Genomic DNA, 54252 nt, shown 5'->3' on the forward strand with positions numbered 1-54252 from the left:
AGGTGAGCGAGAGGCCCAGTGCGGCGAGCAGGAGCAGCGCACCTTGTGCACTGCCGTTCAGCAGCGGTGTGATCAGGGCGTCCACGTGCTCTCTCTCTGTTCGAGGGGTGAGGGTGCGTGCCGCCGGGCGACACGCACCCCCTCCGGTGGTCCGGTGATCAGCCCGCCGCGTCCGCGAGCTGCTTGCGGATGTTCTCCGGGAACCAGTCGTAGCCCTCGAGGTACGGGTCGGGCTCGATGAACTTGTCCGAGGCCCAGACGACCGTGAACTGGTTCTGGGCGTTGATCTGTCCGATGTGACCGGGCTTGGAGATGTGGTGGTTGTCGCCGTCGAGCGTGACGGTGCCCTCCGGGGCGTCGAACGTGATCGTGTTCTTCTTCGCGGCGTCGTTCACCGCGTCGACGTCGAACGAGCCGGCCTTCTCGACCAGGGCCTTGTACAGGTACAGCGAGATGTACGCGGCTTCCATCGGGTCGGAGGTGACGCCGCTGGAGTTGGGGTAGGCCTTCCAGTCCTTGATGAACTTCGGGTTCGTCGGCGTCTTCAGTGACTGGAAGTAGTTCCAGGACGCGTAGTGCCCGGTGACCTCGTGGCCCATCGCCGGTGCCTCTTCCTCGGCGATCGACACCGAGATGATCGGCGTCGTCGCGGCCTTGAGACCGGCGTCGTAGTAGGCCTTGACGAAGCCGACGTTCGACGAGCCGTTGATCGTGTTGAAGATGAAGTCGGGCTTGGCCTTGACGATCTTCGCCACCTGGCTGGTCCAGTCGTCCTTGTCGAGCGGCACGTACTCCTCGCCGACGATCTGGATGCCGAGCTTCTTCGCGTACAGCTTGATGATCGCGTTCGCGGTGCGCGGGAAGACGTAGTCGCTACCCGCGAGGAACAGCGTCTTCACCCCGCGGGACTTGAGGAAGTCCATCGCCGGGATGATCTGCTGGTTGGTGGTCGCGCCGGTGTAGTAGATGTTCTTCGACGACTCGAGGCCCTCGTACTGCACCGGGTAGAAGAAGAGGCCGTTGTTCTTCTCGACGACCGGCTTGACGGCCTTGCGCGAGGACGACGTCCAGCCGCCGAAGATCGCGGCGACGCAGTCCTGGGTGAGCAGCTTCTCGGTCTTCTCCGCGAACGTGGGCCAGTCGGTGGCGCCGTCCTCCTGGACGTACTCGATCTTCTTGCCGAGGATGCCGCCGCCGGCGTTGATCTCGTCGGCAGCCATGTGCAGCACGTTGGAGACGGTCTTCTCGGAGATCGCCATGCCACCGGTGAGGGAGTTGAGGAACCCGAGCTTGATGGTGGCCCCGGAGGCGTCGACGCAGCTGGCCGCGGGGGCCGACCCCTGGGCCGCCGTGTCGTCGCCGGCTCGCGAGCCGCAGCCGGCGAGCACGAGGACCATGGACATCCCGATGGCACCCGTTGCCACAAGCGCGCGCAGCCGCTTGGTGATGGACATAGGTGAGAACTCCGATCGTGGGGGCCGGGGGCGTGACGCCGGCAGTGAGAGCAGATTGACGGCGCGTCATTGCTCTGACATTTCTGCACTGTTCCAGCTCTGTAGCTGGCGCCTCGGTCCCCGCGCGAATACCGGCAAAAACCGGTGTGAACGGGTGTCAGTGTTCTGCCATCTCAACAGCGCGGTGGCACAGTCCTGACACTCCCCACGCCTCTCGCCCCGGCGTGCTTTACTAGTTTCCTAGTAAAGCAGTAAGGGGGCTCCGTGTTCCACTTCCGGCTCGACACCCACTCCGGTGTGCCGCCGTACCGGCAACTGGTCCAGCAGGTCCGCCAGGCGGTGCTGCTGGGCTTCCTCCGGCCCGGTGACCGCCTCCCGCTCATCCGCGAGGTGGTCGAAGACCTGGCGATCAACCCGAACACCGTCGCCAAGGCCTACCGGCAGCTGGAGCAGGAGAACCTGGTCACCGGCCGGCCCGGCCAGGGCACGTTCGTCAACGACCGGCCGGCGCCGGTGATCCCCGCCTCGACGTACACGTCGCTGCGTCGCGGGCTGGCGACCTGGCTGCGCCGCGCCTACGCGGCCGGCCTCGACGAGCAGGCGGTCGACGCGCTCCTGACGTCCGTGCACCAGGAGACGAAGAACGAGGGCGTGGCGTGACGGCGACCGGGTTCGCGCTGCGCACCGACGGGGTGGGCAAGCGGTACCGGAAGGGCTGGGCGTTGCGCGACTGCACGCTCGCGCTCCCGGCGGGCGGCGTGATCGCCCTGGTCGGGCCGAACGGCGCGGGCAAGACCACGCTGCTGCGCCTGGCCGTCGGGCTGCTGGCGCCGAGCGCCGGCTCGGTGGAGGTGCTCGGTTCCGACGTCACCGCCAGTACTCCGCGCACCCTGTCCCGGGTCGGGTTCCTGGCGCAGGACCACCCGCTCTACAAGCGCTTCACCGTCGGCGACATGCTCCGCTTCGGCCGGGCCTGCAACCTGCGGTTCGACCAGGGGCTGGCCGAGCGTCGGCTGGCGACGCTGGGCATCCCGCTCGACCGCAGGGCCGGTGCGCTCTCCGGCGGGCAGCAGGCCCAGGTCGCGTTGGCGCTGGCCCTGGCGAAACGCCCGGACCTGCTCGTGCTCGACGAGCCGGTGGCCAGCCTCGACCCGCTGGCCCGGCGTGAGTTCCTGCAGGTCCTGATGGGCGCGGTGGCCGAGGGCGGGGTGACCGTGCTGTTCTCCTCCCACGACGTGCACGAGCTGGAACGCGTCTGCGACCACCTGGTCGTGCTCGACCGGGGCCGGGTGACGCTCACCGGCGACATCGACGCCCTGCTCGCCGAGCACCGGCTGCTCGTCGGCCCGCGCACGGCCGCCGACCTCGACCGGGCCGGCACCGTGGTGGAGGCCGTCCACAGTGATCGGCACACGACCCTGCTGGTCCGCGACGGCGGGCTCCCGGCCGCACCCGGGTGGCGGGCCCAGCCGGTCGCGCTGGAGGACCTGGTGCTGGCCTACCTGCGCCGTCCGGGCGCCGCGGTGACGCCGTGACGTGGTTGCTCTGGCGTCAGCACCGCGCCGAGGTCGGCGTCCTGGGGCTGCTCGTCGGCCTGTTCGGCGTCGCCCTGCTCGTGCTCGGGACGCAGGCGCACGACCTGTTCCCCGGCGGCACCGCCCGGTGCGCCGGTCTCGACGACGCCTGCGCGGCCTCGTTCCGCCGGCTCGACGAGGAGTACGGGTACCTGGAGAACCTCCTGGCGGCCTTCTACCTGGTGCCCGTCGTCATCGGTGCGTTCCTCGGCGCGCCGCTGCTCGCGCGCGAGCTGGAGGAGGGCACCTGGCAGCTCGCCTGGACGCAGGCCGTGCCGCGGATGCGCTGGCTGGCGGCCAAGCTCGCGGCGCTGGCCGGGGTGACGGTCGTGCTCACCGGGGCGTTCACTGCGGTGCTCACCTGGTTCCGGCAGCCGTTCGACGCGTGGGAGGGGCGGTTCCAGTACGACGCCTTCGACCTGGAAGGGTTCGTTCCGGTGGCCTACGCGCTGTTCGCGTTCGCCGTCGCGACCACCGCCGGGGCGCTCCTGCGGCGCAGCCTGCCCGCGTTCGGCGTTGCGTTCGGGGCCTTCCTCGCCGCCCGGATGCCGGTGGCGCTGCTGGCCCGCCCCGCCTACGCCACGCCGCTCACCACCACGGAGCCGGTCCCCACCGCCGGCGCGACGGCGCCGGCCGGGGCCGGGTCCGCGGACTGGACGATCGAACACGGCTACGCCGACGCCACCGGGCGGCGGCTGAGCTCGGCCGAGTACGCCGATCTGGAGGCCGCCGCCAACGAGGCGGGCACCAACGTGAACCAGTTCCTGCACGCGCGGGGCATCCAGCAGTTCGCGGTCTACCACCCGGCCGACCGGTTCTGGACGTTCCAATTGATCGAGGCGACGTTGTTCGCCGCCGCCGCGGCGGCCTTGCTCGGCGTCGTGGTCTGGCGCGTCCGACGCCGCCTGATCTAGCGTCGACTGTGCCTGGCGCCGACCCGGGAGGCGAATGGATCCCTGACGCCTAGGATCCGGTCATGGCGTTGCCCCTGACCACCTACGATGTGTGCCTTTCGTTTGCGGGAGAAGACCGGGCCTATGTGCGTGAGGTCGCCGGGCGTCTGCTGGACGCCGGCGTCCGGGTCTTCTACGACGAGCACGAAAGGATCGAACTGTGGGGACGCAACCTTCATGATCGGCTCGCGGAAATCTACGGTTTCCGGTCCGAGTACTGCGTTCTCTTCGCGTCCGAGGCCTACGCCCGTCAGGCCTGGCCCAACCACGAACGACGAATAGCGCAGGCCCGCGCGTTCTCGACCGGTGAGGACTACATACTCCCCGTGCGGATGGACGACACCGAGATCCCCGGCCTGCTCGCTACCACAGCCTTCGTGGACGCGCGTACGACGACCGCGGTGGAGCTCGCCGGTCTCATCGAAGAGAAGCTCACACCGGCTCCCGATCGACAGGCGCGCAGAGTGGCACGCGAACGACGGGCCGAGGAGGAGTCCCGCCAAGCCGGCCAGATCATCGGCCGCTTCGTGACTACCGAACTCGATGTGAACGGAACACTCGACTGCATCTCCGTCACGGTCAGCGTGTCGAACCACAGCACCCTGCTGGTCCGTGACATCGCCGTCCGTATCCCCGGTTCCGATCGGACACGTCACCTCCACTTCCTCGCGCCCGGCGAAACGAAGAACGTGCGGTTCGACTCGGTGCCCGGACAGCCGGGGCTCTACGAGGTCATGAACATCGGCTGCGGAGGACCGGAATCCGACTACGAAATCCGGATCAGCCTGTCCTACGTCGATTCCGCGAATCGGCGCTGGGAGCGAGTGGCGATCCTGGACCCGGAGCCTGAAATCTATCTTCCCGATGTGCAATGAGGGTTATACGGTCGGGGGCGTGACGCACACCTTCGAGTCGGTGCTGGACGCGATCGGCGGCACGCCGTTGATCCGGCTCCGGCGGATCACCGCCGGGCTCACCACGCCGGTGTATCTCAAGGCCGAGTTCCTCAACCCGGGGTCGAGCGTGAAGGACAGGGCGGCGCTCGGGATGGTGCTCGCCGCCGAGCGGGACGGTTCGTTGCGGCCCGGGGGCGTCATCGTCGAGGGCACGTCCGGGAACACCGGCGTCGGGCTGACGCTCATCGCCGCGCACCGCGGTTACCGTGCCATCGTCGTCGTCCCGGACAAGTCGAGCCCGGAGAAGCTCGCGGCGCTGCGCGCGTACGGCGCCGAGGTCGTCGTCACCACCTCGGCGGTTCCCCGGGACGACCCGCGGCACGTCAGTCAGCTGGCCGCGCGCCTGGCCCGGGAGACGCCCGGCGGGTGGCTCGCCGACCAGTACGACAACCCGGCGAACCCGGCCGCGCACTTCGACACGACCGGGCCGGAGATCTGGGAGCAGACCGGCGGGCGGGTCACGCACTTCGTCGCGGGGATCGGCACCGGCGGCACGGTCAGCGGCACCGGTGCGTACCTGAAGAAGGCCGGTGGGGTGCGGATCGTCGGCGCGGACCCGGCGACATCGGTCTACGGCGGCGGCGACGGCAGCCCGTACTTCGTCGAGAGCGTCGGGCACTACCTGCATCCGCAGACGGTCGAGGACAACTGGCCGCTGTCGTACCACCGCGACGTGCTCGACCGGATCGAGCGGATCGGCGACCGGGAGTCGATCGGGACCGTACGCGCGCTGGCACGCGAGGAGGGTCTGCTGGTCGGCGGGTCCTCCGGCACCGCGGTGGCCGCGGCGCTGCGGATCGCGCGGGAGCTCGGCCCCGACGACCTGGTCGTGGTGCTGGCGCCGGACTCCGGGCGCGCCTACCTGTCGAAGTACTTCGACGACGACTGGCTGCTCCGCACCGGCTTCCTCGAGTCCCCCGAGGGCCCGCGCGTCGCGGACGCACTCCGGAGCCCGGCCGCGCCGACGGCCGTGCCGTCCACCGCGACCGTCGGCGAGGCGAGGGCCGCGCTGGGAGACGGCCCCGCGCTGGTGGTGCTCCCCCGCGCCACCGACGCGACGAGCTGGTCGCTCGGGGACGTCGTCGGGTCGCTCACCGCGGACGCGCTGGCCGGAGAGCCCGGCGACGCGCCGATCACCGCGTGGATCCGACCGCCCCTGCCCACGGTGGGGTCCGGCGAACCGGTCAGCCGGGTCGCGCCCGGCCCGGGCCCGGTGGCGGTCGTCACCGACGGACGGATCGTCACCGTCGTCGCGCGGGAGCACCTGGGATGAGCCGGTCCGACGTGGACGTCGTCGTGGTGGGCGGTGGTGGCGTGGGTTCGGCCGCGGCCTGGCAGCTGGCCCGCCGGGGCCGGAGCGTGGTGCTGCTCGAACAGTTCGCGGCCGGCCACACCCGGGGAGCCTCGCACGGGGCCTCGCGGATCTTCCGGCTGTCCTATCCCGACCGGGTGTACATCGACCTCGCGCGGGAGGCCAGGGAACTCTGGCGGGAGCTGGAGAACACCACCGGCACGGCGTTGCTGACGGTCACCGGCGGCGTCGATCACGGCGACGACCCGCAGCTGGACGTCCTCGCCGCGGGCCTGGGCGCCGCCGGCGTGCCGCACTCCTGGCTGACGCCGGACGAGGCCGCCGAACGCTGGCCGGGGATCCGGTTCGACACCCGGGCCCTGTTCCACCCGGACAGCGGGCGTCTGCACGCCGACCGGTCGGTCCGCGCGTTGCAGTCGGCCGCCGCGTCCGCCGGGGCGCTCGTCCGGCACGAAACCCCGGTGACGTCGATCGAGGTGCTCGGCGACGACACCGTCCTCGTGCACACCGACACCGGGAGCTACCGGGCCCGCCGGGTCGTCGCGGCCGTCAACGCCTGGGCGAACGCGCTGGTCGGGGCACTCGTGCCGCTGCCACCGCTGCGCGTGACGCAGGAGCAGCCCGCGCACTTCCGGGCCCGCCTGCCCGAGGACACCTGGCCCAGCTTCGGGCACCGCGTCGGGGGCGCGTACGGCGGGACCTACGGGCTGGCGACACCCGGCGAGGGCATCAAGGTCGGCTTCCACGGCGTCGGGCCGGAGGTCGACCCCGACCACCGCGACTACGCCCCAGAGCCCGCGCAGCTGGCCGCGCTGCGCGAGTACGCACGCACCTGGGTGCCGGGCGTCGACCCGGACACGTTCACGCCGATCAGCTGCACGTACACCACCACGCCCGACGCGGACTTCGTGCTGGACCGGGTCGGCCCCGTGGTCGTGGCCACCGGGTTCTCCGGGCACGGGTTCAAGTTCCTGCCCGCGCTCGGACGCGTGCTGGCCGACCTCGCGCTCGACGGCACCCGCCCGGACCGCCGCTTCGCCGCGCACCCCGGCGGATCCCCGCGAACGGCGACCGGCGCCTCTTCCGAGGCACCGGCGGAGCCCCGCCAACCGGTCGTCGGGCTGTGAGACCGTCTTCTCCATGTTCATGCCGAAGGTGCTGCGGTGAGTCGCCGGCGCGGCGGCGAGGTGAACGCGCTGGCCGAGCGGCTGGCCCGGGCCTCGTCGGCCGAGGCCGGTCACGGCTGGGAGTCGATGGACGACGACGGACGCGCACGGTGGACGGCCGCGTGGCAACCCACCGCGCTGGCGCTGCGCGCACGCAAGGCGCTCCCGGTGTCCGACGACGAGGTCACCACGATCGCGCGCACCCACCGGCGGATCGACCGGTCCGGATCCGAGCCTCCCGAGGCGGGCATGAAGGAGGCCGCGCAGATGGTCGTCGACCTACGGATCCGTTCCTGAGCTCCGGGGGCCGGCGACGGTGATCGCGTACCTGGACGCGGCCGATAGGGTGCGCCGCAACCGAACAACGCGAACGGAGTCGTCCGAATGGCAGCACGCGCGGAAGAGCGCATCGCCCGGGCCGCGGCGGAAGGCCACACCCGGCTCGACCTGTCGAACCTCGGTCTGCGCGAGCTGCCCGGCCCGCTCTTCGGCCTCACCGGGCTCACCGAGCTGGTGCTGTGCGACAACGAGCTCACGACGCTGCCCGACGACATCGGCGCGCTCACCCGCCTGCGGACCCTCGACCTGGACGACAACCGGCTGACCACGCTGCCGCCGGCCGTCGGTGACCTCGGGGCGCTCGAGGTGCTGTACCTGGCCCGCAACCAGCTGACGTCGCTGCCGGAACGGTTCGGTGACCTGACGTCGCTGACCGCGCTGGGGCTCAACGGCAACCGGCTGACCACCGTCCCGGAGACGCTCGGTGGCCTCACCCGCCTCACCGCGCTCTACCTCAGCTCCAACCAGCTCACCGCGGTGCCGGAGAGCATCGGCGAGCTGACCGCCCTCACCGAGCTCGGCCTGATGGAGAACCAGCTCGACGCGCTGCCGGAGCGCATCGGCGACCTGACCGCGCTGCAGGAGCTCTACGCCGGGCAGAACCGTCTCGACACGCTGCCGGACACGATGACGGGCCTGGCCGCCCTCCGCACCCTCACGCTGCCGGAGAACCGGTTCACCTCGGTGCCCGCGGTGCTGGCGAAGCTCCCCGCGCTGCGGTCGCTCGGGCTGGACGGCAACCCGCTGACCGACCTCGCCGGGATCGGAGCCCTCCGCGGCCTCACCCACCTCTACCTGCCCGGCTGCGGGCTCACCCGGTTGCCGGACGAGATCGGCGACCTGACCGCACTGACCGTGCTCGGTCTCGGCCGGAACGCGCTGACGTCGCTGCCCGACACGATCGGGCGCCTGGAGTCGCTGACCGAGCTGTACGTGCAGGCCAACAACCTGACCGCGTTACCCGGGACGATCGGCGCGCTGCGTTCGCTCCGGAAGCTCAACGCGTACCGCAACCAGCTGACCGCGCTGCCCGGCCGCGTCACCGAGCTCACGGCGCTGACCGCCCTGTACGTCGGCGGGAACGCGTTCGCCGAACCACCCCGGGTCACCGCCCTCGTCCCGTCGCTGACCGAATACAACGTCCACGGCGACGACGTCACCCGGGTCCACACCGCATACCACGTCGACGAGGACTGACGGGCCGGCCACCTCGATGCACGCCGTCGACTCGTCCACGTACCGCTGGGTCGCCGCCCGTCACGGTGCTGTGCCGGCCGGTGCCCCGGCGCACGGTCGCGAGGCGAACGGGACCCCGCTGTGGGTGTGCCGGGCGACCGTCGACGGTGGCCTCTACCCGGGCAAGGTCCGGCCCGCGTTCGGCGCGGCCAACATCGGCTACCGCGGCGCGGAGATCAAGGTGGCCAACTACGAGGTGCTGATCGACGCCGGGCGCTGGGCCGCGGCCTCCGGCGGGGAGATCCCCGACGACGCCGAGCCGTTCGGGCACGCCGCCACCGGTGAGCGCCTGTACGTGGTGCGTGCGGTCCTCCCGGGGCGGGGCCGGCATCTCGGGCACATCCGGCCGGGGTCACCGGCCGCGCTGATCCCGTACGCCGGGCGTAACCTCGAGGTCACCTCCTACCAGGTGCTGATCGTCTCCGGGCGCAAGCCGCAGGTCGCCGTCGACGCGGTGCGGCTGCCGCAGACGTCCGGCGTGACGTTGCCGGACTTCGCCGCCCCGCCGGCGGCCCGACCGGCGACGGTCCCGTCATCCACGCCCGACGCCTGATCCGCGCGACGGGTCAGGAGGAGGTGGACGCCGGGACGCCCGCCGCGTCGACGATGGTGGTGGCGAGGCGTTCGAAGGCGCGCCGGTCGTCGGCGTCGAGGTTCTCGGCGAGGTCGGGCAGACGCTTGCTGGTCTCGGCGAACACCGCCTCGGCCAGCACCTTCCCGGCGGGCGTCACGCCGAGCAGAACGACCCGCCGGTCGTGCTCGGAGGTCGCCCGGCTGACCAGCTCGCGCCGCTCGGTGCGGTCGACGAGCTGGCTCAGCGCGTTCTTGGTCATGCCGAGCGCGGCGGCCAGGTAGGCCATCTGGCGCGGCTCGTTCCTGATCGCGCAGAGCAGCGTGGCCTGCATGGGGGTGAGGTCGTACTCGGCGCAGATCTGCGCGTAGCGGCGCTGGATCAGCACCGAGAGCCAGAAGAGCTTGTCGCCGTAGTCCACGCCGCCGCCCCTCGCCCGGTTCCGGACGCCCAGTCTACGGCCGCGGCCCGGCCGGTGAACGGCCCGACGACCGGCCGCCGCGCGAGCGCGGTGCGCGCGCCTTTTTCGCGTAACTGGCGGTACGTCTAGCGTTGATCGCAGTGCCGACCGGCGGAAAAGGAGCAGGACATGCGTGTGGTCTTCGTGCACGGGGCGTGCGTGCGTGACGGATCCTGGTGGTGGCACCGGACGGCCGCCGCCCTGCGGACCCGGGGCATTCCCAGCGTCGCCCCGGCCCTGCCGAGCTGCGGCGAGGGCGAGCGCACGCCCGGGCCGGACGGTCCGGGGCTCGGCGAGGACGTCGCCGCCGTGCGTGCCGTCCTGGCCGGCGGTGACGAGCCGACCGTGCTCGTGGGCCACAGCTACGGCGGGATCGTCGCCGCCGAGGCCGCGGTCGGCCTCGACAACGTCCGCCACCTGGTCTTCGTGTCGAGCTACCTGGCCGAGCCCGGTGAGTCACTCTCGACGTTCGGCTCCGACACCCCACCGCCGTTCCTCGACTTCGACCCCGAGGGCGGCACGTTCGGCGTGGTGCCCTCCCGGTTCGCCGAGACCTTCATGCAGGACTGCCCGCCGGACCTCGTCGACGACGGCGCGACCCGCCTGGTCCGGCAGACCCTGGCCGTGACCCAGCAGCCCGTCAGCGCGGTGGCCTGGCCCACCCGGCCCACCACCTACCTGCTGTGCCGGGACGACCGGGGCACTCCGGCGGCCGCCCAGCGCGAGTTCGCCCGCCGGGCCGACACGGTGGTCGAGATCGACGCCGGCCACCACCCGTTCCTGTCGCAACCGGAGACCGTCGCGGGCCTCATCGCCGACCTGTCGTGACGACGTAACGACGAGTACCGGAAAAGGTTCGCCGGTGGGCCGACACAAACAACCACAGATCCGGGAGCGCATTCTCGACGCCTGCGTCGACCATGCGCTCGCCCACGGGTTGCCGACCCGCCTCGAGCCGCTCGCGGCGGCGTCCGGCACGTCGACCCGCATGCTCATTTACCACTTCCGCACCCGCGACGCCCTGCTGCGCGAGATCCTCGTCCGCGCCCGGCACCGCCAGCGGCAGTTCTTCGGCGAGCTGATCTCACCCCGGCCCGACGAGCCCTACCTCGACACGTTGCGCCGAGCCTGGCAGGGGATGACCGGGCCGGAGGGCCGCCCCTACCTGAGCATGTTCGGCCGGCTCCGCGAGGGCCACGAGCAGCAGCTCTGGCCGGGATTCCGGCGCGAGGCCACCACCGACTGGCTGCAGCCGATGGAGGACGGCATGCGTAGCATCGGGCGCCCGGAACTCGGCACCCTGGCGCTCGCGGTCGTGCGTGGCCTGATGATCGACCTCGAGGCCACCGGCGACACCACCCGGGTCGACCAGGCATTCGACCATTTCCTGGCCGCGCTCGAACCGCCTCATTGACTTAGACCGCGGCGGTGAGCCAGGTCGTTTCGGTGCGGTGGAAGGCGGCCAGTTCGGTCGGGCGGTCGTCGCCGAGGAGGGTCTGGCTGACGGTCACCCCGCGGGTCGACTGGATCCAGGTGAGGAAGCGGTAGGACGGGCGGAAGCCCGCGAGAGCGGCCGCGTCCACCGGGAGCGGCTCGCCCGCGTACACCGGGCGTAGTTCGTCGCGCTCCAACAGGATTTCGAAGCTCAGCAGCTTCCACCGCCCGTCCTCGCGGACCGCGCGGGAGAAGAACCGGCAGTAGGCGTGGAAGTCGACCTCCACGCCCTCCACCGTGGTGCGGTTGAAGATCTTCGCCGGGCTCTCGACGGTCGCCCGGTCGCCCTCGACGCGCGCGTAGGCCGGGAAGACCCAGTGCTTGCTGTTGCCCGTCCGCGCCATCCAGGCCTTCGTCGCCTCGACGTAGGCGTCGCCGCCGTAGCCGTCGTACCACGTGGTCCGCACGTACGCGTCGTCGTGGAAGCAGTCGCGCATCACGTCGAAGAGGCGCTGGTCGCGGGCGAAGCGTTCCCGCCGCACCAGGTCGAAGAGATCCTCGCGGTCGTTCACCATCCGATCACCGCCTTCACTTCGAGGTACTCCTCGAAACCGAACCGCCCGAACTCGCGTCCGTTCCCCGACTGCTTGTAGCCGCCGAACGGCAGGCTGCGGTCGAACGGGGCGCCGTTGAAGTAGACCCGGCCGGCGCGGAGGCGGTCGGCGATCCGGCGGGCCCGGCCGGGATCCCGGGACTGCACGAAGCCCGCCAGCCCGAACGGCGTGTCGTTCGCGATCTCGACGGCCTCGTCCTCGGTCTCGTAGAGCAGGATCGAGAGCACCGGGCCGAAGATCTCCTCGCGCGCGATCCGCATCGTCGGCGTGACGTCGCCGAACACCGTCGGGCGGACGTAGAAGCCACGTCCGTCGGGGTGCTCCGGGCCGCCGGCCACGAGCGTCGCGCCCTCGTCGATCCCCGACCGCACGAGCGCGGTGACCTTCTCCCGCTGGGCCCGGCTCACCAGCGGCCCCATCGTGGTCGACGGGTCGAGCGGGTCCCCGAGACGGACCTGCTCGACCGCCCGTCGCGCCGCGGCGTACGCCTCGTCGCGCTGCGAGCGGTGCACGAGCATCCGCGTCGGCGACTGGCAGTTCTGGCCGGCGTTGGTGAAACACGAATGCACCCCGGCGACGACGGCGGACGCCAGGTCGGCGTCGGGCAGGACGATGTTCGCCGACTTGCCCCCGAGCTCGAGCGCGACGCGCTTCACCGTGTCGGCCGCGAGCTGGGACACCCGGACACCGGCCGCGGTCGAACCGGTGAGCGAGACCATGTCGACGCCGGGGTGCGCCGCGATGGCCTCACCCACTCCGGCGCCGTCCCCGTTGACGAGGTTGAACACGCCGGGCGGCACCCCGGCGTCGTGGATGACCTCGGCCAGCACCATCGCGGACAGCGGCGCGATCTCGCTCGGTTTGAGCACCACGGTGCATCCCGTGGCCAGCGCCGGGGCCACCTTCGACGCGACCTGGTTGAGCGGCCAGTTCCACGGCGTGATCAGGCCGCAGACCCCGATCGGCTCGCGCCGCACGACGCCGGCTCCCATCTCCTCCTCGAAGCGGAAGTCCGCGAGCACGCGGGCCGCCTCGTCGAAGTGGAACAGCGCGACGGTGGCCTGGCGCTCGGTCGAGAACGTGATCGGCGAGCCCATCTCGCGGGTCATCGTCCGGGCGATCTCGGGCAGCCGGGCCCGGAAACCGGCGCTGATCCGCTCGAGGTAGGAAAGCCGCTGTTCGACGCTGACCTGCGCGTACGGAACGAAGGCGGCGCGCGCCGCGGCCACCGCGCGGTCGACGTCCGCGGCCGACCCGAGGCTGATCGTCGCGACGGTCTCCTCGGTCGCCGGGTCGAGGACGCCCAGGGTGCGCGGCACGGCCGGACCGACCCACGACCCTCCGATGTAGAACTCAGTCGTCATACCACTCCAATGGGACGTCGAGACGCGCGCGGAGCTCGGAGAACGAGATCCCCCACGTCTCCCGGACGAGGACCGGGCCGTCCCCGGTGATCTCGAACGTGGCGTAGTCGGTGTAGACCCGGTCCACGCATCGCAACGCGGTGAGCGGACAGGTGCATTCGCCAACGAGCTTCGACGAACCGGTCCGAGTGAACAGCGACATCAGCACGAAGACCTGCTTGGCGCCCACGGCCAGGTCCATCGCGCCGCCGACCGCGGGGATCGCGTCGGGCTCGCCGGTGTGCCAGTTGGCCAGGTCACCCGACGCCGAGACCTGGTAGGCGCCGAGCACGCACAGGTCGAGGTGGCCGCCGCGCATCATCGCGAACGAGTCGGCGTGGTGGAAGTAGGCGGCGCCGGGTAGTTCGGTCACCGGGAACTTGCCGGCGTTGATCAGGTCGGGGTCGATCGTGTCGCCCGTCGCCGCCGGCCCCATGCCGAGCATCCCGTTCTCGGTGTGGAGGACGACCCCCGACTCCGGGGGCAGGTGGTCGCCGACGGTCGTGGGCGCACCGATGCCGAGGTTGACGTACGCACCGCGCGGGATGTCGCGCGCGAGGACCCGGGCCATCTCGTCCCGGCTGAGAGGACTCATAACGCCACGATTCGGTCGACGTAGATGCCCGGGGTCACCACGGCCTCCGGGTCCAAGGCTCCCGGCTCGACGACGGAACCCACCTGCACGACGGTGGTCGTCGCGGCCGTCGCCATGACCGGCGCGAAGTTGCGTGCCGTCTTGCGGTACACGAGGTTCCCGAGCGTGTCCGCGGTGTGGGCGCTGATGAGCGCGACGTCGGCGGCGATGGGCCACTCGAGGACGTACGTCCGGCCGTCGATCTCGCGGGTCTCCTTTCCCTCGGCGAGGAGGGTCCCGACGCCGGTGCGGGTGTAGAACCCGCCGATCCCGGCGCCGGCGGCACGCAGACGTTCGGCCAGGTTGCCCTGGGGCGCGACCTCGAGCTCGATCTTCCCGGTGCGGTACAGCTCGTCGAAGACCCACGAGTCGGTCTGCCGGGGGAACGAGCACACGATCTTGCGCACCTGCCCGGCCGCGAGCAGCGCCGCGAGCCCGGTGTCGGCGTTGCCCGCGTTGTTCGACACGACGGTGAGGTCCCGCGCGCCCTGCCGGATCAACGCGTCGATCAGCGCGAACGGCATCCCGGCCGGGCCGAAGCCCCCGACCAGCACGGTCGAGCCGTCGGCGATGCCGCTGACCGCCTCGTCGGCCGAGGCACAGAGCAGCGTCATGCGACGTTCTCGAGCACGATCGCCAGGCCCTGGCCCACCCCGATGCAGATGGCGGCCACGCCCCACCGTTCGCCGGACTCCACCAGGCGGGCCGCGAGGGTGCCGAGTATCCGTCCGCCCGAGGCGCCCAGTGGGTGTCCGATGGCGATCGCCCCGCCCTTGGCGTTGACGACCTCGGCGTCGCGCAGGCCGCGTCCGAGCCACGCGTCGACGCAGGCGATCGACTGGACCGCGAACGCCTCGTTCAGCTCGACGGCGCCGACGTCGGCCCAGGTGATGCCGGCCCGCGCGAGCGCGTCGTCGGCGGCCTGGACCGGGGCGTAGCCGAACTGCCGCGGCTCCAGCGCCGACCAGCCCCGGCCGGCGATCCGCGCGAGCGGGTCCCGGCCGATGCGCGCGGCCGCGTCGGCCGAGCCGAGCAGCACCGCGCTCGCGCCGTCGTTCAGCGGGGAGCAGTTGCCCGCGGTGATCGTCCCGTCGGGCCGGAACGCCGGCTTCAGCGCGGCCAGCGCCGCGGGCGAGGAATCCGCGCGGATGCTCTCGTCCCGGTCCAGACCGGCGACCGGCACCACGAGGTCGTCGTAGAAGCCCTTCTCCCACGCCTGGGCGGCGAGGCGGTGCGAGCGGGCGCCGAACTCGTCCTGCCGCTCGCGGGAGATCGCGAACTTCTCGCGCAGCTGCTCGTTGCACTCGCCCAGCGAGGCCGTCCAGTCGGCGGGCATCCGCTCGTTCACCAGACGCCAGCCCAGCGTCGTGGAGACCGCGGTGACGTCGCCGGCCGGGAACCGCCGGGAGGGCTTCGGCAGCACCCACGGCGCCCGCGTCATCGACTCGACACCGCCGGCGATCGTGATCCGCGCGTCGCCGGTCTCGATCGTGCGTGCGGCCATCATGGCGGCGTCGAGCGACGAGCCGCAGAGCCGGTTGACCGTGGTGGCGGTCACCGAGACGGGCAGGCCCGCCAGCAGCACGGCCATCCGGCCGACGTTGCGGTTGTCCTCGCCGGCGCCGTTGGCGTTGCCCCAGAACACGTCGCCGATCAGGCCCGGGTCCAGGTCCGGCGACCGGTCGAGCAGGCCCGCCAGCGCGATCGCGGCCAGGTCGTCGGTCCGCGTGTCGGCCAGGGCTCCGTTGAACCGGCCGAACGGGGTCCGGACCGACGCGTAGACGAACGCGCTGCTCATTTCGCGGCCTTCTTCTCGACGTCCTCGTAGGAGAAGTTGTTGATCGCCGTGAACATCTCGTCGGTGTAGACGTCCTTCGCCGGGAACGTCGTGATCAGTCCGGCCGAGGCCAGGAAGTCGAGTGAGCGGGTGAACGCGGCCTCGTCGATGTGACCGAGGGTCTTGTCGTCGTAGCCCTGTCCGTCCAGGCGGACCTGGAGCACCTTGATCGCGTCGGCCAGCGCCTTCTTCTCCGGGTCGGACCCGCGGGTCTCCGGGTGGAGCTTCCACAGGTCGCGGATCGCGGCCTCGGGGTTGGCCCTGGCGAAGACGAAGGCCTTCGCCACCGCGCGACCGAACCGTTCGAGGACGTCCTTCTTCGCCCCGATGTTCGTGCGTGTCGTCGCGAAGCCGCCGCCCCAGGCGTCCGCCGTCTCCGCGACCGGGAGCGGCGTGAGCGTCACGCCGGCGTTCTCGACGGCCTGGTACTGGATGTCCCAGAGTGCCAGCGCGTCGACCTGGCCGCTCTTGATGGCGTTGATCTGCTGGGCGCCGGCGCCGATCGGCACCAGGCTGGCGTCCTTCTCGTTCATCCCGTTGAGCTTCATCGCGGTGCGCGCGAACGTCGCGCCGGAGCTCGCGACCGCGGTGACGCCGATCTTCTTGCCCTTGAGGTCGGCGATGCTCTTCACGTCCGAGCCCTCCGGCACCTGCAGGCTGTAGATCCACTTCGGCCAGTAGGAGTCGAAGTAGGCCAGGTCGAGGTCCTTGTCGTGCCCGATGGCCACCGGCTCGACCGTCATCAGGCCGAGGTCGGCCCCGCCGCCGGCGACCTGCTGCGCGGCCTGGGTGGCCGACGGGAACAGGTTCGTCGTGACCTTCAGCCCCTCCTCCTCGTAGAAGCCCTCGGCCTCCACGACGGCCATCACCGCGAACCCGGCGTTCCAGCTCGGGGACGCCATCGCGAACCGCACCGGGGTCAGGTCGCCGGAGCCGGCCGAGTCGTCGGATCCGCACGCGCTCAGCGTCGCGGCGGCGCACAGGACGGCGACCGCAAGCTTCATTGCTCGTCTGGTCTTCACGAGGGACCCTTCCGGTTACTGGTGGGGAAGCGGGTAGGTGTCTTCGTTGAGCACGCGGCCCGGCGTCCGGGAGAAGTCCAGGCGCGGCGGGCAGAAGATGTCGATCAGCTGGTTGGTGTCCGGGCCCACGGCCTCGCTGGTGTGGATCATCGGCGGCGGGATCACGGCCACCGAGGGGCTTCCGCACCGCAGGTGCCGGTCCTCGCGCCACTCGCTGCGCCGCTTCGACCACGGCGTCCGCAGGTGGTGGACGTACTCCCCCTCGACGGCGAGCGAGCACTGCTCGAAGTCGTCGTGGTCGTGCGGCGAGAGGCTGTCCGGGTCACGCGGACCGACCCGGGGCGCCAGGAAGTTGATCATGAACGTGCTGCACCGCACGATCTGGCCCGGGCGGACGGCGTCCGGCGTCACGGCCAGGTCGGCCAGCCGGTAGGGCCGGATGCGGTACCCGTCCGGCGGCTCCGGCCACGGCGCGAACGGCGCGACGTGCGGGCGCGGCTCCGCGTACGCCGCCCGGTTGCGTGCCTTGTCCAGCAGGTCGGTGGACCGGGAGCTGAACAGCCGCACGACGGTGCCGTCCCCGGCGATCGCGCTGTCGCCCGGCGGGACCACCACCACCGCTTTGCCCGAGACCGCGGCGGACTCCCCCGACGCGCGAACCTCCACACTGCACTCCTCGTAGGGCAGGAGCACGACGTACTCGTCCGGCTGATCGGCGCGCTCCAGCACGTCGCCGGCGGCCAGCGTGGTGTAGGCGAGCAGGAAGTTGGAACCGCGGACGTACCACGTCGACGAACCGCCGGGGGTCGTCTCGTCGGGGTCGCCGGTGCCGAGGTCGGAGAACTCCACGTCAGGGGTCATCGCCGGTCCTCCAGACCGAGCAGGAACGCGGGGTTGTCGCAGAAGATCTGGCGCAGCGACCGCTCGTCCAGGCCCAGGTCGAGCAGCGCGGTCGCGACGCGGACGTAGGAGTCCACCGGCAGCGGCCGGTCCTTCTGACCGAGGTCGGAGGCGATCACGGTGTGCTCGGGGCCGATCTTCCCGATCCAGTCCAGGAGGATCTTCGGGTCCCACTTCTTGGTCCCCTCCGGGTCGTAGAAGCCGGTCTCGTGCTCGATGAACGCGCCGTAGCCGACGAGCTCGCGGCACTTCGCCTCGTCCGCGCCGATGACGTAGTCGGGGTGGTTGAGCAGCATCCGGGTGACGCCCTTGTCCTTGGCCGCGGCGAACAGCTGGGTGATCGACTCGGTCTCCATGTGGCCGCCGGTCACCATCGCGCCGCTCTCCTTCACCAGGTCGAGCACCTCGTGGACCTGCGGGATGAGCTCACCGTCCGCCCCGTGGACGTCGACCCGGGACGAGGGCACCTCGACGCTCGCGGTGGGGAAGCCGACGCCCTCCGGGTGGCAGTCGATGTGCCGGCCGGCCGAGAACGTCGGGAACCACACGGCCCGGCCCCCCATCCGCAGTGACATCGCCACCGCCTGCGGGTTGATGCCGCCGACCATGCTGTTCAGGGTGATGCCGCCGAACACCGGCGTGCTGATCGTCGCCAGCCGGTCCTTCATCGCGAGCAGATCCATGACGGTGTTGTGGTGGTGGGACTTCACCAGCACGCCACGCATCCCGAGCCGCTCACCGTCCTTCGCGGCCTCGGCGTGGTCGATGCGTCGGGGGAACGGGTTCGGACCGGAGTGGCAGTGCAGGTCGACGCAGCCGTTCAGCAACTTGATGATCGCGGGTGTGGCAGTCATAGGGCCTCCAGGCGTTCGCATCACAGACTCGGAGTTCGCCATCCGGTCTGTCAAGAGTGGACCGGAAGAACGAATCGGCAGGCGAACCTTGCCGCGACGGGCTGGACACGCTTACCCTCCGTCCGTACTGCGAACTACATGCACGCTTTGTGGACACTCGACGAAATGGGTACGCGCCGATGCCGGAGGACCAGGTCGACACTGCTCGCGAGCAGGACATCCAGGCGGTGAGCCGCACCGCGCAGATCCTCGGGCTGTTCGGCCCGGAGACGCCGGAGCTCTCGGTCGCGGAGACCACCCGCAGGCTCGGCCTGAACCGGACCACGGTGCACCGCTACTTCAGCTCGATGGTCAGCTCCGGCCTGCTCGAGCGCGTGGAGGACTCCGCACTGGTCCGTCCCGGACGGTCGATCCTGCAGCTCGGTAGCTTCGTGCTGGGACAGCAGCGCATCATCCAGATGGCGCCGGCCTACCTGCGCGAGCTCGCGCTCGACATCAAGGTCAGCATCGTGCTGTCGCTCTGGGGCGCCTCCGGCCCGGTCGTCTCGCTGGTGGAGGAGGCCGACCACCCCACCCTGGTGACGGTGCGCGTCGGCTCGCAGCTCGCGCTGAACTCGTCGCAGGCCAAGGTCTTCCTGGCCTTCCTGCCCGACCAGTTCCACGCCGACCGGCTCACCGGCAGCCTCCCCGAGCCCCAGCGCACCGAGATCCGCCGGCGGGTCGAGACGATCCGCCAGGCCGGCATGAGCAGCGACGTCAACCACCGCGGCATCTGCGTCCTCGCGGCGCCGGTGTTCGCGGCGGCCGGGATCTGCGCCACGATCGCGGCCGTCGGCACCGAACGGATGCTGCCCGCGTCGCTGGACTCCCGGGAGGCCGTGGCGTTGAAGGCCGCCTGCAAGCGGCTGACCAAGGAGATGGGCGGCACGTGGCCCGGAACGACCGGTGAGGAGTAACGGAGATGCTGACCAGCACCGACGACGTGATCCGCCTGGACTCGCTGTCCATGCTCTATCCGACGAAGTCCGGCGGCACCGTCCAGGCTCTCGACGACGTCTCGCTGCGCGTGCGGGCCGGTGAGTTCGTCTCGATCGTCGGCCCGAGCGGCTGCGGCAAGAGCACCCTGCTGCGGATCATCATGGGCCTGTCCCGGCAGACGTCCGGGCGAGTCACCTTCGGGACAGCGGAGGACGCCCACCGCAACCAGCTCGGGATGGTCTTCCAGCAGCCGCTGCTGCTGCCCTGGCGCACCGTGCGCAAGAACCTGCTGACCTCGCCCGACCTCCACCACGCCAACGACGCCGCGACCCGGGCGAAGGCCGACGAGCTGCTGGTGATGCTCGGCCTGGAGGAGTTCGGCGACCGGTACCCCACCGAGCTGTCCGGCGGGATGCAGCAGCGCGTGGGGATCGGCCGCGCGCTGATGCACGACCCGCGCATCCTGCTCATGGACGAGCCGTTCGGCGCCCTCGACGCGATGACCCGCGACCAGATGGGGCTGGACCTCCTGACGATCTGGGACTCCGACCGCAAGACCGTGCTGTTCGTGACGCACAGCATCCCCGAGGCGGTGCTGCTCGCCGACCGCGTCGTGGTCATGACACCGCGCCCCGGCCGGTTGGCCGACGTCGTCGACGTCCCCCTTCCCCGGCCGCGGCGGCTGGAGAACATCAACACCCCCGAGTTCGGCGAGATCGTCCTGAAGATCCGCAGGCTGCTCGACTCCGAGCACAGCGCCCACTAGGAGAGCCGATGTCCACGCAGGTACTGGATGCGCCCACGGCGCCGGCCACCCCCGTCCGACGCCGACGCGTACCCGAGATCACCTACAGCGTGCTGGTGTTCGTCGGGGTGTTACTGGTCTGGCAGGTCGTCGTGACGGCGTTCGACGTCTCCACCGTGCTCGTCCCCGCGCCCACGGCCGTCGCCGGCTCCCTGGTCGACGGCTTCCGGGACGGCAGCCTGGTGACGCACTCGATCGTCACGCTGAAGGAGATCCTGATCGGGTTCGGCGTCGCGGTCGGCGCCGCGTTGGTCTCCGCCGTGCTCATCACCCAGTTCCGGCCGGTGGAGCGCGTGCTGTTCCCGCTGCTCATCCTGACCCAGACCATCCCGAAGGTCGCGATGGCGCCGCTGCTGATCGTCTGGTTCGGTGTCGGCATCAGCTCGAAAGTGCTGACCGTGGCCCTGATCGCGTTCTTCCCGCTTCTCATCAACGCCGTGCTGGGGTTCCGGTCCGCGGCCCACGAGCAGGTCGAGATGCTGCGGTCGTTCGGCGCGTCACGCCTGCAGGTCCTGCGGCACCTGCAGATCCCGTCGGCGCTCCCGCACATCTTCGCGGGGCTGGAGGTCGCCGTCATCCTGTCGGTGACCGGCGCCGTCGTCGCGGAGTTCGTGGGCAGCTCCGAAGGGCTGGGCTACCTGATCCAGGCGACGAACTTCACCCTGGACGTGGCCCGCACGTTCGCGGTGATCGTCGTACTGTCGGCCATCGGCATCGCGCTGCACGCGCTCGTCGTGCAGGTCGGCAAGCGGCTGGTCTTCTGGACCACCACCCCCACCGACACCGCCGGCGAGATCTAGGCCATGCCGATCAACCGAGGCGCCCGGTGAGCGCGCCACGCGTCGCCGTCGTGACCGGCTCGAGCTCCGGGATCGGCGCGGAGATCGCCCGTGCCCTCGCGGCCGACGGCTTCACCGTCGTGGTGACCTCGTCCACCTCGGTCGACGCCGGTGAGCGGCTCGCGGCCGAGCTCCCCGGGGCGAGCTACGTCCGTGCCGACATCGCCGACCCCGCCGACGCCGTGCGGCTGGTGGAGACGGCCGTGGAGCGGCACGGCCGGCTCGACCTGCTGGTGAACAACGCCGGGGTGTCGCGTCCCGTGCCGCACGCCGACCTGGACGCGATCACCGCGGACGACTGGCACCGGATCCTCGGCGTCAACGTCGTCGGGACCTGGCAGGTGTCGGTCGCCGCCGTGAAGGTCCTGCCGCCCGGCGGCCAGATCATCAACATCACCTCGGTGGGCGGCTCGCGCCCTCTCGGCAGCTCGATCCCCTACGCGGTCAGCAAGGCCGCGCTCGACCACCTGACGCGGCTGCTGGCCAAGGCCGTCGGCCCGGACGTGCGGGTGAACGCGATCGCGCCGGGGCCGGTCGAGACCGGCCCGACCGCGGACGGCCTCGCCACCCGGGCGGCACGCACCGCGGCGATGACACCGCTGGGCCGGCTCGGGCAACCCGCCGACGTCGCCGCGATGGTCGTGGCGCTGGTCAAGGTCCCGTTCGTCACCGGCGAGGTGATCCACGTCGACGGCGGCATCAACCTGGTCACCCACCTCGACGGCCGCTGACCAGTGGTCGCCGGCGGCCGCACACCGGTCATCCGGAACGGGGCGTAGAGAACGTGTAGAGATCGTGTTGATCGGAGCGTCCCGGCGATTGACGGCCGATTGTTCTCATTCCACGATGGACGGTGCCGTGACCAGCGATCTCAGGGAGTGTTCGTGAAAATTGCCGTCAAGCTCGCCGCCGGTGTCCTCGTCGCGGGCGCAGCCGCTTTCCTCCCCGCCTCACCCGCGCAGGCCGCGCCCGGCAACTGCACCGCCGGGTTCGTGACCCCGTCGGTCGTCACCAGCTGGGCCATCTGCACGTCGGGCAGCGGGCAGTACGTCGCGGTGGCCAAGTGCACCGACGGAATTACGTACACCGGCCCCAGCTGGAAGTCGGTCGGCCAGGGCTACTCCTACGCGAGCTGCCCCTCGGGCACGCGGATCACGGCGGCCGGCTACTTCGCCGGCTGATCCGCCCGGTGGCGTCCACCCCCGGGGTGGACGCCACCGACTACGCGAACTCGCGCGCGACGAGGCCGCTCTCGTAGGCGGCCACCACCAGGCGGGCCCGGCTGCTCAGCCCCAGCTTGGCCATGATCCGCCGGACGTGGGTCTTCACCGTGGACTCGCCGACCGTCAGGAACGTGGCGATCTCCAGGTTGGACAGCCCCCGGACGACCAGCTGGAACACTTCGGCCTCGCGGGCCGTGAGCCGGTCGAACGCCTCGATCGCGGCGGCGACGGACCGGTGCTGGGCCAGGTAGGCCTCCGCCAGCCGGCCGCGGAGGCCGGGTGCGACGACCGTCGCGCCGCCGGCGATGCAGCGCATCGCCGCGACCAGCTGATCCGGTGGCGTCTCCTTGAGCAGCAGCCCGGTGGCCCCCGCGGAGAGCGCGAGGCGCAGCGACCCGTCGAGGTCGGAGTTCGTCAGTACCGCGATCTCCGGCGGCACCTCCGCGTTGGCGACGATCTTCTCCACCGCCGTGAGGTCGTCGCGCTCCAGCATCCGGACGTCGAGCGCGACGACGTCGGGCCCGGTCCCGGCGATCAGCGCGACGACCTCCTCCGCGTCGCCGGACTCGCCGACGACGTCGAAGTCCGGCGCCGCGCCGAACAGCGTCACCAGGCCGGCCCGGACGAGCGCGTGGCGTTCGGCCACCACGATGCGAATCATTGCCACCCTCTTGATAGGACTCCTATCTATTGTGGCACCGGCGATCAACGGGCGGGAGCGGCCAGGTCACAGGAAGACATTCCACGGGTTGACGTCGCTCTCGGCGATCGCGGTGTCGCGCCGGCCCAGCGCGACCGGCACGTCGTAGAGGCGGCCCGGGCCCAGGCGCCGCCAGAAGTGACGCAGGCCGGGCACCACGACCTTCACCACCGCCAGCTCGATCTCGGGCCGGGTCTGGTCGCAGACGACGACGTCGAGGCCGGCCGAGCGGGCCCGGTCGAGGCAGCGGGTCAGCTCCCGCCGCAGCCCGGCCGCGGACTGGACGACCGGTCCCCCGGCCGGGGACAACCCGGTGACCCCGTGCGGCGCGAGCCAGTCCTCGGTCTCCACCCGGGCCGACGCCAGCCACGCGGCCAGGTCGCGGTCCAGCCGGTTCGGCGGCTCGCTGCTGCGCCCGGTGAGGTCCTCGACGTTCGGCAGGAGCTGGATCATCTCCGACACCGCCCGGCTCAGCGCGACCGCCGGATCGCCGTGGGCGCCGAAGCCCAGCATGATGCGCTGGTCGTCGACGGTGCGGCGGCGGGACACCGCGACGTACGCCGGCACGTCGAGGTCGGCGGTGACGTCGAGCACCCAGAACTCGCGGCCGAGCCGCCGGTGCAGCGCCGCGACCTCGTCGAGGTACGGGTCGGCGACGGCGGTGAGGTCGACGGCCGGCCGGGGCGAGCGGTTGTACCACCACAGGGCGACGCTGTCGCGCTCGACGAGCTCGTAGAAGCCCTGCAGGACGGCCTCGTCGTAGGTGTTCCCGGCCGCGCAGCCGTTCGAGTCGGCCCGGGCCGCGCGCAGCGCCGTGGTGTCCGGGTGGCCGTACCAGACGTACGCCGACGGGAGCAGGCGCGGCTCGTCGGTGGTCAACGACCGGGCCCCGGTCCAGCTGATCGCCTGCGCGGGGTCGGCCGGACGGGGGACCCAGTGGAAACCCAGGTTCTCCCGGTTCCAGTCCGTGCGCCCGGCGAACTGGCTGTCGGAGAAGTGCAGCAGGCGCTCCAACCCCACCACGGTCGCCGGGTCGAGGTCGGCCGGCGCGGCGACGGTCTCCGCGCGGTCCGGATCCCACACGCCGCAGGCCCGTTCCAGCGCCTCGCAGAGCGCGCCGACCTCGGCCTCGGCCGCGGTGCGGCCCTTGCCGCCGCTGGATTCACGGATCGTGCTCCAGGGACGGGACGCGTCCGAGCCGCCAAGGCTGAGGTTGCGCCCGGCCCGGTACCCGTGGATCCGGTGCGCCTCGGTGCCCGGTGTCGGCTCCAGCCGGTCGACCCAGCCGGTCAGCGGGCTGACGTGCTTGCGCAGCCGCGCGAGGGTCTGCTCGGCGGGGTAGAGCCGCGAACCGTTGCCGTGCCCGTCGGGCGTGGTGTCCGCCGCCCCCGGCACCCACCGGTGCTGCCACCCCTCGGGGGAGCCGCACTCCCGGCACTGCGGGCGTTTGACGACCTCGTGCCGGTCGACGGTCAACGACCGGGTGTCCATGCGGGTGACCCGGCCGGCCAGCCGCGCGGCGTTCCGCGCGCCGACCAGCGTGTTCGCCACCGCGTCGGCGAGCAGCGCGATGCCCAGGGTCCTGGTCCACGGCGTCGCCGGTGCCGGCCGCTCGGCGTCGGCGACGATCATCCGGTTGCGCTCCAGCGCGGTGCGCAGGCAGCTGAAGCAGGCGTGCCCGGCGCCGGCGAACAGCGGTCCGACGAGCACCTGCAGGCCGGTGGGTTTCGCCAGCAGCCACGGCGTGGCCGCGCCGCTCAGCCCGCGGCCGGCCTCGGCCACCTCGGGCGCCAGGTAGTCGTCGGCGAGCACGACGACGCAGTCCGGCGGCCCGGCGCCGTCCACCGCGAAGCCGCCACCCAGCGCCTCCGCGAGCAGCTCGACCGACCCCGGCTTCGTCCGTCCGGTGGCGACGACCGCAACGGTGAACGGCTCCCGGGTGCCGCGCGCGATCGCGTCGTCGGCGGCGAGCAGCGCGTCGAGCCCGGCCAGGACGTCCGCCGGACCCTCACCGACGGTCGCGCTCCGGAGGAGCCCGGCCTCGCGCAGCTGCCGGATCGCGGCCTCGCTCCGCTCCCGCGGATGACGTTCCGCGAGCCGGTCGAGGAGGTCGTCCACCGCGACGGGTTCCCGAGCGGCCTCGACGAGGTCGCGGGAGAGCGTGCCGCGCAGGGCGGCGGTCGAGCTCTCGCTCAGCACGTAGACGGTGTCGTCGCCGGCGAGCCGGTAGGTGAGGTCGGCGCGGAGCCGGACCCGGGACGTGTTCGGCATGGGTGGTTCTCCTAGTCGGGCCGGCTGCCGAGCAGGAACTCGCCGACCGTCGTCTCCTCGTGGTACGGCACGCCCCGGGCCAGGCTGAACAGGTCGGAGTTGCCGGTGCCGAGCGCGCACGGCGCCAGGCCCAGTGCGGTCGCGACCTGGTACATGGTCGAGAAGAGGACGCCGACGTCCTTGAGGACGACCGCGTAGCCGATTGATTCGTACTTCCACATGACCCGCCCGAAGCGGGCCGCGAGCAGGATGACGACCTGCGGCGCGGGCTCACCCGTCGACGACGCCGAGAGCTGGGCGTCCGCGGCGAGCCGCCGGACCAGCGCGGCGTCCCGCGAGACGGTCTCGAGCGCGTGCCGGTCCCCGGCGTAGCGGTAGAGGCCCCGCTCCAGGCCGTCGACGTCGGACGCGTTGACGTACAGCTCGAGCTCGTACGTGCCGCCGCCCGACGGGTAGGGCCGCCACGGACGGGTCCGGCCGTCGCCGTCCACCCGGGTCTCGACCCGGGCGCAGCGGTAGAGGAACTCGCCGAGCTGATCGACGGTGATCGGCCGGGTGCCGTGCCGCCGGACCGAGACCCGGGTGTCCAGGACCTCGAACAGGGGCGCGTCCGGCGGCGCCGCCGGGACCCGCAGCGGGATCTCCGCACCGGGCAGCGGTGAGGGCACCGCGGGTGGCGGCTCGAACGAACCCCGCGCCCACAGCGTGCCGCCGCTCGGGTTCTCGTGACGCCCCCGCCGGCTCCGGGTGTGCAGGAGCAGGTCGCACCGGCTCCACTGACGCCGCCCCAGCTCGGTGGTCTCCGGTCCGCCGGCCGGCTGGAGCAGCCCCAACCGCGCGAGTTCGGCGCTCAGGACCCGGGTGACGCCGTCGGCCGCCGCGTCGGTACCCGCGGCGAGGGCGAACAGCGCGGACCAGGCCCGGGCGTCCGTGATGACGACGCGGTGGGTGCTCAACGGCGACTCCACCACGAACCCCTCGGCCGACGGCGTGACGGTGACGAAGCGCGAGAACGTCGTGGCGGCCCCCGCGACGACGCCGGACCCGTCGCGCTCGGCGACCCGGCGGAACTCCGACGCCGAGGTGACCGGGTCGGAGCGGAACAGCGGGGTGTCCTGTTCGTACACCGACGTGGTCAGCCAGAGCGCCCGGTCGAGCGGCTGGATCACGGCGACCTCGGCGGGGTCGTCGCCCGGCACCTCGGAGGTCGCCAGCCGGCGGATCAGGTCCAGCTGCGCCGGGCTCAGGTGACGGCAGTCGAGCAGGCTCCGCGGTGCGGTGAGCACGGCGTTCCCCCCGTGCTCCACCAGCCGTGCGGAGCGACGCAGGCGATAGCGCGTCCGAATGGTGCTCATGTCGTCCCGGCCTACTGATCGTGCGCGGAGAGCCGGAAACGCTGCCGGTATTCGTCGCGCTGATCCGGATGCAGGTGTTTCACCATGCTGACGAGCGGACCGAACCGCTCGTCCAGAACGACACCGTCGACGACGAAACCCAGCCGGAGCTGCAGAATGAGAATCGCGGCGTTGTCGGGTTCGTGCCGCGAGGTGACACGTTCGTACCCCAGCCGCTCCAGATAGGCCAGCAGGTGCAGATAGGTCGGCTTCATCCAGCGCGCGCGACGATTCCCGGGCCTGACTCCGCCGGTCTGGAGATAAAAGGTCACCGGGTCGCTCATCTGTCCGCGGATCCAGGCGACCGGGGTCTCTCCGTCGAAGGCCACGAAATATTCGGTGTGCCATCCCCGGATCTTCTCGGACCGGTACGGGCTCGACGCCTGCCGCTCCCGGAATCGGCCGACCAGCGGCTCGGAGGCGGGAAGGACGGTGCTGTCCAGCGTCGGGAAGAGCGCGACCCGCTCCGGTGGAGCGGCGGTGCGGACGACGATGTCCGACGAGCCCGGGGTCCAGGGAAAGAACTCTCGACGGACGTCGTCGATGCGAATGCCGCTCAGTCCTCGTCGTCGAGCTGGGTGTAGTACGTTCCCGAGCCGCCGCAGTCGTGGCAGTACTGGTCGAATTCCGGCGAGCGGGAACCCGCGAAAATGCGGTTGAAATCCTCCACGCTGATTTCTTCGATCACGATCGGAGCCATGCCCGCGATCCCTTCTCTCGTACACCTTCGCGGATCGGAGGCGCTGCGCACGAGATTATCGCGACTTTCCATTGTGGTGCGAAAAGATCATTCCTACTGAGTAGCGCAGGAGAGAGCATCACACCAAAGGCGGAGAACCGGGTCCACCCGAGGTGGTACGCATTCCGGTCACCGGGTCCGGACGGAGGCCCGGAACGCGATCGGGGTCGTGCCGGTGCGTTGGTGGAAGTACTTGGTGAAGTTCGTGGCGCTGCTGAAGCCCAGCCGGGCCGCGACCTGGGCGGCGGTCTGCTCGCTGTGGGCGAGGAGCCGCTTGGCTTCCAGGATCGTGCGCCGGTCGATGAAGTCCTTCGCGTTGACACCCGCCGCGGCCTGGGTCGCCCGCGTCAACGTCCGGGCGGAGTAGCCGAGCGTGCGGGCGTAGTCCTCCAGGCGCCGGGTGCGCGTGAACGTGCGCTCGACCGCGTCCCGGAAGCGCAGGAACGTCTCGCTCGCCTCCGGCCCGGTGCCGCCGGGTACGTGCGCGAGGCGCAGCACGAGGACCGCGAGCAGATGACGCAGCACCGCCTGCCGGACGTCGAGCGGCACCGTCCCCGGGTCGCCGAACGCGTGCGCGAGGTGCCCGGCGGCGGCGGCGAGCCGCTGCTGCTCCGGGGCGTCGGGCTCGTAGACCGTCGGGGCGTACGCGTCGTTCAACCGCGCGGCCACGACCGTCGCGGGGTCGAGGAAGTCGGGTTCGAACAGGACGAGCGTGCCCTCCGCACCGGCCAGATCTCCCCACTGGTGGACCTGGCTCGGCCGCACCCAGAGCCACCCGCCCGGCTCCACGGTGTGGTCGGCGAAGTCGACCACGTGCCGGAGGGTTCCGCGTTCGAGCGTCAGCAGGTGATGGAACGTGGGCCGGCGCGGCGGGCCGGCCAGGTCGGCGACCGCACGTGACCGGAACTCCTCCAGGCTCAGCGTCTCGACGCCGCGCGGCCGCCCGGCGGGCGCGGCGAACCCCAGCTCGCGGATCTGGCCCGCGTGTCGGTTTTTGACCATCACGGGTCGCTACCGTACCCGTCCGGGCCGCTTTGATCTTCCTACGGTGGAACCAACGGAACAGGAGAGGAACAATGAACACCACCGCCAAGGACATCGTGCTGACCGCCGCCGGGCAGTTGTTCGGCGACCGGGACGCCACCGCCGTCGACCGCTGGGTCTCCCCCGGCTACGTCCAGCACAGCGGCCTCGCCCCCGACGGCCCGGAGGGCATCCGGGGGCTCGTCGAGAGCCTGCCCGCCGGCTTCCGCTACGACCTGCACCGGGTCCTCGCCGACGGCGACCTCGTCGCCCTGCACGGCACGTACCACGGCTTCGGACCCGACCCGCTGGTCGCGTTCGACGTCTTCCGTGTGGCCGACGGCGCGCTCGCCGAGCACTGGGACGCGCTCACGCCGGTCGTTCCCACGACCGTGTCCGGCCGCTCGCAGACCGACGGGCCCACCGAGGTGACCGACCTCGACCGCACCGAGGACAACCGCGCGCTGGTGACCGGCTTCGTCGAGAACGTCCTCCGGGGCGGCAAGGTCGAGCTGATCACCGACTACCTGAGCACCGAGAGCTACGCGCAGCACAACACCGGCATCGGCGACGGTCTCGACGGGCTCGGCGCGGCGCTGGCGGCCCTGGCCCAGCAGGGCGTCAGCATGGTCTACGACACCGTCCACCGGGTGATCGCGGACGGCAACTTCGTCCTGACGGTCTCCGAGGGCCGCTTCGGGCCGACGCCGACCGCGTTCTACGACCTGTTCCGCGTCGACGGCGGAAAGATCGTGGAGCACTGGGACGTCACCCCGGAGATCCCGGCCACGCTGCCCCACGGCAACGGCCTGTTCTGACCGGGTCGCCGCCCCTCCGGGAGGAGGGGCGGCCGGGCCCGCTCAGGACGGACGTCGGATCCGGATGTCCGGCCGCCCGTCCGCGCCGATCGTCACCTCGGCCCGGACCTCGAACACGGCGGCGATCCGTTCCGGCGTGAGCACCTCGGCCGGCGTGCCCGCCGCCACGATCTCCCCGCGCGCCAGCAGCACGATCCGGTCGCAGTACTGCGCCGCCAGGTCGAGCCCGTGCAACGCCACGACCACCGTCACCGGCGACGACGCCAGCTGCTCCAGCAGGTCCAGCTGGTGCCGGACGTCGAGATGGTTCGTCGGTTCGTCGAGCAGCAGCACGTCGGGATCCTGGAGGAACGCACGGGCCAGGTCGACGCGCTGACGCTCGCCGCCGGAGAGCGACGACCAGGCCCGATCGCCGTACCCGGGCAGACCGGCCCGCTCCGCCGCGCGGTCGGCACCCTCCACATCGGCCGTGGTGACCGGAGCCAGCCGCGAGCGGTGCGGAATCCGCGCCAGCAGCAGCACGTCACGCACGGTCAGGTCGAGGTCCGCCGGCGTCTGCTGGGTCACGACCGCGACCCGCCGCGCGACCGTCCGCCGGGGCAGCGTGCGGCGGTCGGCGCCGTCGAGCCGCACCTGCCCGCCGGTCGGGTCACGCAGTCCGGCGAGCGTCCGCAGGAGCGTGGACTTGCCGGATCCGTTGGGCCCGAGCAACCCGACCGTGCTGCCGGGTTCCGCCACCAGGTCGACGCCGGACAGCAGGCGCCTCCCGCGTACGGCCACGGTCAGGTGCTCGCCGGTGACCCTCACGTCGCCGGCCGGCGTCGCAGGACCAGCGCGAACGCCGGCACGCCGACCAGGGCGGTCACCACGCCCACCGGGACCTCCTGCGGGGCGAACGCGGTGCGCGCCGCGGTGTCGGCCCAGACCAGGAACACCGCTCCGGTCAGCGCCGACGCCGGGAGCAGGCGCCGGTGGCGCGACCCGACCAGGAACCGGGCGGCGTGCGGCACCAGGAGGCCGACGAATCCGATCGCGCCGCTGCTCGCGACCAGCACCGCCGCCAGCAGGGCCGTCGTGGTGAACAGCAGCGCGCGGACCCGGCCGGGGTGGAAGCCCAGGGTCTGCGCGACGTCGGCACCGTAGGAGAACGCGTCCAGGGCCGGCGCCGAGGCCCAGCACACGAGCAGACCGGCCGCACCGACCCCCGCGCACAGCGCCACCGTCGGCCACGACGCCACCGCGAGTGACCCGAGCAGCCAGAACGTGATGCTCCGGGTGTTCTGGAGCGTGGCCTGCGACACCACGACCAGGCTCGTCACCGCCGAGAACAGCTGGCCGGCGGCGACCCCGGCGAGCACGATCCGGCCCGGCTGCGTCCACCGCGCCCCCGCGAGCAGCAGCGTGGCACCGAACGCGACGATCGCCCCGGCGAACGCGCCGAGCGAGAGCGCCGCCGCGCCGGTGCCCCAGCCCAGCACCAGCACGGCGACCGCACCGGTGGACGCCCCGCCGGAGATGCCCAGCAGGTAGGGGTCGGCCAGGGGGTTGCGCGTCAGCGCCTGGAGGACGGCACCGCAGACCGCGAGTCCGGCGCCGACGAGCGCGGCGAGCAGGACCCGGGGCAGCCGCAGGTCCCAGACGATGCTGTCGGTGAGCAGCGTCGGAGGGGCGACGGGCAGCCCGGCGCGGGCCGACAGGACCCGGAGCACCTGGCCGACCGACAGCTCGGCGACGCCGAGCGCGATCGCCCCGGCGAGGCTCCCGGCCAGCACGCACGCGCCCCCGACGAGCCACGCCGGTCCGCGCGGCGTCACCGGAGCGCGGCGACGACGAAGTCGTCCAGGTACTGCCAGACGGTGGTGGCCTCGGCGAAACCGGCCGTGCGCAGCGCCGCCAGGTGGAAGTCCAGCGGCGACCGGGGCTGCGGTGGCCGGTCGGCGAAGCGCTTCTCGCGGAGCTCGCGCAGCGCGGCGAGCTCGGGGCGGTCGTAGGCGAGGTCGTGCCAGGCCCGGTAGTCCAGGGCGCCGGCGGCGAACCCGGCCTCCCGGGTCTGCGCGTCGTGGCGCTCGGCGACCGCCTGGAACGCGGCCGGCAGGCCCGGGAGGTGATCGGCGTTGAGCAGCAGCCCGCCCGGCCTCACCAGCCGCGCCGCCGTCGTGTAGACGCCGAGCAGCTGCGCCGGGGAGAGCCAGTGCAGCGCGGTCGAGCTGACGACCGCGTCGAACCGCCGGTCCCCGACCGCGTTGTCCCAGTCCACGGCCACCAGGTCGACGTCGAGGACCTGCGCGCGGGCGGCCGGAAGCGCCGAGCGCGCGATCTCGAGCAGCATCGGGTCGTAGTCGACGGCGACGACGGTCGAGCCGGGCAGGGCGGCGAGCACCCGGTCGGAGAGCGCGCCCGGGCCGCACGCGAGGTCGAGAACCCGGACCTCGGTGCCCAGGTGGAGGCGGATCGTCTCGAGCATCACGGTGAAGCGTTGCTCCCGGTGGGCCACGTAGGCCTCCTGCTGGTCGTCCCACCGGCGCAACAGCGCGCGGGCGTCGTGGTCGTTCACGACCGCACCGTCCCGAGGCCGGCGCTGACCTGCTCGACGGCGTCGACGCTGCGGATCGAGGGATCCATCGACGAGCCGGACACGGTGACGAACCGGTTCCCGCGGACCGCGGTCAGCCGGGCCGTCGCCGGGTTCTTCTTCAGGTACGCGATCTTGGACGCGGCGCTGTCGCCGTCGCCGCCGCGGGTCAGGTCAGCGAGGACGATGACGTCGGGGTCGCGGCTCGCGATCGTCTCCCAGCTGCCCGCCGGCCAGGTCTGCTCGGCGTCGCCGTACACGTTGTCCAGCCCGAGCAGCGTGCTGATCGCGGCGGGCACACCGTTGCGCCCGGCGACGTAGGGCGTGCTGGTGCCGGAGTAGTACCAGAGCGCGGACGTGCCGTGCGACGACGTCCCCGTCGCGACCGCCGCGTCCAGGCGCTTCCGCTGCTCGGCGACCAGCTCGTCACCGCGGTCGGGAACGCCGAACAGCGTGGCGACCTCGCGGATCTGGTCGAAGAGCGCGTCGAACGTCATCGTCGCCCGGCCGTCGGCCGGGTTCTCGCACGCGAACGGGGAGAGGTAGGCCGGGATGCCGAGCGCGGCGTGGTCGGCGCGCGGGCCGGCGGCGTCGGGGGCGTACGCCGAGGTGAACGTCGAGTAGAGGAAGTCGGGCTTCGCCGTGAGAACCGCTTCGCGCGCCGGGTAGAGCTTCGCCAGCACCGGCACCGTCCGGTACTCGTCGGCGAGCGCGGGCAGCACGGGGTCGGTCTGGTACGACGTGCCGACCATGCGGTCGGCCAGCCCGAGCGACAGCAGGATCTCGGTCGCGTTCTGCTCGAGCGTGATCGCGCGCCGCGGCGCCGTCGTCACGGTCACGCGCTGACCGCAGTTCTCGATCGCCGTCGGCGCGGCGGACGCGGTGGTGTCACCGGCGTCGGTCGGCGGCCCCCCGCAGGCGGCCACGGCGGCGACCAACGTCGCCACCGTCACCACACCGATGAATCTGATTTTCATGTTCGTCAAGCTAGTCCACGGCGCCGACTCCCCGGAAGGCGGCCCCTCGACCCGCTGCCACCAGCGCGGACGTGGCCACGCCGGCGCTGGCGAGCAGGAGCGCGATCCGCACGTCGAACACCTCGGCGAGGACGCCGCCGAGCGCGGCTCCGAGCGGCTGACCACCCCACGCGATCATCCGCGCGGTCGTGTTGACGCGCCCCTGCAGTACGTCCGGAGTGGACTCCTGCCGCAGGACGATGCCGTTGAGGTTGACCAGGACGTGAGCGGCCTGCCAGGTGGCCAGGGCGACGAGCCCGCCGATCAGTGCGGTGCTGAGCGCCCACGCCGAGACCGCGGCCCAGCCGGCCACCAGCCCGGCCAGCGTGATCGAGCCGACCGCCAGCCGGCGCCGGATCGCCGGGAACAGCAGTCCGGCCAGGAGGCTGCCCGCGCCGGCCGCGGCGTAGAGCAGCCCGATCCGGCCGTCGCCCCCCTCGAGCCCCAGGTTGCCGACCGCGGCGACGACCACGAGGCCCAGCACGGCACCGCCGGTCAGGCTGTTGCCGACGCCGAGCAGCGTCAGCAGGCGGATCGCCCGGTGGTGCCAGAGGAAGCGCAGCCCCTCGGCGATCTCCGCACGCATCCGCCGTGGCCCCGGCGGGCCCGCGACCGGCGGCCGGGCGAGGCGGTGCAGCAGCACGGCCGCGACGACGAACGAGGCCGCGTCCAGGCCGAGCGTCCACGCCGGACCGACCACGCTCGTGCTCACTCCCCCGACGGCCGGGCCGGCCACCGTCACGATCGTGTTCGCGGTGGCGAGCCGGCTGGTCGCGCCGGCGATCCGGTCCCGGCCGACCAGCGCGGGCAGCACGCCGAACGTGGCCGCGTCGGAGAAGACGAACAGCGTCGCCACCCCGGTCGCGACGGCGAGCACGTGGGCCGGCGCGAGGACACCGAACGCGTCGGCCACCGGCACGGTCGCCAGCAGGAGTCCGCTCAGCAGAGCGGTCACGACGAGCGTCCGGCGCCGGTCCCACCGGTCGGCGAGCGCACCGGCGGGCAGGCCGAGCAGCAGGTACGGCAGCGCCTCGAGCGCGGTGGCCAGCCCGGTCAGCGCGGCGTTGCCGGTGCGCTCGTAGAGCAGCACCGGCAACGCGACGAGCGTGAGCGCCGAGCCGGCCCAGGACACCGTCCTGGCCACGAGGAAGCCACCGAATCCTCCCCGACGACGGGAACTCCCGGTGATCATTCGCCGCCCTCGCTATCTGAATATGATAGGCATTTTCACTATCCGACCGGATTCCTCGACAGGAGCGCCCATGTCCCTCTCGCGCCGCGTGACCGCTGCGCCGGCGATCGACCTGTTCCTCCTCGCCGGGGTCTTCTCCGGCGAGGAGGACGCCCACGGCGACGCCCTGCGCACCACCGTCGAGTACGCGGTCGCGGCCGAAGAGGCCGGGTTCGACGGCGTCTGGCTGGCCGAGCACCACTTCCTCACCTACGGCGCCTGCCCGTCCGCGGTCACCCTCGCCGCCCACGTCCTCGGCCGCACCCGCCGGATCACCGTCGGCACCGCCGCGGCGGTGCTGCCCACCCGTCATCCGGTGGCGCTGGCCGAGGAGACCGCGCTGCTCGCCGCGGTGTCCGGGAACCGGTTCGAGCTCGGCGTCGGGCGCGGTGGCCCCTGGGTCGACCTGGAGGTGTTCGGCACCGGCCTGTCCCGCTTCACCGACGGGTTCGCCGACGACCTCGACCTGCTCCGGGAGTGGCTCTCCGGTGCGCCCGCGGTGGGCGCCGACGGACCGGTCCACCGGTTCCGCCCGGTGCCGGTGGTCCCCCGCCCGCCGACGCCGCCACGGATCCGGGTCGCGGCGACGTCACCGGACACCGTCGACCTGGCCGCCGCGCGCGGTCTGCCGCTGCTGCTGGGCATGCAGGCGAGCCCGGAGGAACACCGGGTGCTGCTCGACCGCCACCCCGCACCCCGGCCCGCGGTCGCGCACCTGGCGTACGTCGCCGACACCGTCGACGAGGCCCGGGACACGATCATGCCGACGCTCACCGAGTGGGTCGGGCGCACCGGCGAGTACGTCCGGATCGACGGCAGCACCGGCTCCGGCCGGGACCCGGCCGCCTACGCCCGGCGGCTGCTGGACCTCCACCCGGTGGGCGACCCGCGGCTGTGCGTCGAGCGCCTGCGCCACTCGGCCGAGGTCACCGGCGCCGAGCGGCTCCTGCTCGCCGTCGAGGCCGCCGGTGACCGCACGCGGGTGCTGGAGTCGATCCAGCGCCTCGCCGCCGAGGTGCTGCCCGCCCTTCACACCCCGTAGGCCTGCGTCGCGACCTGCTCGATCAGCGTGACGACGTTGACGCCGCCGCCGCTGATCTCCCGGTTGGAGATGCCGAAGACCTCGGCGACGCCGAACTTCTCGCGCGCCGCGGCCACCGCCTCGTCGCCGCCCTCCGCGTCGTCGTAGGCGACGAACAACGCGTCGGGCTTCACGGTGAGGACCTTCTCCGCGCTGATCTCGGCGAAGTTCTCCGTCAGGCCGCCGAAGACGTTCGTCAGCCCGGCTCCTTCGAGGATGGCGTTGTAGTAGGACCCGGAGAGGGCGTAGACCTTGCCGTCGTAGAGCTGGATCATCGCGACCTCGGCCGGCGCGGCGCTCCCGCGCTGTGCCCGCGCCGCCGCGACCCGGCGCTCGAGTCGGGCGACGAGCTCGGTGGCCGTCGGCTCGACGCCGAAGATCCTCCCGAGCGCCTCGACGTCGGCGTAGACGGCGTCGACGGTGCCCGGGGCCGGCGCGTCCAGGCAGTAGCCGCCGAGCACGTAGGTGTGCCCGAGGTCGTCGGGGGTGGCGGTGCCCTGCTGGCCGGAGATCTGGTTCTCGTCGTTGGCCAGGAACAGGTCCGGACGCGCGGCGAGCACCGCCTCCCGGGCGGGCTGGAAGTCCGGGGAGACCGCGGTGGCGGTGAACCCGTCCGGGAGCGTCGCGTTGCTCGCGCTGACGTAACCGGTGACCCGGTCGGCGACACCGAGCGCGTCGAGCGTCCGGATCGAGGTGGCCCAGCCGAGCACCACGCGCCGCGGCGCGGCCGTGAACGTCTCGGTGCGACCGCAGCTCTCGACGGTGACGGGATAGTCGGCCCCGGTGGAGCGGGACACGTCCGCGGCGGCACCGTCGGTGCCGCCGCAGCCGGCGGCCGCGACGATCAGGGCTCCGGCGACGACGACCGCGGTCATCGTTCTCATGAGTTCTCCTCCAGACGAGAGGGCGCGGCGATCAGGAACGCCGGCTGCCCGGTGAGCGGGTGGGTGACGAGTGCGGCGCGCACGCCGTAGACCTCGCTGATCACCGCGGCGGTGAGCACCTCGGCGACCGGTCCGGACGCCACGACGCGCCCGGCGCGCAGCACGTAGATCCGGTCGCAGTAGGCCGCCGCGAGGTTGAGGTCGTGCAGTGCGGCGACGACCGTGACCCCGAGGCCCCGCACCAGTTCGAGGAGTTCGAGCTGCGCGGTGACGTCGAGGTGGTTGGTCGGTTCGTCGAGCACGAGGACGGGGGTGTCCTGGGCCAGCGCCCGGGCCAGGTAGACCCGCTGGCGCTCGCCGCCGGAGAGGCTGCTGACCGGCCGCTCGGCGAGGTGGTCGGCGCCGGTCCGGGCGAGTGCGTCGTCGACGGCGCGCCGGTCGTCGTCGCTCGCGCGGCCGAGCAGGCCCTGGTGCGGGACGCGGCCGAGGGCGACGACCTCACGGACGGTGAACTCGAAGTCGGTCGGGTCGTCCTGCATCACCACGGCAGCACGGCGGGCCGCCTGCCGGGCGGTCAGGCTCCACACGTCGGCGTCGCCCAGGAGCACGGCGCCGCGCGCCGGGCGCAGGGCCCGGTACACCGCGCGCAACAGCGTCGTTTTCCCGGAGCCGTTGGGCCCGAGCAGACCGACGAACGCTCCCGGCGGCGCGTCCAGCACGGCGTCGGCGACGATCGTGCGGCCGGCGAGCGCGACGTCGATCCCGGTGGCGTGGACGCGCATCAGCGGGTCCCGCGGCGGAGCAGCCAGAGGAAGAACGGGGCGCCGAGCGCGGCGGTGACGATGCCGATCGGCAGCTCCACCGGTGCCCGGACGGTCCGCGCGAGGAGGTCGGCCAGCGGCAGGAAGACCGCGCCGAGCAGCACGGCGCACGGCAGCATCCGGCGGTGATCGGCGCCCACCAGCAGCCGGGCCACGTGCGGCACCACCAGGCCGACGAACAGGATGCCACCGGAGACCGCGACGAGCGTTCCGGTCATCAGCGCCACGACGAGCATCAGCCCGAACTGGAAGCGTCCGACCGCGATGCCGAGCGCGCCGGCCATCTCGACGCCGGTGGCCAGCGCGTTGAGCCGGCGCCCCTGCGACAGCAGGCCGGCCGTCGCCGCGAGCACCACGGCGGCCGGCAGCGGCAGCTGCTCCCACCGGGCACCGGACACGCTGCCGAGGCTCCAGAACAGCACGCGGGTCACCTGGTTGGGCGTCGCGATCGTCTGCAGGAAGTAGGTCACCGCCGACACCAGATAGCCGACCGCGACGCCCGCGAGGACCAGCCGGGCCGGCGGCCAGTGACCGTGCTGCCGTCCGAGCAGGAACGTGGCCGCGAACGCGACCAGCGCCCCGGCGAACGCCGCCGCCGACAACGACAGGCCCGCCGTCGCGGACGCGCCGAGCACGATCACGCTCACCGCCCCGAGCCCGGCGCCGGGCACGACGCCGATCAGGTACGGATCGCCGAGCGGGTTGCGCACGACGGCCTGGATCACCGCGCCCGACACCGCCAGCCCCGCTCCGACCACGACGGCGAGCACCGCGCGGGGCAGCCGGGCCGTCCAGATGATCCGGTCGTCGACCGGGTCCGGGACGCCGCCGGACCGGCCCAGGTGGTGGGCGACGACCTCGAGAACGGTGCCCGGCGCGATCGGCACCGCCCCGACGGCGACCGCGAGCACCACGACGACGAGCAGCGCCGACGCCAGCCCGCCGAGGAGGGCGGCGAACCGGCGCGGCGACGCGAACGGCGGCCCGCCCGATCGCCGCGCGGTGGCGTCCGCGCGGGTCGGAGTGGTCGTCATCGTGGTCCCGTCGCTCGTGCCGACGGCAACGCACCGGTCGGATCCCGCGCTCGGCACTGTAAACGAAAATGAAAACGATCGTCAATAAGCCGGGGGGTCCTACGACCGAGGTCGTACGTCGTACGGCCGGGGAGGTAGCTCGCGGCCGGCTCGGATCCGACCCCGGGCGGTCGTGGCACAGCGGTCGGCTTCCTAGCGTCAAATCGTCACCGCGAACGACGGAGGGAAGCCATGATCGACGTCCTCGACGTCACCAAACGCTACGGACGCACGACGGTGGTCGACGGGCTCCGCTTCACCGTGGAGCCCGGACGGGTCACCGGGTTCCTGGGTCCGAACGGAGCCGGGAAATCGACGACGATGCGGATGATCGGCGGGCTCGACGCCCCGACGGCGGGCCGGGTCACCGTGGCCGGCCGCGCGTACGCCGAGCACGACGCTCCACTGCGGACGCTCGGCATGCTGCTCGAGGCCGGCGCGGCACACCCCGGCCGCACCGCCGAGGCGCACCTGCGCGCGCTGGCCGCCGCCGGTTCGCTGCCACGCCGCCGCGTCGACGACGTGCTCGCGATGGTGGGCCTCCAGAGCGCGGCGGGAACCCGTGTCGGCACGTTCTCGCTGGGCATGCGGCAGCGGCTCGGCATCGCGACGGCGTTGCTCGGTGACCCGGCCGCGGTTCTGCTCGACGAGCCGGTCAACGGGCTCGACCCCGATGGTGTGCGGTGGCTGCGCGAACTGCTGCGCGGGCTGGCCGCCGAGGGACGCACCGTGCTGGTGTCCTCGCACCTGATGAGCGAGATGACGCTCACCGCCGACCATCTGGTGATCATCGGCGCGGGGCGGCTGATCGCCGACGAGCCGCTCGAGGCGTTCGTGCGGCGGGCCGGCGACGGCGTGGTCGAGGTGCGGTCGCCCGACGCGGCCGCGCTGCGGAACCTGCTGCTCGGGCCAGGAGTGACGGTGAGCGCGAGCCGGCCGGGTGTGCTGGAGGTGGCCGGTCTGGACGTGGAGACGATCGCCGCGCGCGCGGCCGGCGCCGGCGTGCCCGTGCACGGACTGACCCCGCGAACGGCGTCGCTGGAGGAGGCGTTCATGGAGTTGACCAGGACCGCGAGCGAGTACCGGAGCGTGCCGCGATGACGTTCGGAGCGCTGAGGTCGGAGTGGGTGAAGCTGTGGTCGCTGCGGGCGCCGGTGTGGGCGGTCGCGACGGCGGGAGTGGCCGTCGTGGCCGGTGGGATGCTCGCGGCCGGGGCCGCGCCGCCCGGGGTCGACCCGCTGGTGGCCCGCCTGGAGGGTGTGCAGTACGCGCGGTTCGCCGTGGCGGTGCTCGGGGTGCTCGTGGCCACGTCGGAGTACTCGTCGGGGCTCATGCGGTGGACGTTCGCCGCGGTGCCGGCCCGCTGGCCGGTGCTGGTGGCGAAAGCCGTGGTGGTGGGTGGGGTGACCGCGCTCGTCGCGCTGGTCACCGTGCCGGTGGCGGTGTTCGCCGGGGGCCCCGGCCCGGTCTCTCCGGGTGACGCCGGCGTGCTGACCGCGCTGGGCGGCGCGGTCGGGCAGCTCGTCGGCATCGCGGTGTTCGCGCTGGGCACCGGGGCGCTGGTGCGGAACGCGGCGGCCGGGATCGGCATCGTGATCGGTGCGGTGGCGATCCTGCCGGGGCTGATCGGCACGGTGTCGGCGGACGCCGCGAGGTTCGTTCCCGGCCGGGCCGGGGAAGCGATGATGACGGACACCTTCTGGCCGAACGCCGCGATCCTGCTCGCCTGGGCCGCGGCCGGGCTCGCCGGTGCCGCCTACCTCCTGCGCCGAAGGGACGCGTGACGATGACGCCGACGGTCGCCGTGAACGTGGCGGTGGCCGTCGCGGTCGTGATCTGGGATGCCGGCAACGGCAGCGGGCTCCCGCTGGACGAGCGTGTGCTGGCCGCGCAGCTGGTGGTCACCGCGGCGGCGCTGCTGGTGCGGCACCGGGCGCCGGTGGCGGTGCTGGGGGTCCTGCTGGCGGTCGCGGTCAGCCGGTGGTGGGCGGCGGACGCGGCGCTGGTCGAGCCGGGACTGCTGGTCGGGCTGTACACGGTCGCGGTGCGGCGTCCGCGGTGGGCCGCGTTCGTGGCCTGTGGTTCGTACGCCGCGGTGGCGGTCGCCGGGGTGGCGCTGTGGCCGCGCACCGGCCGGTTGCCCGAGACGCCGGTGCTGATGGTCGCGACCGGGGTGGCCGCGGTGGCGATCGGGTTCGCGGTGCGGACACGGCGGGACTACCTCGCCGCGGTCGAGGACCGGGCCCGGCGGCTGGAGATCGAACGCGACCAGCGCGCACGACTCGCCGCGGCCGACGAACGGGCCCGCATCGCGCGCGAGATGCACGACATCGTCGCCCATAATCTGACCGTGATGGTCACGCTGTCCCACGGTGCCGCGGTGGCGGCGGCGGGCGGCCCCGCCGCCGACACCATGCTCGAGGTCGCCGAGGTGGGCCGCTCGGCGCTCGCGGACGTGCGCGGGCTGCTCGGCACGCTCCGGGACCAGCCCCGCGATCCGGCCCCGGGGCTGGGCGGCCTCGAGGTGTTGCTGGACTCGGTGCGCGCGGCCGGGCTGCGGGTGCGTTCGACGCTGACCGGCCCGGTGACGACGCTCGCCCCGGGACCGCAGGCGGCGGTGTACCGGTTCGTCCAGGAGTCGCTGACCAACGTACTGAAACACGCGGTCGACGCCACCGGCGCCGACGTCACGGTGCGGGTGTCGGAGGCGGAGTGCGTCGTCGAGGTGGTGGACGACGGATCCGCGGCGGTGGACGCGGAGCCCGGACACGGGCTGATCGGGATGCGTGAGCGGGCCGCGCTCTACGGCGGCACGGTGCGGGCCGGGCCGGATGCCGGTGGCTGGCGCGTTCTCGTGCGGCTGCCGCGATGATCACGATCCTGCTCGCCGACGACCAGGCGCTGATCCGCAAGGGATTCCGGCTCGTGCTGGCCGGCGAGGACGACTTCTCGGTGGTCGGGGAGGCCATCGACGGTGCGGACGCGGTACGGCAGGCCGCGCGGCTCGGGCCCGACGTCGTCGTGATGGACGTGCGGATGCCCGGCACGGACGGCATCGAGGCCACCCGACGGATCGTCGAGGCCGGTTCCGCGAAAGTGCTCATCCTGACGACGTTCGACCTCGACGAATTCGCGTACGCGGGCCTGCGTGCCGGAGCGAGCGGCTTCCTGCTCAAGGACGCGCCGCCCGGCGACCTGGTGTCGGCGATCCGGTCGGTGGCCAGCGGTGACGCGGTCGTGGCGCCGAGCGTCACCCGGCGTCTGCTGGACGCGTACGCCGACCGGTTGCCGGCACCGGGACAGGCGTCGGCGGACGATCCGCGGGTGGCCCGGCTCACGCCACGGGAGCGGGAGATCTTCGTGGCGATGGGCGAAGGCCTGTCCAACCCGGAGCTGGCGGACCGGTTCGTGCTCTCCGAGGGCACGGTGAAGACGCACGTCGGCCGGATCCTCGCCAAACTCGAGGTCCGCGACCGGGTCCAGGCGGTCGTCCTGGCCCACCGGGTCGGCCTGGTCCGCTGAGTTGCGGCAACTCCTACCCTTCCGATATGGACGCCATCGTGCTGGACGAATCGCCCCTCGAGCTTCCGCTGACGCTCGCGTCGCACGCCGCGAAGGACGGGCGCATCAGCACCGCGCACCTGCTGAAGGGCCTCACCTGGCACGGTGCGGACGAACCGCTGGCCGCGGTGGAGATGACGACGCTGGTGCTCGAGGCCCTGTTCCGCGCCCACGAGGCGGCCGGCCCGGGCCCGGACGACTCCCCGGCGACGCCGGAGCACACCTACCGGCTGGCCGGCCGGGAACTACCGCTGACCCCCGCCGCCCGGGCCGCCCTCGATCGCACCGTCGCCGCGGCCGGCGCCCGTCCCACGCCGGTCGACCTGCTGGCCCACCTCCTCGAGGACGAGGCGAGCCAGGCGGTCGAGGTGCTGCGGCTGGGTCAGGTCGACGTCCCCGCGCTGCGTACCGCGGTGGCCGCGGGACGCACGCCGGACTTCGTCGACCGGGTCGCGGAACCGCTGCGCCCCACCCGGGACGTCCTGATCGGTCGCACGCAGTACGGCGGCGGCGGTCTGCTGGGCCGGCTGAAGTCCGGGCTGAACAAGGTCGTCAAGATGAACCTGGCCCGGGTGCCGGTCTACTGGGCGCGCTCCGAGGCCGACGCCCAGGCCCATCGCCGCGGTTCCAAGCGCGCCCGCACCGACGACGTGATCCTCGCCATCCTGGCCACCCACGAGGTCGCGCAGCGGTACCCGTTCCTGGTGCAGGACGCCGCCGACAAGTACGGCGGCGGCGCCGTGCTGGCCGAGGCCGGCGTGACGTACGCGTCGGCGCTGGCCGCGGCCTCGTCGGCCGACCTGGGCACGGACGCCCACACCATCGACGCCCTGGCCCCGAAGGGCCCGGCCTTCCCGCCCGACACCGCCGACCTCCTCACCCGGCTGATCCGGACACCGGACACCAGGGCGGCCCGGCTGCTCGACGTCCTCGGCGTCCGGAACGCGGTGGGCACCTGAGGCTCACTCCACGCCGGAGGCAGCGAGCACCGGCGCGGGGACCACGCCGACGGCCGGCGGACGCGACGGCCACCACGTCCGGCGCCCCAGCAGCGTCAGCGCCGCCGGGAGCACCAGCGCCCGGATGATCAGCGCGTCGATCAGCACGGCCGTGGTGAGGCCGACGCCGAGCTGTTTGAACTCGACGCCGTGGCCCAGCACGAAGACGCTGAACACCGACACCATGACCACCGCGGCGCTGGTGACGGTTCCGGCCGACTCGGTGATGCCGCGCGACACCGCCTCCCGGGTGGGCAGCCCGTCGGCGACCAGCTCACGGATGCGGGTGAGCACGAAGACGTGGTAGTCCATCGACAGCCCGCAGAGCACCGCGAACGCGAAGAGCGGGACGAAGCTGACGATCGTGCCGCCTCCGAACGTCTGGAACACCAGCGTGAGAACGCCGAACGCGGCCCCGACCGACAGCAGGTTGCTGACCGCGGTGACCGCCGCGAGCACCAGCGACCGGAACGCGACGACGATCACCCCGGCCGTGGCCAGCAGCACGAACCCGACGACCCAGGGCAGCGCCCGGTCCAGGTTGGCGGTGTAGTCCAGCGAGCTCGCGGTCTCGCCGCCGACCGCCCAGGTGGCGTCGAGGCCGCGGAGCGTCGCCGGCAGCTCGGCGCGCAGCGTCTCGACCTGGCGGCGCGCCCGGGCCGACTCCGAGTCGGCCGCGGTGTTCAGGACGAGCTCGTGCACCCGCCGGTCGTCGGAGACGCGGATGTCGGTGCCCAGCGTGCGCAACCGCGCGTCCACCGCCGCGGCCCGGTCGGCGGGCGCACGCACGACGACCTGGTGGGTGGACTGCTCGTCGGGGAACGCGTCGATCAGCCGGTGCAGCGTCGCCACCTCGGGAACACCGCGGGGCAGCGCGTCGACGTCGGGGTTGCGCAGCGTCAGGCCCAACGCCGGGGCCGCCACCACGAGCAGGGCCAGCACCGTCGTGGCCAGCGTCGCGGCCGGCCGGCGCAGTGACGGGCGGAGCAGCACCGGCCACACCCGGGGTGCGCGGACGGTGATCCGCCGTCGTTTCCGGTCCATCCGCCGGCCCAGCCCGGCCAGCAGCGCCGGGAGGACGGTCAGCGAACCGAGCATCGCGATCGCCACGACCAGCACCGACGAGGTGGCCAACGACGCGAACGTCACGTCACCGACGAAGAACAACCCCAGCATCGCGACGATCACCGCGACGCCCGACACCAGCACCGAGTGGCCGGACGTCTCCACCGCGACCCGGACCGCGTCGACGTGGCCCCGCGACCGGGCCCGCTCGTCCCGGTAGCGCTTCACGTAGAACAGCGAGTAGTCGACGCCGACCGCCATGCCCATCAGCAGCACCATCGCCGCGGTCGTGCCGGTGCTCGGCACCAGGTGGGACACCAGCGACGACAGTCCGAACGCCGCGGCCACCGCCGACAGGCCGAGCAGCAGCGGCACGCCCGCGGCGAGCAGCGCGCCGAACACGACGAGCAGGATCAACAGCGTCATCGGCAGACTGACCAGCGCCGCGACGTCGAGATCGGCGGCCTGTCGTTCGGCCAGCCCGGCGGCGAGCGACGCGTCCCCGACCTGCTCCACCCGGAGGGCGGGGAACGCGTCGGCCACCGCCGCGGTGGCGGCACGCACCGGAGCCAGCCGGTCGCCGGCCGTCTCGGGGTCGCCGCGCAGCACCACCGGCAGGAGCACCGCGTCGTCCGCGGTGATCGGGACGCCGACCTGGGCCACCTCGGGCAGACCGCTCAACCGGGAGCCCGCGAAGGCGGCCGCGGCCTCGGCGGCGTCGGCCGGGCCGGTGATCAGGATGTTCTCGGTGGCGGCCTCGGCCAGGCCGCCCTCGCGCAGCATCGCCTCGGCGTGGGCCGACTGGCCGACGCCGGTCTCCAGCGTGGTCGCGGTGCGTCCGGGGACGGCCGCGCCGATCCCCAGGCAGGCGACGACGAACACGATCCACAGGCCGACCGCCAACCACGGGCGGCGGATGCTCCAGCGGGCAATTCGATGTGATTTCACCAGCTCAGCGTCGTGGGCGCCCCGGTGCGGATCCTCAATCGACGGAGGGTTTCCCCTCCCCCGGGAGAGGGAGATTTTTCTCCCGCGAACGACGGACGACGCGGCCGGGCGCCGCTGCCATTGTCGAACTCGCCGGCCGGCCGCCCTCGTCCCCTCGCCTGGAACGGACACCTCATGAAGAAGCACGCGGTCCTCGCGGTGAGCGCTCTGCTCGCCGCCGGATGCGCCGCCGCCCCCACCCCGGCGGCCGGCGCGCAACTCACCCCCACGGTGTCGACCACGACGCTGAACGCGCTGGTCGCCTGCCCGGAGCTGCCCAGCCTCCCGACGGCGCGGTGCGGACGGATCACCGTGCCCCGCGACCGGGAGCATCCGGCCGAGGGCACGATCCAGGTCTCGTTCGCGCTGGTGCCGCACACCGACACGTCCCGTCCCGGGCTGGGCACGATCGTCCCCAACCCCGGCGGACCGGGAACCTCGACGATCGACCTCTCCGGCGGATTGTTCGCCGAGGCGCTCACCCCCCTGCTCGACCGGCGTGACCTGCTCCTGATCGACCCGCGCGGCGTCGGCCGCTCGAGCGCCCTGAGCTGCCCCGCCCTGGACGGCCCGACGCGGGTCTTCGAGCCGCTGGCCGAGCAGCGCCGGCTCATCGGCGAGTGCGGCGCCCACCTGGGCGACCGGGTGTCCGACTACGCCACGACCGCGGTCGCCGACGACATCGACGCCGTCCGCGCGACCCTCGGCCTGGACCGCCTCGACCTGCTCGGCGTCTCGTACGGCACCTACCTCATGCCCACCTACGCGCAGCGCTTCCCCGAGCACGTGCGCACGGTGAGCCTGGCCGGGGCGTACGCGGTGAACGAGGACCCCACCAGCGCCGTCGGACCGGCCGCGTTCCGGCGGGCGATCAGGCTGGTCTGCGAGCGGACGAAGCGGTGCGACGGCGACCGGGCCCTCGACGACCTCGCCGCGGTGCTGGAGCGCCTCCGCGCGGAACCCGGGTCGCTCGACGTCGTGTTCCGGGGCACGACCCACCGGGTCGCTCTCGACGAGTGGCAGCTGACGTCCGCGGCCGGCCGGGTGTTCTCCAACAAGCCGGACACCGACGCCACGCTCGCGCTCGTCGACGCCGTGGCCGCCGCGCGGAACGGCGATCTCGACCCGGTGCGCGACGTGGTCCGCCGGAACCTCCTCGCGCAGGCCGAGATCTACTCCTACGGGCCGCTCGCGCTGTCCGACGCCGGGTCCTGGGCGACCTCCTGCCACGACTACCCGCGGTCGTTCGACTACGCCGACCCGATCGCCGAGCGGACCGGCGACTACGAGGCGGCGCTCGCCGAACTCGACGACGCCGACTTCGCGCCGTTCTCCGCGCGGGCCTGGTCGACCCGGGCCGACTACGACACCGGGGCGTGCCTGAACTGGCCGGACGACCCCACCGCGCGGTCCCCGTTCGAGGCCGGCGCCGACCTGCCCGACGTGCCGGTGCTGGTGCTCAGCGGCGACCTGGACGCCAACACCCCCAGCGAGTCGGGCCGCGCGGCTGCGGCACAATTCCCGCGAGCGACGTTCCGGGAGATCGCCGGCGCGGGCCACACCCCGGCCTCCACCCCGGAGGGCGCGGACGCCATCGTCCGGTTCGTCCGCGACGCCCACCGCTGAGCTGAGGAACCCCATGCGTGCCCGGCAGAGTGACGAGACCCCCACCCTGCGTCGACAGTCGATCCTGGTCGCGGTGGGGTGCGTGATCGGCGACGGGGCACCGTTCCTGCTGCACGCGTCCCAGTCGCCCGGCCATCTCCTGATCTGGGTCGCGGGCGCGGCGATCGTCCTCGCCGACCTCGCGCTGGCGCTGCCGGCCCGCACCGCCGGGCCGGTGGCGGTGGTCCACGCGGTCGTCCGGGTCGGGGTCGCCGCCGCGCTGCTCGTGGCCACCGGTGACCACGACAGCATCGGCAACGCCGCCGGGCTGTTCCTCTCCGCCTACCGGGCCGGCGCCTGGGTGGGCGGCCGGGGCGCCTGGGCGGCGCTGGGGGCGCTGGTCGCGGGCATGTTCGCCACCCAGGTGCTCCAGGGTTACGACGAGACCGCCTCGAACATCCTGGTCACGTTCACCAACACGCTGCTGCCGTGGCTGCTCGGCCGGCACACGACCGGACGCAGCGGCTACATCGAACAGGTCCGGCGCCGCGCCGAGGAACAGCAGCGGGCCGCCGCGCTCGCGGTCGAGGCCGAACGGGTGTCGATCGCCCGCGACCTGCACGACACGATCTCCCACCACGTGAGCGCGGTCGGCGTCCACGCGGCCGCCGCCCGGCTGGGGATGGCGTCGGGTTCGCCGAAGGTGACCGCCTCGCTAGAGCAGGTCGAGGCGTCGAGCCGGGCCGCGCTGGCCGACCTGCGCCGGATGCTCGACCTGCTGCACGGCAACGAGTCCGACGGCGTCCGCCAGCCCGGCCTCAACGCACTCGACGACCTCGTCGAGGGCAGCCGGCGGGCGGGCCTGACCGTGCACCTGAAGGTCACCGGCCTGGCGCCGCAGCGCCTCCCCGAGTCGCTGAACCTCGCGACCTACCGCGTCGTCCAGGAGATCCTCACCAACGCGCTCCGGCACGGCGACGGCACGCTCGACCTCGCCGTCACCCAGACCGACGCCGCGCTCACCGTGACCGCCACGAACCCGGTGGGCGGTGCCGGCCGGGCGGGCACCGGCCGGGGCGTCGACGGGATCCGCCACCGGGTCGGCCTGTTCGGCGGCACCGCGACGATCGGCCCGGCGGACGGCGTCTGGCGCACCCACCTGACCCTCCCGATCAAGGAGCCCGCATGAGGATCCGTGTCCTGCTCGCCGACGACCACGAGTTCTTCCGCTCCGGGTTCCGCAGCGCGCTGGAGACCCAGCCCGACCTGGAGTGCGTCGGCGACGTCGGCGACGGGCGCGAGGCGGTGACCGAGATCGAGCGCCTGCGCCCGGACGTCGCGGTGCTCGATGTCCGGATGCCCCGGATGGACGGCCTCACGGCCACCGAGACCGTGCTGGGCCGGGGCAGCACCACCAGGATCATCCTGCTGACGACGTACGACGACGACAGCTACATCTATCGCGGGCTCCGGGCCGGGGCCAGCGGGTTCTGCCTGAAGAGCATGCCGACCGAGGAGCTGCTCGGCGCCATCCGCGTGGTCGCCCGCGGCGACGCGCTCATCGATCCCTCGGTCACCGCCCGCCTGGTGACCCGCTTCACCGACGGGTTGGCGCCGGCCCCCGCCCCGGCCCCGTCCACCGAGCTGGACCGGCTGACCGGCCGGGAACGCGAGATCCTGCTGGAGATGGCCCGGGGCCGTTCCAACGCGGAGATCGCGTCGCGCCTCTTCGTCGGCGAGCAGACGGTGAAGACGCACGTCTCGCACGTCCTGACCAAGCTGGGCCTCCGCGACCGCGTCCAGGCCGTGATCTACGCCTACGAGAACTCCCTGCTCTGACCCGGGCGTCCGGCGCCGGCGTAGGGCATGTGGTCGACGTTCGTGACCTCGACCGCCTCGCCGGGCCACCACCCGGCAGCAGGGCCACGCTCAGGACGGCGGCGACGACGCTCAGCGGAGCGATCGGACGACGGGCGGATCCGAAGCCTGAATCGCCGCCGCCGGGGAACCACGTTACGGTCGGCGGCCACCACGAGTAGGAGAACGAGATGGCGACGGACGATCGGACGCGGGTACTCGCTGACGGCAACGAGATCCCGCTGCTCGCACTGGGCGTCTGGCAGGTCCCGGAGGGCCGGGAGTGCGAGGACGCGGTGCGCTGGGCGCTGGAGCTCGGCTACCGCCACATCGACACCGCCCAGGCCTACGGCAACGAGCGCAGCGTGGGCCGCGCGCTGCGCGACAGCGGCCTGGCCCGTGACGAGGTGTTCCTCACGACCAAGTTCAACCCCGGGCTGCGCGACCCGGAGGCCGAGGCGCAGCGCAGCCTCGAGCGGCTCGGCGTCGAGTCGGTGGACCTCTACATCGTCCACTGGCCCCAGGGCGGGCCGACCTGGGCCTGGGACGGGATGCAACGCGCGCACGAACGCGGCTACGCGCGCTCGATCGGCGTCTCGAACTTCAGCGTCTCCGACCTCGACGCCGTGCGGAAGGTCGCCGACGTGGCGCCGGTCGTCAACCAGGTCCAGTTCAGCCCGTTCGAGTTCCGCCGGGAACTGTGGGAGGCGAGCGAGAGCCGCGGCGTGGCGCTGGAGGCCTACAGCCCGCTGGGCACCGGTCGCCACCTGGACGACCGACGGGTGGCCGGGATCGCCGAGCGGCTCGGGCGCACCCCCGCCCAGGTGCTCATCCGCTGGGCGCTGCAGCGCGGGCTCATCGTGCTGCCCAAGTCCACCCACCGCGAACGGATCGAGCAGAACGCGCAGGTCTTCGACTTCGAACTCGGGCCGGACGACGTGGCCGCACTGGACGCGCTCGACCGCACCGGCGGAACCGACCGCGCGCTCGAGCAGACGTGGTGGTAGCGGGGGCCTGTTTTCCGGCGTCCGGCCGGGGTCAGCGCGGCCCGACCGGGAGCGTCCAGCGGACCTCGTCGGGCTCGACGGCGTCGGGCCGCGCTCCGATCCCGCGGAGGAGGCCGAGTGCCCGGCGGTTGTCGGGCTCGGCCCACGCGACGACGGTCGTGAACCCCTCCCGGCGCGCGAACAGCACGAGCTGACGGGCCACGGCCCGACCGATCCCGACGCCCTGCCACTCGTCGTGCAGGAGCAGGGACACCTCGGCCGTGCCGTCGCGCGTCGTCCGCATCACGTTCGCGAACCCGATCAGCACGTCGTCGGCCGCCGGGTCGGTGATCAGCAGCGTGTGCCCGAGCGCGGGGTCGACCATCCGGCCCCACTCGGCCGCGCTCAGCCGGTCGCGGCCGGCGTGGTAGCGGCGGCACAGCGTCCGCGTCGTACATCGGCGGTGCAGGTCGTTGACGGCCGCCAGGTCGTGGCCGGTCGCCGCGCGCATCGTCACGACCCGGTCGAGGACAGTCATGAGGTCTCCCGTCGTCACCGCGAATTTAGCGTCCGATCGTTCGGTCGTCAAAGGCGAACGATCGTGCGCTAAAGTGAGGCCATGACCGGACGACGGAGCGCGGTGGACGCGCTGGAGACCCGCGCCGCGATCCTCCGCACGGCGGCGGACATCGCGTCGGTCGACGGTCTCGAGGGGCTGTCGATCGGCCGGTTGGCGACCGCGTTGTCGATGAGCAAGTCCGGCGTGCTCGGGCAGTTCGGCAGCAAGGAGGAGCTCCAGCTGGAGACCGTCCGGCTGGTGCTGGCGAACTTCGTGGCCCGGGTGTGGGAACCGGTCCGGCACGCCGAGCGCGGCCTGCCCCGGCTCACCGGGATCTGCGAGGCGTGGGCCCGCTACGCGATGGACCCCGGCTACCCGGGCGGGTGCTGCGTGGCGACGTTCTCCCACGAGTTCGACGGCCGCCCGGGCCGGGTGCGCGACGAACTGGCCACCGGAGTCCGGCAGTGGCGCGCGACGCTCGTCCGGGAGATCACCACCGCGATCAGCCATGGCGACCTCCCGCCGGACCTCGACCCGCGCCAGGCGGCCTTCACCCTCGACGCGATCGCCTCCGGCATCGGCCCGGCCCGCCTGCTGCACGGCGACACCGACGCCGGCACGTGGGCGGCGCAGGCGATGCGCACCGCGCTGCGCGCGCCGTGAGCGCCTGGCTGCGGGCTCGGGCCGACCCGTAGGTCCAGGGCCCGACCTCGATCAACGGCCTCAACGCGAGGCTCGAAGCACCATCTCCGCGTCCGAAAGATCGGTTTTTTCGGCTGCCCTAAGCTTCGCCGGGGATCGTGCGGAGGGTGACCAGCGCTGAGGTTCCCCCACTGCTCCAGAGCATCGCCCCCGTCCTCGACCAGTGGGGCTATCTCGCCGTCTTCGCGATCGTCGTCGTGGAGAGTTTCGGCGTACCGGCACCGGGCCAGACGCTCATGATCGCCGCGGCGATCTACGCGAGTTCGGGCCACCTGAACGTGTGGCTCGTCGCGCTGCTGGCCTTCGCGGCCGCGGTGATCGGCGACAACATCGGGTACTGGATCGGCCGGAAGGGCGGCCGATCCGCGGTCCACCGGTGGGGCCGGTACGTCTTCCTCACCCCTGAGCGATTCGCCAAGGCCGAGCAGTTCTTCGCCCGCCGGGGCGGCCGGGTGGTGCTGATCGCCCGCTTCATCGACGGGCTGCGCCAGTTCAACGGGGTGATCGCCGGTGTCACCGCGATGCCGCAGCGCACGTTCCTGCGGTACAACGCCGCCGGCGCGGCCCTGTGGGTGGGTGGCTGGGTCGGCGTGTCCTACCTGTTCGGCGACGGGATCGTCGGCCTGCTCCAGCGGCTGCACGGGTACGGCTGGCTCGCTCTCGGCCTCGGTGCCGTCCTCGCGGCCGGCAGCGCCTGGGCGTTGCTCCGACGCTCCCGCCGCCCGATTCCCGTGGTCGCCGGGTCAGGCCGACAGCCAGGCACGGGCTCGGTCGAGTAGCTCGCGTGGTGTCGTGGTGTCGACCTCGGCGGCCAGCTCGGCGATCGTCACCGCGCGCAAGGATTCCCGCCAGGCCCGATCGGCCGAGTCCATGACCCGCGCGATCGGGCACGGGGTGGTGCACCGCTCGGGCGGTACGGCCATCGGTCCGCGCCGGCGGATCTCCGTGCACCGGAACGGGGGCTGCGGGCCGTCGATCGCCTCGACGACGTCCAGCATCGTGATCTCGGCCGCGTCCCGGGTCAGCCGATAGCCCCCGGACTGCCCCTGCGTCGAGCGCACGAGCCCGGCCCGGGACAGCGACTGCAGCTGTTTGGCCAGGTAACTGGGCGACACGTCGTGCAGCTCCGCCAGCTTCGCCGCCGGTACCGGCGCACCCGCTCCGCAGAGCACGACGCAGCAGTGCAGCCCCCACTCGACCCCGCCGGACAGCTTCATGGCGCCAGCGTACTTGACACGGACACGTTTTGTCCGAGTAGCATCACGGACAAGAGTTATCCGAGTTGAGGAGTCACCATGCGCATCGTCGTCGTCGGCGGAACCGGACTCATCGGAGCCAGAGTCGTCGCCTTACTGCAGGGCCACGACGTGGTGAACGCCGCGCCGGAGACCGGCGTCGACACGATCACCGGCGACGGCGTCGCCGACGCGGTCACCGGAGCGGACGCGGTCGTCGACGTGACCAACCGGGCGGTGTTCGACCCGGAGATCGTGACGAACTTCTTCACCACGTCCACCCGCACCCTGCTCGACGCCGGACGCCGGGCGGGGGTGCGCCACCACGTGGTGCTCTCGATCGTCGGCGTCGACCGGCTCTCCCACCCCGGCTACCTGGACGCCAAGAAGGCCCAGGAGCGGCTCGTCGCCGAGTCGGGCCTTCCGTTCACGACCGTGCGGTCCACGCAGTTCTTCGAGAACCTCACCGCCATGGGCGCGGGCGCGGCCCAGGGCGACGCCGTCGTGCTCCCGGCCGCGGACCTGCAACCGATCGCCGCGAGCGACGTCGCCACCACGATCGCCGAGGTCGCCACGTCCGCCCCGCTCAACGGCGTCGTCGAGATCGCCGGCCCGGAACGCGGAACCTTCGCCCGCTTCATCGCCCCGGTCCTGGCCGCGAACGGCGACCACCGTCGCGTCGAATCCGCGGCCACGGCCCGCTACTTCGGCGTCCCGATCGTGCCGGACTCCCTCGTCCCGCTCGGCCCGGCCCGCCTCGGCCCCACGACCTTCGACCACTGGTCCGCGACCCGCACGGCCTGAGAACCGGAAGGCGGCCCGCTCGACGACGTCACGCGCGGTGACTTCGGTCCGGACCACACCGGAATCGCCGTCTTGTGCTGGCGCCGGTATCCCCGCCGGGAGAGGGCGCAGGGAGGGCTGACGCCGAGCGTGGTCGGTGCCGGGCTCGCGGTCGCCGGCGCCGTCGCGCTGGGCAGCCCGCTCGTGTTCGGCCGGCTCTCCGATGTGGTCGACGTCCGGACGCTGACGTTGTGGCTGTTCGTGGTCCAGGCGGGCCTGGTCGCCTGCTACGCGGTCACGCGCACCACGTGGATGTTCGTGCTCGTCGCCACGGCGGTGGCGTTCGTCGATCGCGGCAGCTGGGTGTCACGCAGTGTGCTCACGGTCCGGGTGGTCAGCTCCGAGCTGTGGGTCCGGTTCCGCGCCCAGCAACAGCGGTCGTCTCCGGCGCGGGCCGCGAGTGGGTCACCGGTCATCTGAGCCGGGCCGGTCTCCGGACGGGGCTGGCCGCGGTGGTGTGCCGGGAGGACGCCCGGGCCGGTCAACCCGCTCCCGACCTGTACCTGGCCGCACTGGCCCGGCTCCGCGTCGACGCCGGGGCGGCGGTCGCGGTCGAGACTCGCTGACCGGCGTGACCGCGGCCCGCGCCGCAGAGGTGCGCTGCGTCGCGGTGCCCGGCCCGGCGACCCGCGGGCACGACCTGTCCGCCGCCGAGCGTCAGCTCGGCACGCTGGCCGGCGTCGGGCTCACCGACCTGCTGACCGGTCGAGGGCCGCGCTGACGAAGCCGGACCTCGCGCGGGTGTACGCCTCGCGGTCCGATCCGTGCACCTCGCTCAGGCGTCGCTCGAGGACCTCGTACTCGCGCCAGCTCCTCGTCCCGCCGCGGCGCGTCCCGGAACGCCAGCTGTTCGGCCCGGCGCGCACGGCCGGCCCCGATCGCGACGCACGTGCGTCACGACCCGTTCGCGGCACTCCCGTGCGCGCGGAGGAAGCCGTCGACGAGCGCGTCGGTGAACGCGGGGGGAACGGGTTCACCGGTGACCAGCACCCGGTAGTACACCGGCCCGACCAGCTGGTCGACGGCGCTCGGCAGGTCGAGGTCCGCCGGGAGGTCCCCGGACTCGACGGCACGGCGCAGCCGGGCCGCCTCGCGCTCACGTTGCGGGGCGAGCTGCTCGGCCCGCAGCCGCGCCGCCAGCTCCGGGTCGTGCTGCGCCTGCCCGGCCAGGGCCCGGAGAACCATTCCCGGGTCGGACCGGGTCAGGAAGCGCGCCAGCGCCCGGAGGTGCTTCCGCAGATCCTCGGCCAGCGTGCCGCCGTCGGCCGGGGTGAGGTGCTGGGCCAGATCGGACCCGAGCGCTTCGAGGAGGATGTCGACCTTGGACGGCCACCACCGGTAGATGGTCTGTTTCGCGACTCCGGCGCGCGCCGCGATGCCCTCGACCGTCACCCCGGCGAAGCCCCGCTCGGTGAGCAGGTCGTCGGCCGCCTCCAGAACGGCCTCCCGCGCGGCCTCGCTGCGGCCGTGCCGATTGCCGTGATGCCGAGCCGGGCCACCCACGACGACCCCCTAGAGTAGACGCGACGTTGCGTCTACTCTAGGGCAATGACTTCGACTCTGACGCACCCACCTCTCCGCGACGTTCTCGACCGCCTGTTCGCCGCCGCCGCGCACGACGACGAGCAGGTCACCGACCTCGCCGACCCGGGCGCGTTCCTCGCCGC

Annotated in this window: 62 protein-coding genes (2 of these 62 only partly in view); 33 read left to right on the forward strand and 29 right to left on the reverse strand. The window is 72.7% G+C overall.

Annotation, left to right across the window (positions count from 1 at the left end; genetic code table 11):
* Both urtB and urtA read right to left on the reverse strand, forming a co-directional pair.
* Positions 1-85, reverse strand: partial view of an urea ABC transporter permease subunit UrtB gene (gene urtB / locus ABD437_RS14535; protein WP_344649338.1) — the beginning only. It extends 800 nt beyond the left edge of the window; only the first 85 of its 885 coding nucleotides appear in the window; its start codon is at positions 83-85; its stop codon lies off the left edge, out of view.
* Positions 86-158: 73 nt separating this feature from the next.
* Positions 159-1403 carry an urea ABC transporter substrate-binding protein gene (gene urtA, locus ABD437_RS14540; RefSeq protein ID WP_425558151.1) on the reverse strand — a complete coding sequence of 415 codons (1245 nt, stop codon included), beginning with the start codon at positions 1401-1403 and terminating at the stop codon, positions 159-161.
* Positions 1404-1718: 315 nt separating this feature from the next.
* Here urtA and ABD437_RS14545 point away from each other — a divergent pair, with 315 nt between their 5' ends.
* The 9 genes from ABD437_RS14545 (at position 1719) to ABD437_RS14585 (ending at position 9543) form a co-directional block, all read left to right on the forward strand.
* On the forward strand, positions 1719-2114 hold the full coding sequence (locus ABD437_RS14545; RefSeq protein ID WP_344649340.1) for a GntR family transcriptional regulator: 396 nt from the start codon (positions 1719-1721) through the stop codon (positions 2112-2114).
* Complete coding sequence (locus ABD437_RS14550) at positions 2111-2989, forward strand: ABC transporter ATP-binding protein (RefSeq protein ID WP_344649341.1); 879 nt, start codon at positions 2111-2113, stop codon at positions 2987-2989. Before ABD437_RS14545 ends, ABD437_RS14550 begins: the two co-directional genes overlap by 4 nt.
* Entirely contained in the window at positions 2986-3942 is a 957-nt protein-coding gene (locus tag ABD437_RS14555; RefSeq protein WP_344649342.1) for an ABC transporter permease subunit, read from the forward strand. The genes ABD437_RS14550 and ABD437_RS14555 overlap by 4 nt, the downstream gene beginning before the upstream one ends.
* Positions 3943-4004: 62 nt before the next feature.
* A complete protein-coding gene (locus ABD437_RS14560) occupies positions 4005-4856 on the forward strand; it encodes a toll/interleukin-1 receptor domain-containing protein (protein ID WP_344649343.1) in 852 nt (283 codons plus the stop codon).
* Entirely contained in the window at positions 4846-6210 is a 1365-nt protein-coding gene (locus ABD437_RS14565) for a PLP-dependent cysteine synthase family protein (RefSeq protein WP_425558152.1), read from the forward strand. Before ABD437_RS14560 ends, ABD437_RS14565 begins: the two co-directional genes overlap by 11 nt.
* Positions 6207-7376 (forward strand): FAD-dependent oxidoreductase, encoded by a 1170-nt coding sequence (locus ABD437_RS14570; protein WP_344649345.1) that lies wholly within the window; start codon positions 6207-6209, stop codon positions 7374-7376. Before ABD437_RS14565 ends, ABD437_RS14570 begins: the two co-directional genes overlap by 4 nt.
* 36 nt (positions 7377-7412) lie before the next feature.
* Positions 7413-7712: a hypothetical protein gene (locus ABD437_RS14575; protein ID WP_344649346.1), complete on the forward strand. Its 300-nt coding sequence runs from the start codon at positions 7413-7415 to the stop codon at positions 7710-7712.
* 87 nt (positions 7713-7799) lie between these two features.
* On the forward strand, positions 7800-8951 hold the full coding sequence (locus ABD437_RS14580) for a leucine-rich repeat domain-containing protein (RefSeq protein ID WP_344649347.1): 1152 nt from the start codon (positions 7800-7802) through the stop codon (positions 8949-8951).
* 16 nt (positions 8952-8967) lie between these two features.
* Entirely contained in the window at positions 8968-9543 is a 576-nt protein-coding gene (locus tag ABD437_RS14585; RefSeq protein WP_344649348.1) for a DM9 repeat-containing protein, read from the forward strand.
* 13 nt (positions 9544-9556) lie between these two features.
* Here ABD437_RS14585 and ABD437_RS14590 read toward each other — a convergent pair whose 3' ends face one another.
* Positions 9557-9982, reverse strand: coding sequence for a MarR family winged helix-turn-helix transcriptional regulator (locus ABD437_RS14590; protein WP_344649349.1), 426 nt, complete (start codon positions 9980-9982; stop codon positions 9557-9559).
* A 168-nt stretch (positions 9983-10150) separates the two neighbouring features.
* Between ABD437_RS14590 and ABD437_RS14595 the strand changes: the two genes are divergently transcribed.
* The gene (locus ABD437_RS14595) at positions 10151-10849 is read left to right on the forward strand and encodes an alpha/beta fold hydrolase (protein ID WP_344649350.1); all 699 of its coding nucleotides are present in this window, start codon (positions 10151-10153) and stop codon (positions 10847-10849) included.
* A 34-nt stretch (positions 10850-10883) separates the two neighbouring features.
* Positions 10884-11435, forward strand: a complete 552-nt coding sequence (locus ABD437_RS14600) for a TetR/AcrR family transcriptional regulator (RefSeq protein ID WP_344649351.1) — start codon at positions 10884-10886, stop codon at positions 11433-11435.
* A gap of 1 nt (position 11436) precedes the next feature.
* Here the strand turns inward: ABD437_RS14600 and ABD437_RS14605 are convergent, their stop codons facing one another.
* From ABD437_RS14605 to ABD437_RS14640, 8 genes are read right to left on the reverse strand one after another with little or no spacing between them, the layout of a single operon-like run.
* Positions 11437-12030 (reverse strand): nuclear transport factor 2 family protein, encoded by a 594-nt coding sequence (locus ABD437_RS14605; protein WP_344649352.1) that lies wholly within the window; start codon positions 12028-12030, stop codon positions 11437-11439.
* The gene (locus ABD437_RS14610) at positions 12024-13433 is read right to left on the reverse strand and encodes an aldehyde dehydrogenase family protein (RefSeq protein ID WP_344649353.1); all 1410 of its coding nucleotides are present in this window, start codon (positions 13431-13433) and stop codon (positions 12024-12026) included. The genes ABD437_RS14605 and ABD437_RS14610 overlap by 7 nt, the downstream gene beginning before the upstream one ends.
* Positions 13423-14067 carry a 3-oxoacid CoA-transferase subunit B gene (locus ABD437_RS14615; protein WP_344649354.1) on the reverse strand — a complete coding sequence of 215 codons (645 nt, stop codon included), beginning with the start codon at positions 14065-14067 and terminating at the stop codon, positions 13423-13425. Before ABD437_RS14615 ends, ABD437_RS14610 begins: the two co-directional genes overlap by 11 nt.
* Positions 14064-14720, reverse strand: coding sequence for a 3-oxoacid CoA-transferase subunit A (locus ABD437_RS14620; protein ID WP_344649355.1), 657 nt, complete (start codon positions 14718-14720; stop codon positions 14064-14066). The genes ABD437_RS14615 and ABD437_RS14620 overlap by 4 nt, the downstream gene beginning before the upstream one ends.
* Positions 14717-15904: a thiolase family protein gene (locus tag ABD437_RS14625; protein ID WP_344649356.1), complete on the reverse strand. Its 1188-nt coding sequence runs from the start codon at positions 15902-15904 to the stop codon at positions 14717-14719. The genes ABD437_RS14620 and ABD437_RS14625 overlap by 4 nt, the downstream gene beginning before the upstream one ends.
* Complete coding sequence (locus ABD437_RS14630; RefSeq protein WP_344649357.1) at positions 15901-16947, reverse strand: ABC transporter substrate-binding protein; 1047 nt, start codon at positions 16945-16947, stop codon at positions 15901-15903. Before ABD437_RS14630 ends, ABD437_RS14625 begins: the two co-directional genes overlap by 4 nt.
* Positions 16948-16980: 33 nt before the next feature.
* Positions 16981-17826 (reverse strand): cupin domain-containing protein, encoded by an 846-nt coding sequence (locus ABD437_RS14635; RefSeq protein WP_344649358.1) that lies wholly within the window; start codon positions 17824-17826, stop codon positions 16981-16983.
* The gene (locus ABD437_RS14640; protein WP_344649359.1) at positions 17823-18719 is read right to left on the reverse strand and encodes a DUF6282 family protein; all 897 of its coding nucleotides are present in this window, start codon (positions 18717-18719) and stop codon (positions 17823-17825) included. Before ABD437_RS14640 ends, ABD437_RS14635 begins: the two co-directional genes overlap by 4 nt.
* A 179-nt stretch (positions 18720-18898) precedes the next feature.
* Between ABD437_RS14640 and ABD437_RS14645 the strand changes: the two genes are divergently transcribed.
* The 5 genes from ABD437_RS14645 to ABD437_RS14665 all read left to right on the forward strand — a co-directional run bounded on the left by ABD437_RS14645 (position 18899) and on the right by ABD437_RS14665 (position 22522).
* The gene (locus ABD437_RS14645; protein WP_344649360.1) at positions 18899-19675 is read left to right on the forward strand and encodes an IclR family transcriptional regulator; all 777 of its coding nucleotides are present in this window, start codon (positions 18899-18901) and stop codon (positions 19673-19675) included.
* Between the two features lie 5 nt (positions 19676-19680).
* Positions 19681-20463, forward strand: a complete 783-nt coding sequence (locus tag ABD437_RS14650) for an ABC transporter ATP-binding protein (RefSeq protein WP_344649361.1) — start codon at positions 19681-19683, stop codon at positions 20461-20463.
* Positions 20464-20471: 8 nt separating this feature from the next.
* Positions 20472-21302 (forward strand): ABC transporter permease, encoded by an 831-nt coding sequence (locus tag ABD437_RS14655; protein WP_344649362.1) that lies wholly within the window; start codon positions 20472-20474, stop codon positions 21300-21302.
* A 26-nt stretch (positions 21303-21328) separates the two neighbouring features.
* Positions 21329-22072 (forward strand): SDR family NAD(P)-dependent oxidoreductase, encoded by a 744-nt coding sequence (locus tag ABD437_RS14660; protein ID WP_344649363.1) that lies wholly within the window; start codon positions 21329-21331, stop codon positions 22070-22072.
* Positions 22073-22225: 153 nt separating this feature from the next.
* On the forward strand, positions 22226-22522 hold the full coding sequence (locus ABD437_RS14665) for a hypothetical protein (protein WP_344649364.1): 297 nt from the start codon (positions 22226-22228) through the stop codon (positions 22520-22522).
* A gap of 40 nt (positions 22523-22562) precedes the next feature.
* Here ABD437_RS14665 and ABD437_RS14670 read toward each other — a convergent pair whose 3' ends face one another.
* The 6 genes from ABD437_RS14670 to ABD437_RS14695 all read right to left on the reverse strand — a co-directional run bounded on the left by ABD437_RS14670 (position 22563) and on the right by ABD437_RS14695 (position 28670).
* The gene (locus tag ABD437_RS14670; protein ID WP_344649365.1) at positions 22563-23225 is read right to left on the reverse strand and encodes a LuxR C-terminal-related transcriptional regulator; all 663 of its coding nucleotides are present in this window, start codon (positions 23223-23225) and stop codon (positions 22563-22565) included.
* 66 nt (positions 23226-23291) lie between these two features.
* On the reverse strand, positions 23292-25535 hold the full coding sequence (locus ABD437_RS14675) for a TOMM precursor leader peptide-binding protein (RefSeq protein ID WP_344649366.1): 2244 nt from the start codon (positions 25533-25535) through the stop codon (positions 23292-23294).
* 11 nt (positions 25536-25546) lie between these two features.
* On the reverse strand, positions 25547-26890 hold the full coding sequence (locus tag ABD437_RS14680) for a SagB family peptide dehydrogenase (protein WP_344649367.1): 1344 nt from the start codon (positions 26888-26890) through the stop codon (positions 25547-25549).
* 11 nt (positions 26891-26901) lie between these two features.
* Entirely contained in the window at positions 26902-27258 is a 357-nt protein-coding gene (locus ABD437_RS14685) for a hypothetical protein (RefSeq protein ID WP_344649368.1), read from the reverse strand.
* 227 nt (positions 27259-27485) lie between these two features.
* Positions 27486-27629 carry a hypothetical protein gene (locus tag ABD437_RS14690; protein WP_344649369.1) on the reverse strand — a complete coding sequence of 48 codons (144 nt, stop codon included), beginning with the start codon at positions 27627-27629 and terminating at the stop codon, positions 27486-27488.
* A gap of 168 nt (positions 27630-27797) precedes the next feature.
* Positions 27798-28670, reverse strand: a complete 873-nt coding sequence (locus ABD437_RS14695) for a helix-turn-helix domain-containing protein (RefSeq protein ID WP_344649370.1) — start codon at positions 28668-28670, stop codon at positions 27798-27800.
* 74 nt (positions 28671-28744) lie between these two features.
* On the opposite strand from ABD437_RS14695, the gene ABD437_RS14700 reads away from it, so the two are divergent.
* Positions 28745-29509: a nuclear transport factor 2 family protein gene (locus ABD437_RS14700; protein WP_344649371.1), complete on the forward strand. Its 765-nt coding sequence runs from the start codon at positions 28745-28747 to the stop codon at positions 29507-29509.
* Between the two features lie 42 nt (positions 29510-29551).
* On the opposite strand, the gene ABD437_RS14705 is transcribed toward ABD437_RS14700, so the two are convergent.
* The 5 genes from ABD437_RS14705 to ABD437_RS14725 are packed head-to-tail and all read right to left on the reverse strand — an operon-like array spanning position 29552 to position 34241.
* Entirely contained in the window at positions 29552-30316 is a 765-nt protein-coding gene (locus ABD437_RS14705; protein ID WP_344649372.1) for an ABC transporter ATP-binding protein, read from the reverse strand.
* Entirely contained in the window at positions 30313-31323 is a 1011-nt protein-coding gene (locus tag ABD437_RS14710; RefSeq protein ID WP_344649373.1) for a FecCD family ABC transporter permease, read from the reverse strand. The genes ABD437_RS14705 and ABD437_RS14710 overlap by 4 nt, the downstream gene beginning before the upstream one ends.
* A complete protein-coding gene (locus ABD437_RS14715) occupies positions 31320-32063 on the reverse strand; it encodes a class I SAM-dependent methyltransferase (protein WP_344649374.1) in 744 nt (247 codons plus the stop codon). The genes ABD437_RS14710 and ABD437_RS14715 overlap by 4 nt, the downstream gene beginning before the upstream one ends.
* Positions 32060-33058, reverse strand: a complete 999-nt coding sequence (locus ABD437_RS14720; RefSeq protein WP_344649375.1) for an ABC transporter substrate-binding protein — start codon at positions 33056-33058, stop codon at positions 32060-32062. Before ABD437_RS14720 ends, ABD437_RS14715 begins: the two co-directional genes overlap by 4 nt.
* A gap of 10 nt (positions 33059-33068) precedes the next feature.
* Positions 33069-34241: an MFS transporter gene (locus ABD437_RS14725; RefSeq protein ID WP_344649376.1), complete on the reverse strand. Its 1173-nt coding sequence runs from the start codon at positions 34239-34241 to the stop codon at positions 33069-33071.
* Positions 34242-34359: 118 nt separating this feature from the next.
* Between ABD437_RS14725 and ABD437_RS14730 the strand changes: the two genes are divergently transcribed.
* On the forward strand, positions 34360-35370 hold the full coding sequence (locus ABD437_RS14730) for an LLM class flavin-dependent oxidoreductase (RefSeq protein ID WP_344649377.1): 1011 nt from the start codon (positions 34360-34362) through the stop codon (positions 35368-35370).
* Here the strand turns inward: ABD437_RS14730 and ABD437_RS14735 are convergent.
* Genes ABD437_RS14735 through ABD437_RS14745 form a run of 3 tightly spaced genes read right to left on the reverse strand, consistent with a single transcriptional unit; the run spans position 35358 to position 38148 of the window.
* Positions 35358-36293, reverse strand: coding sequence for an ABC transporter substrate-binding protein (locus tag ABD437_RS14735; RefSeq protein ID WP_344649378.1), 936 nt, complete (start codon positions 36291-36293; stop codon positions 35358-35360). The two genes, ABD437_RS14730 and ABD437_RS14735, sit on opposite strands and share 13 nt — an antisense overlap.
* Positions 36290-37075 (reverse strand): ABC transporter ATP-binding protein, encoded by a 786-nt coding sequence (locus ABD437_RS14740; RefSeq protein ID WP_344649379.1) that lies wholly within the window; start codon positions 37073-37075, stop codon positions 36290-36292. Before ABD437_RS14740 ends, ABD437_RS14735 begins: the two co-directional genes overlap by 4 nt.
* The gene (locus ABD437_RS14745) at positions 37075-38148 is read right to left on the reverse strand and encodes a FecCD family ABC transporter permease (protein WP_344649380.1); all 1074 of its coding nucleotides are present in this window, start codon (positions 38146-38148) and stop codon (positions 37075-37077) included. Before ABD437_RS14745 ends, ABD437_RS14740 begins: the two co-directional genes overlap by 1 nt.
* A 231-nt stretch (positions 38149-38379) precedes the next feature.
* Between ABD437_RS14745 and ABD437_RS14750 the strand changes: the two genes are divergently transcribed.
* From ABD437_RS14750 to ABD437_RS14770, 5 genes are read left to right on the forward strand one after another with little or no spacing between them, the layout of a single operon-like run.
* Positions 38380-39288 (forward strand): ATP-binding cassette domain-containing protein, encoded by a 909-nt coding sequence (locus ABD437_RS14750; RefSeq protein ID WP_344649381.1) that lies wholly within the window; start codon positions 38380-38382, stop codon positions 39286-39288.
* Positions 39285-39971 carry an ABC transporter permease gene (locus ABD437_RS14755; RefSeq protein WP_344649382.1) on the forward strand — a complete coding sequence of 229 codons (687 nt, stop codon included), beginning with the start codon at positions 39285-39287 and terminating at the stop codon, positions 39969-39971. The genes ABD437_RS14750 and ABD437_RS14755 overlap by 4 nt, the downstream gene beginning before the upstream one ends.
* Positions 39972-39973: 2 nt before the next feature.
* On the forward strand, positions 39974-41059 hold the full coding sequence (locus tag ABD437_RS14760; RefSeq protein ID WP_344649383.1) for a sensor histidine kinase: 1086 nt from the start codon (positions 39974-39976) through the stop codon (positions 41057-41059).
* The gene (locus ABD437_RS14765) at positions 41056-41709 is read left to right on the forward strand and encodes a response regulator (RefSeq protein ID WP_344649384.1); all 654 of its coding nucleotides are present in this window, start codon (positions 41056-41058) and stop codon (positions 41707-41709) included. Before ABD437_RS14760 ends, ABD437_RS14765 begins: the two co-directional genes overlap by 4 nt.
* Positions 41710-41735: 26 nt before the next feature.
* A complete protein-coding gene (locus tag ABD437_RS14770) occupies positions 41736-42707 on the forward strand; it encodes a hypothetical protein (RefSeq protein WP_344649385.1) in 972 nt (323 codons plus the stop codon).
* Positions 42708-42710: 3 nt separating this feature from the next.
* Here the strand turns inward: ABD437_RS14770 and ABD437_RS14775 are convergent, their stop codons facing one another.
* Entirely contained in the window at positions 42711-44759 is a 2049-nt protein-coding gene (locus tag ABD437_RS14775; RefSeq protein WP_344649386.1) for an MMPL family transporter, read from the reverse strand.
* Between the two features lie 174 nt (positions 44760-44933).
* On the opposite strand from ABD437_RS14775, the gene ABD437_RS14780 reads away from it, so the two are divergent.
* The 4 genes from ABD437_RS14780 to ABD437_RS14795 all read left to right on the forward strand — a co-directional run bounded on the left by ABD437_RS14780 (position 44934) and on the right by ABD437_RS14795 (position 49267).
* The gene (locus tag ABD437_RS14780; protein WP_344649387.1) at positions 44934-46424 is read left to right on the forward strand and encodes an alpha/beta fold hydrolase; all 1491 of its coding nucleotides are present in this window, start codon (positions 44934-44936) and stop codon (positions 46422-46424) included.
* A gap of 13 nt (positions 46425-46437) precedes the next feature.
* Positions 46438-47592, forward strand: a complete 1155-nt coding sequence (locus ABD437_RS14785; RefSeq protein WP_344649388.1) for a sensor histidine kinase — start codon at positions 46438-46440, stop codon at positions 47590-47592.
* A complete protein-coding gene (locus ABD437_RS14790) occupies positions 47589-48242 on the forward strand; it encodes a response regulator (RefSeq protein ID WP_344649389.1) in 654 nt (217 codons plus the stop codon). Before ABD437_RS14785 ends, ABD437_RS14790 begins: the two co-directional genes overlap by 4 nt.
* A 209-nt stretch (positions 48243-48451) precedes the next feature.
* Positions 48452-49267, forward strand: coding sequence for an aldo/keto reductase (locus tag ABD437_RS14795; RefSeq protein ID WP_344649390.1), 816 nt, complete (start codon positions 48452-48454; stop codon positions 49265-49267).
* Between the two features lie 31 nt (positions 49268-49298).
* Here the strand turns inward: ABD437_RS14795 and ABD437_RS14800 are convergent, their stop codons facing one another.
* Positions 49299-49784: a GNAT family N-acetyltransferase gene (locus ABD437_RS14800; RefSeq protein ID WP_344649391.1), complete on the reverse strand. Its 486-nt coding sequence runs from the start codon at positions 49782-49784 to the stop codon at positions 49299-49301.
* Between the two features lie 81 nt (positions 49785-49865).
* Between ABD437_RS14800 and ABD437_RS14805 the strand changes: the two genes are divergently transcribed.
* Both ABD437_RS14805 and ABD437_RS14810 read left to right on the forward strand, forming a co-directional pair.
* Positions 49866-50468, forward strand: coding sequence for a TetR/AcrR family transcriptional regulator (locus tag ABD437_RS14805; protein ID WP_344649392.1), 603 nt, complete (start codon positions 49866-49868; stop codon positions 50466-50468).
* A 146-nt stretch (positions 50469-50614) separates the two neighbouring features.
* Positions 50615-51286: a DedA family protein gene (locus ABD437_RS14810; protein WP_344649393.1), complete on the forward strand. Its 672-nt coding sequence runs from the start codon at positions 50615-50617 to the stop codon at positions 51284-51286.
* Here the strand turns inward: ABD437_RS14810 and ABD437_RS14815 are convergent.
* A complete protein-coding gene (locus ABD437_RS14815) occupies positions 51251-51724 on the reverse strand; it encodes an RrF2 family transcriptional regulator (RefSeq protein WP_344649394.1) in 474 nt (157 codons plus the stop codon). The genes ABD437_RS14810 and ABD437_RS14815 overlap by 36 nt on opposite strands.
* 78 nt (positions 51725-51802) lie before the next feature.
* On the opposite strand from ABD437_RS14815, the gene ABD437_RS14820 reads away from it, so the two are divergent.
* The 3 genes from ABD437_RS14820 (at position 51803) to ABD437_RS14830 (ending at position 53306) form a co-directional block, all read left to right on the forward strand.
* The gene (locus ABD437_RS14820; protein ID WP_344649395.1) at positions 51803-52546 is read left to right on the forward strand and encodes an SDR family oxidoreductase; all 744 of its coding nucleotides are present in this window, start codon (positions 51803-51805) and stop codon (positions 52544-52546) included.
* A 129-nt stretch (positions 52547-52675) separates the two neighbouring features.
* Positions 52676-53005, forward strand: a complete 330-nt coding sequence (locus tag ABD437_RS14825; protein ID WP_344649396.1) for a hypothetical protein — start codon at positions 52676-52678, stop codon at positions 53003-53005.
* A 151-nt stretch (positions 53006-53156) separates the two neighbouring features.
* Positions 53157-53306 (forward strand): hypothetical protein, encoded by a 150-nt coding sequence (locus tag ABD437_RS14830; RefSeq protein ID WP_344649397.1) that lies wholly within the window; start codon positions 53157-53159, stop codon positions 53304-53306.
* 173 nt (positions 53307-53479) lie between these two features.
* Here ABD437_RS14830 and ABD437_RS14835 read toward each other — a convergent pair whose 3' ends face one another.
* On the reverse strand, positions 53480-54088 hold the full coding sequence (locus ABD437_RS14835; RefSeq protein ID WP_344649398.1) for a TetR/AcrR family transcriptional regulator: 609 nt from the start codon (positions 54086-54088) through the stop codon (positions 53480-53482).
* Positions 54089-54133: 45 nt separating this feature from the next.
* On the opposite strand from ABD437_RS14835, the gene ABD437_RS14840 reads away from it, so the two are divergent.
* Positions 54134-54252: the 5' portion of an O-methyltransferase gene (locus ABD437_RS14840; protein WP_344649399.1), read on the forward strand. The gene runs 544 nt beyond the window's last position; 119 of the gene's 663 nt are visible here — the first part of the coding sequence; it begins with the start codon at positions 54134-54136; its stop codon lies beyond the right edge, outside the window.

This window comes from Cryptosporangium japonicum (assembly GCF_039524755.1).
Classification (GTDB): Bacteria; Actinomycetota; Actinomycetes; order Mycobacteriales; family Cryptosporangiaceae; genus Cryptosporangium; species Cryptosporangium japonicum.

Bases quoted from the DNA above. Each gene is read 5' to 3' on its own strand.
- urtA (WP_425558151.1), bottom strand. From the start codon at position 1,403: ATGTCCATGGTCCTCGTGCTCGCCGGCTGCGGCTCGCGAGCCGGCGAC.
- ABD437_RS14560 (WP_344649343.1), top strand. From the start codon at position 4,005: ATGGCGTTGCCCCTGACCACCTACGATGTGTGCCTTTCGTTTGCGGGA.
- ABD437_RS14565 (WP_425558152.1), top strand. From the start codon at position 4,846: ATGTGCAATGAGGGTTATACGGTCGGGGGCGTGACGCACACCTTCGAG.
- ABD437_RS14570 (WP_344649345.1), top strand. From the start codon at position 6,207: ATGAGCCGGTCCGACGTGGACGTCGTCGTGGTGGGCGGTGGTGGCGTG.
- ABD437_RS14580 (WP_344649347.1), top strand. From the start codon at position 7,800: ATGGCAGCACGCGCGGAAGAGCGCATCGCCCGGGCCGCGGCGGAAGGC.
- ABD437_RS14585 (WP_344649348.1), top strand. From the start codon at position 8,968: ATGCACGCCGTCGACTCGTCCACGTACCGCTGGGTCGCCGCCCGTCAC.
- ABD437_RS14595 (WP_344649350.1), top strand. From the start codon at position 10,151: ATGCGTGTGGTCTTCGTGCACGGGGCGTGCGTGCGTGACGGATCCTGG.
- ABD437_RS14605 (WP_344649352.1), bottom strand. From the start codon at position 12,030: ATGGTGAACGACCGCGAGGATCTCTTCGACCTGGTGCGGCGGGAACGC.
- ABD437_RS14610 (WP_344649353.1), bottom strand. From the start codon at position 13,433: ATGACGACTGAGTTCTACATCGGAGGGTCGTGGGTCGGTCCGGCCGTG.
- ABD437_RS14615 (WP_344649354.1), bottom strand. From the start codon at position 14,067: ATGAGTCCTCTCAGCCGGGACGAGATGGCCCGGGTCCTCGCGCGCGAC.
- ABD437_RS14620 (WP_344649355.1), bottom strand. From the start codon at position 14,720: ATGACGCTGCTCTGTGCCTCGGCCGACGAGGCGGTCAGCGGCATCGCC.
- ABD437_RS14625 (WP_344649356.1), bottom strand. From the start codon at position 15,904: ATGAGCAGCGCGTTCGTCTACGCGTCGGTCCGGACCCCGTTCGGCCGG.
- ABD437_RS14630 (WP_344649357.1), bottom strand. From the start codon at position 16,947: ATGAAGCTTGCGGTCGCCGTCCTGTGCGCCGCCGCGACGCTGAGCGCG.
- ABD437_RS14635 (WP_344649358.1), bottom strand. From the start codon at position 17,826: ATGACCCCTGACGTGGAGTTCTCCGACCTCGGCACCGGCGACCCCGAC.
- ABD437_RS14640 (WP_344649359.1), bottom strand. From the start codon at position 18,719: ATGACTGCCACACCCGCGATCATCAAGTTGCTGAACGGCTGCGTCGAC.
- ABD437_RS14645 (WP_344649360.1), top strand. From the start codon at position 18,899: ATGCCGGAGGACCAGGTCGACACTGCTCGCGAGCAGGACATCCAGGCG.
- ABD437_RS14650 (WP_344649361.1), top strand. From the start codon at position 19,681: ATGCTGACCAGCACCGACGACGTGATCCGCCTGGACTCGCTGTCCATG.
- ABD437_RS14655 (WP_344649362.1), top strand. From the start codon at position 20,472: ATGTCCACGCAGGTACTGGATGCGCCCACGGCGCCGGCCACCCCCGTC.
- ABD437_RS14670 (WP_344649365.1), bottom strand. From the start codon at position 23,225: ATGATTCGCATCGTGGTGGCCGAACGCCACGCGCTCGTCCGGGCCGGC.
- ABD437_RS14675 (WP_344649366.1), bottom strand. From the start codon at position 25,535: ATGCCGAACACGTCCCGGGTCCGGCTCCGCGCCGACCTCACCTACCGG.
- ABD437_RS14680 (WP_344649367.1), bottom strand. From the start codon at position 26,890: ATGAGCACCATTCGGACGCGCTATCGCCTGCGTCGCTCCGCACGGCTG.
- ABD437_RS14690 (WP_344649369.1), bottom strand. From the start codon at position 27,629: ATGGCTCCGATCGTGATCGAAGAAATCAGCGTGGAGGATTTCAACCGC.
- ABD437_RS14695 (WP_344649370.1), bottom strand. From the start codon at position 28,670: ATGGTCAAAAACCGACACGCGGGCCAGATCCGCGAGCTGGGGTTCGCC.
- ABD437_RS14700 (WP_344649371.1), top strand. From the start codon at position 28,745: ATGAACACCACCGCCAAGGACATCGTGCTGACCGCCGCCGGGCAGTTG.
- ABD437_RS14720 (WP_344649375.1), bottom strand. From the start codon at position 33,058: ATGAAAATCAGATTCATCGGTGTGGTGACGGTGGCGACGTTGGTCGCC.
- ABD437_RS14730 (WP_344649377.1), top strand. From the start codon at position 34,360: ATGTCCCTCTCGCGCCGCGTGACCGCTGCGCCGGCGATCGACCTGTTC.
- ABD437_RS14735 (WP_344649378.1), bottom strand. From the start codon at position 36,293: ATGAGAACGATGACCGCGGTCGTCGTCGCCGGAGCCCTGATCGTCGCG.
- ABD437_RS14740 (WP_344649379.1), bottom strand. From the start codon at position 37,075: ATGCGCGTCCACGCCACCGGGATCGACGTCGCGCTCGCCGGCCGCACG.
- ABD437_RS14745 (WP_344649380.1), bottom strand. From the start codon at position 38,148: ATGACGACCACTCCGACCCGCGCGGACGCCACCGCGCGGCGATCGGGC.
- ABD437_RS14750 (WP_344649381.1), top strand. From the start codon at position 38,380: ATGATCGACGTCCTCGACGTCACCAAACGCTACGGACGCACGACGGTG.
- ABD437_RS14755 (WP_344649382.1), top strand. From the start codon at position 39,285: ATGACGTTCGGAGCGCTGAGGTCGGAGTGGGTGAAGCTGTGGTCGCTG.
- ABD437_RS14760 (WP_344649383.1), top strand. From the start codon at position 39,974: ATGACGCCGACGGTCGCCGTGAACGTGGCGGTGGCCGTCGCGGTCGTG.
- ABD437_RS14765 (WP_344649384.1), top strand. From the start codon at position 41,056: ATGATCACGATCCTGCTCGCCGACGACCAGGCGCTGATCCGCAAGGGA.
- ABD437_RS14770 (WP_344649385.1), top strand. From the start codon at position 41,736: ATGGACGCCATCGTGCTGGACGAATCGCCCCTCGAGCTTCCGCTGACG.
- ABD437_RS14780 (WP_344649387.1), top strand. From the start codon at position 44,934: ATGAAGAAGCACGCGGTCCTCGCGGTGAGCGCTCTGCTCGCCGCCGGA.
- ABD437_RS14785 (WP_344649388.1), top strand. From the start codon at position 46,438: ATGCGTGCCCGGCAGAGTGACGAGACCCCCACCCTGCGTCGACAGTCG.
- ABD437_RS14790 (WP_344649389.1), top strand. From the start codon at position 47,589: ATGAGGATCCGTGTCCTGCTCGCCGACGACCACGAGTTCTTCCGCTCC.
- ABD437_RS14795 (WP_344649390.1), top strand. From the start codon at position 48,452: ATGGCGACGGACGATCGGACGCGGGTACTCGCTGACGGCAACGAGATC.
- ABD437_RS14800 (WP_344649391.1), bottom strand. From the start codon at position 49,784: ATGACTGTCCTCGACCGGGTCGTGACGATGCGCGCGGCGACCGGCCAC.
- ABD437_RS14805 (WP_344649392.1), top strand. From the start codon at position 49,866: ATGACCGGACGACGGAGCGCGGTGGACGCGCTGGAGACCCGCGCCGCG.
- ABD437_RS14815 (WP_344649394.1), bottom strand. From the start codon at position 51,724: ATGAAGCTGTCCGGCGGGGTCGAGTGGGGGCTGCACTGCTGCGTCGTG.
- ABD437_RS14820 (WP_344649395.1), top strand. From the start codon at position 51,803: ATGCGCATCGTCGTCGTCGGCGGAACCGGACTCATCGGAGCCAGAGTC.